Source organism: Streptomyces sp. NPDC107471, from assembly GCF_055582845.1.
The window spans coordinates 804,608-860,554 of sequence record NZ_JBVJPC010000002.1 but is presented as its reverse complement, the minus strand read 5'-3'; the positions used below and the strand labels follow the sequence as shown (position 1 = coordinate 860,554).

The following is a 55,947-nucleotide window of genomic DNA, read 5'->3' as shown; positions in this document are numbered from 1 at the left end:
CCATCTGCGGGCCCGCGGCATCCCCGTGCGCGTCTTCGGCGACCCCATGGTGAGCTGGCGCGACCACATGCCCGCGGGCATGCTCCTCAAGTCGACCCCGGCCGCCTCCGACCTCGACGCGCCCCAGCCCGGGCACACCCTCGTCGACTACTGCGACGCGGCGGGCATCCGCCGGCTGGTGACGGACGAGGACATCGTGCCCGTCGAGACCTTCATCGCCTACGGCCAGTGGTTCCAGCAGCGGCTGGTGCCCGAACTGGAACAGGTGCGGGTGGTGTCCGTGGACCGCAGCGAGCGGGGCGGCTTCCAGCTCAAGCTGGACTCGGGGGAGTCGTTCACCGCGCGGGCGGTGGTCGTGGCCACCGGTCTGTCGGGGCTCGCCCACCTGCCCCCGGAGCTGGCCGCCGCGCTGCCCGACGGGCCCGCGCCCACCGGTCCCGTCTCGCACAGCTCCCAGCACCACGACCTGACCCGCTACTCCGGCAAGGAGGTCATCGTCGTCGGGGCGGGCCAGTCCGCGCTGGAGACGGCGGCCCTCGCGGCGGAGGCGGGCGCGCGGGTCCGGGTGGTCGCCCGGGGGCGCGGCCGCGTGGCCTTCGGCGCACCACCGTGGCAGCAGCCGCGGCTGCGCCCCGAGTCGCCGTTCGGCCGGGCCTGGTCCCTGTGGGCGCTGACCTACTACCCGCACCCCTACCGCAGGCTCCCGGCGGGCACCCGCCACTACCTGGTGCGACGGGTCCTCGGCCCGCTCGGCGCGTGGTGGTTGCGGGACCGCTTCGAGGGCAAGGTCCAGGTCACCGAGGTGGAACGGATCCTCGCGGCGGACACGGCCGACGGCCACCCGACCCTGGAGGTCCGCACCCACACCGGCACGCGGGACCGCCTCGACGCCGACCACGTCATCGCGGCCACCGGCTACCGCGTCGACCTCGCCGCGATGGGCTTCCTCGGGCACGAGTTGCGCACCGCGCTGGCGGTCAGCCGCGGCACGCCCAGGCTCGGCGCCGGGTACGTCTCCTCGGTACCGGGCCTGTACTTCACCGGCCTGCCGGCGGCGGCGTCCTACGGCCCGGTCATGCGCTTCGTCTGCGGCACGGAGTTCGCCTCCCCGAGGCTCGCCCGACACCTGGCGGCGGCTCACGGCTGAGGCGCGGGGTCTGTGCCAGGGCTGTGCGGTGTCCGGGGGTGCGGCCGGGCACACCTCGCGGCCCGGCAGGGGGCGCCACGGGGCACTGCCGTGCGGGGCCGCCGGACGGGGGTGCCACGGGCCACTGCCGTGCGGGGCCGCCGGACGGGGGTGCCACGGGGTGTCGTGAGGGGGCTGCGGGTCGGTGGGGGCTGATCGCGCAGTTCCCCGCGCCCCTGAGGAGTCCAGTCGGCCGCGTACGGCGGTGAGGGGACGGGAGTCCCGCGACGGACAGCCGGGCCGGCCCCGCGGTCGTCGTGCGCGGCCCGCCCCGGCGTCCCGCGAGACGCACCCTGCCCGCGGCGACCCTCACGGACGAGCCGACAGGTCCCGGCGCCCCGCGAGATGCCCCCGCCCGCGGCGACCCTCACCCACCAGGCGACAGCCCCCCGGCGCTCCCCCCCCCACAAAACCCGGCAGCCCCCTACCCCCGGTATCCCCCCAACACCCGCAATGCCGGCAGCTCCCTGTCCTCGAAGTCGAAGAGGGCGAGGTTCTCCCATGCGTTGCCCGAGGTCGGGTTCGTGGGGTCCCAGCCGCTGCCCTGGCGGTAGGTCCACAGGCCCTCCCAGTAGCAGTAGCCGAGGCCCTGCCCGGCCGGGACGCCGGCGGCGAGGTCGGCCACCGTGCGCAGCCAGGCGGCCTGGCCGGAGGGCGTGGCGGGGTAGCCGTCGGTGAGCTGCGAGGGGCTGTTCATGATGTCGTTGACGTCGTCCTCGCTCTCCAGCGTGAACGGGTACGCCGTCTCGGCGATCACGCACGGCTTGCCGTAACGCGCGGTGACGTCGGCCATGTTGGCGGCCGCGTCCGCGATCGGCCCGTGCCAGAACGGGTAGTAGGAGAGCCCGATGACGTCGAAGTCGACGCCGTACGACAGCACGTTGTCGAACCACCAGCGGTACAGCCCGTTGTCGCCGCCGTTCGCCAGGTGCAGGATCGTGCGGACGCGCGGCGTGGTGTCGCGGGCCGCGCGCAGACCGGCCTTGAGGAAGGCCGTCATGTTGTCGAAGTGCTCCCAGTTGCCCTCGGGCCAGATCAGGCCGCCGTTCAACTCGTTGCCGACCTGCACCAGTTGGGCCGGGGTGCCCTGCCGCCTCAGTGCGCCGAGGACGTCGGCCGTGTGGTCGTACACCGCCCTGGTGAGCCCCGCCACGTCCAGGCCCGCCCACGCGGCCGGCTTGGTCTGGTGCGCCGGGTCCGCCCAACTGTCGGAGTAGTGGAAGTCGATCCAGATGCCGACCCCGGCCCGCTTGAGGCGGCGGGCGAGCCGCAGGACGTGCGCCTTGTCGTTGTAGCCGTCGGCCGGGTCCACCCACACCTTGAGGCGGGCGTGGGTGACGCCGGCCCGGGCCAGCAGGTGGACCGGGTCCACGCGGTGGCCGTCGGCGGTCCGGTACACCGCGCCGTGGTCCTCGTTCTTCGGCAGTGAGGAGATGTCCACGCCCCGGATCTCCAGACGGCCCCGCCGGGCGGCGGCCGGTGCCACCCCGGACGCCGGTACGGCGACCGCGGGCACCGCCGACGCGGGCACCGCCAGCGCGGCGGCTCCGGCGGCGGTGAGAACACTGCGTCTGCGCATGTCAAAAGGTCCTTTCGCGGACGGTCACGGGGGATACCGGTGCTGCGTGGCCGCAACGGGCGTGCGGGCGGGGGAGGGCCGGACAAGCGGGGCTGAGCGTTGAGGTGAGGAGCAGGGCGAAGAGCAGGGCGAGGCGCGGGGTGAGGGAAGCCCGCGAAACGCCGGACGAACCCAGAAAACCCTCATTTTCTGTGATCGTGCACAGCTTCCCTCACCCCTGTCATCGGGGAGCAACAAGTAGGTAACCCCACGCCCCCGCCATTGACAAGGGATCGAAACAATTCTCTACTGTGCACGATCACAGAGCCGCGCGGTCCTCGCGCACAGCCTCTCGGTCACGTCCGCAGAACCTCCCCCCACGGCGGTTGCCGCGAACGCGGGACGTCTCGAGACCGGCTGGTTCCAAGTCAGGGGAGATGAAGATGTCGATCCACCGCCGCCAGATCAGCAGGCGCAGCATCCTTGCCGGGGCCACAGCCCTCGGCCTCACCAGCACCCTCGCCGCCTGCGGCGGTTCCGACGACAAGGACTCCGGCGAGAGCAGCGGGCCCGTCAAGCTGACGTACTGGTCGTGGGCGCCGAACATGGAGAAGGTCGCCGCGATCTGGAACAAGAAGAACCCGGACATCACGGTCACCGTGTCCAAGCAGGCCAGCGGCCAGGAGATCCTCTCCAAGCTGATCACCGCGAAGAAGGCCGGCAACGCCCCCGACCTGATGCAGGTCGAGTACCAGTCGCTGCCCACCCTGGTCTCCAACGACGTGCTGGCCGACATCTCCCGGTACGCCGGTGACACCAAGTCCCAGTTCGCCGAGGGCCTGTGGGGCATGGTCACGCTCGGCACGGACGCGCTGTACGCGATCCCGCAGGACTCCGGGCCGCTGATGTTCTACTACCGCGAGGACCTCTTCAAGAAGCACGGCCTGAGCGTCCCGAAGACCTGGACGGAGTTCGCCGAGACCGCCCGCGCCGCCAGGAAGGCCGTCCCGGACGCCTACCTGACCACGTTCTCCGCCAACGACCCCGGTCTGTTCGCGGGTCTCGCCCAGCAGGCCGGCGGCAAGTGGTGGACCGTCGACTCGGCCGGCAAGTGGTCCGTCGGCATCGACGACGCCGCCACCAGGCAGGTCGCCGAGTTCTGGGGCGGCCTGGTGCAGGAGGGCGTCATCGACAACCAGCCGATGTACACCCCGGCCTGGAACAACGCCCTCAACAAGGGCACCCACCTGGCCTGGGTCTCCGCCGTGTGGGCGCCCGGTGTGCTGGTCTCCTCCGCGCCCGACACCAAGGGCAAGTGGCGCATGGCCCCGCTGCCGCAGTGGAAGTCCGGCGAGAACGTCACCGGAAGCTGGGGCGGCTCCTCCACCGGCGTCTCCACCGACTCCAAGCACGCCGAGGCCGCCGCCAAGTTCGCCACCTGGCTGAACACCGACCCGGAGGCGCTGGCCGCCCTGGTCAAGGAGGTCGCGATCTACCCGGCCGCCACGAAGGGCCAGTCCGGCGACGTCCTGACCACGCCGGAGTTCTTCTCGAACCAGGCGGACTTCTACACCACGGCCGGCGAGATCGCCGCCACCACGGCCGCCGCGGCCTGGGGCCCCAACGTCAACACGGCCTACACCACCTTCCAGGACGCCTTCGGCAAGGCCGCCAAGGCGAAGAAGGAGGACAGGTTCGACTCCGCCCTCGCCACCATGCAGTCGAAGACCTTCGCCGACATGAAGAAGCAGGGCTTCGAGGTGACCGAGGCATGACCAGCGCTCCGCTCAAGGGCGCCGACCTCACCGAGGTCGGGCCCTTGGCGGACGGCACCGGCACCGCCCCGTCCGTCCGCCCCAGCCGTCCCCGCCGACGTGGCCGCAGCGCACCGTACTGGTTCCTGGTGCCCACCCTGACCCTCTTCGCCGCCTTCACCGTCGTGCCCATCGGGTACGCGATCTGGCTGAGCCTGCACAAGGTCCGGGTCAAGGGCATCGGACTCGGCAAGGGCGCACGGGAACAGGTGTGGAACGGCCTCGGCAACTACACCGACGTCCTGAAGGACTCCGAGTTCGGCCACAGCGTGCTGCGGGCCTTCGGATACGGCCTCATCGTCATCCCGACCATGCTGGGCCTCGCGCTGCTGTTCGCGCTGATGCTGGACACCCCGAAGGCGCGCAGCGCGCCCTTCGCCCGGCTGATGATCTTCCTGCCGTACGCGGTGCCGGGCATCATCGCCGCCCTCATGTGGGGCTTCCTCTACCTGCCGGACGTCAGCCCCTTCTACTACCTGCTCGACAGGTTCGGCCTCCCGCAGCCCGACCTGTTCGACGGCGGCAACCTCTACCTCTCCTTCGCGAACATCGCGGTCTGGGGCGGCACCGGCTTCAACATGATCGTCATCTACACCGCCCTGCGGGCCATCCCGCCGGACATCTACGAGGCCGCCCGGCTCGACGGCGCGTCCGACCTGGGCATCGCCCTGCGGATCAAGATCCCGATCGTGATGCCCTCCCTGGTGCTCACCTTCTTCTTCTCGGTGATCGCCACCCTCCAGGTCTTCACCGAGCCGATGGCCCTCAAGCCCCTCACCAACGGCCTGCCCAGCTCGTGGAGTCCCCTCATGGCCATCTACGACAAGGCCTTCCTCCAGTCCGACATCTACGGCGCCTCCGCCACCGCGGTCGTCCTGGCCCTGGCCACGTTCGTCCTCTCCTTCACCCTGCTGCGCATCTCCGACCGCTACACCCGGGAGGACCGGGCATGACCCCCCTCACCCTCACCGCCAGGCCCGACGGCGGCCGCCGCACCGCCTGGGTGCCCACGATCGTGCTGATCCTCGGCGCGCTCTACTGCCTGATCCCCATCGCCTGGGTGGTCGTCGCGGCGACCAAGGACCGGTCGGAGCTCTTCTCCACCTTCACCCTCGCCCCCGGCACCGGCCTCTTCCAGAACCTGAGCGACCTGACCGCCTACCGGGACGGCATCTTCTGGCGGTGGATGGCCAACTCCGCCTTCTACGCCGGTCTCGGCGCCCTGCTCTCCGCCGCGGTCTCCGCCGCCGGCGGCTACGCGCTCGGCCGCTACAGCTTCCGGGGCCGCGAGGCCGTCTTCAAGATGATCCTGGCCGGCGTCCTGGTCCCGTCGATCGTGCTCGCCGTACCGCAGTACCTGCTGCTGTCGAAGCTCGGCATGGCCGACTCGTACTGGTCGATGCTGCTGCCGTCGATCCTGTCGCCCTACGGCGTCTACCTGGTCCGCATCTACGCGGCCGCGTCGGTGCCCGCCGAGCTCATGGAGGCGGCCCGCATGGACGGCGCGAGCGAGTGGCGGATCTTCTCGCGGATCGCCGTACCGATGATGATGCCCGGCCTGATCACGGTGTTCCTCTTCCAGTTCGTCGGCATCTGGAACAACTTCCTGCTGCCCTTCGTCATGCTCGCCGACGACGAGAAGTTCCCGATCACCCTCGGCCTGTACACCCTGCTCGCCCAGGGCGCCTCGCAGCCCGCGCTCTACACCCTGGTCATCACCGGGTGCCTGCTCGCGATCCTTCCCCTGATCGGGCTCTTCCTGGTGATCCAGCGGTTCTGGTCGCTGGACCTGATGAGCGGCTCGGTCAAGGCCTGAGGCCCCGGGCTCCCCCGCACGAACGTCTCCGAACGAGGAACATGACCACCAGCGCGAACGGACGCCGCAAGCCACCGACCATCCACGACGTGGCCCGGGAGGCGGGCGTCTCGCGGGGCACCGTCTCCCGCTTCCTGAACGGCGGCCACTACGTCTCGCCGGCCGCCCGGCGGTCGGTCGAGGCCGCCATCAGGAAGACCGGTTACGTGGTCAACCGGCACGCCCGCAGCCTCAGTACGGGCCGTTCGGACTCGGTGGCGTTCCTGCTGACCGAACCGCAGGAGAAGTTCTTCGAGGACCCCAACTTCAACGTCCTGCTGCGGGGTTGCACCGAGCGGCTCGCCCAGCACGACATCCCGCTGCTGCTGATGCTCGCCGAGAGCGACGACGACCGGCGCCGGCTGACCCGGTACATCACCTCGGGGCACGTCGACGGCGTGCTGCTGCTGTCCAACCACAGCGGCGACCCGGTCGCGGCCGAACTGCACGACGCCGGGATCCCGTTGGTGGTCTGCGGCAAGCCGATCGGGCGCGGCACCAAGGTGAGCTACGTGGCGGCCGCCGACCGGGAGGGCGCCCAGGACATGGTCCGCCATCTCCTCGCGGCCGGCCGCCGGCGCGTCGCCATGGTCACCGGGCCGCTGGACATGCCGGGCGGCCCCGACCGGCTGGCCGGCTACCGGGACATGCTCGCCGAGGCGGGCCTGCCCTACGACCCGGCACTCGTCGTCGAGGGCGACTTCCGGCGCAGCGGCGGCGAACGGGCGGCCCGCCGGCTGCTGGCCCAGGCCCCGGACATGGACGCGGTGTTCGTCGCCTCGGACCTCATGGCCCTGGGGGTCGTGGGCGTCCTTCAGCAGGCCGGGCGTTCGGTCCCGGACGACATCGCCGTCGGAGGCTTCGACGACTCCCCGGCGGCCACCGCGATCGCCCCCGCCCTCACCACCATGCGTCAGCCCTTCGACCGCATCAGCGCCGAGATGGTCCGCATGCTGCTCGCCCAGATCGCGGGCGAGGACACCGCCGGCGTGATCCTCCCGACCGAACTGGTGCTGCGGGACTCGGCCTGAGCGCTCCGCGGGCGAAGCCGCCCGGAACCGGAACTGCGGTCAACGGATGTGAAAGCAGCAGCCGTCCGGTTCGCGTCGAGTCGGAGGGGCCAACCATCCGTATTCTCTGATCATGGCCGCCTCCCCCGCATATTCACTCATCGCCACCGACCTGGACGGCACGCTGCTGCGCGCCGACGACACGCTCTCCGACCGGTCGTTGGCCGCGCTCGCGCGGGTGGCCGCGGGTGGGGCCCGGCATCTCGTCGTGACCGGACGGCCGGCGCCCAGAGTGCGCCCGCTGCTCGACGACCTCGGCAGCACGGGACTCGCGGTGTGCGGACAGGGCGCGCAGGTGTACGACGCCGGCGCGGACCGTCTGCTCTGGTCGGTGACCCTGGACCGGGAACTGGCCGAGACCGCACTCGGCAAGATCGAGGCGGAGGTGGGGCAGGTGTACGCGGCCGTGGACCAGGACGGTGTCGACGGGCTCACGCTCATCGAGCCGGGCTATCTGATGCCCCATCCGACGCTGCCCGCGGTGCGGGTCGGCCGGCGCGACGACCTGTGGTGCGAGCCGATCAGCAAGGTGCTGCTGCGCCACCCCTACCTGTCCGACGACGAGTTGGCGGGCACGGCGCGTTCGGTGGTGGGTTCGCTGGCGACGGTCACCATGTCGGGGCCCGGGACCGTCGAACTCCAGCCATGTGGTGTCACGAAGGCGACGGGTCTCGCGCTCGCGGCCGAACACCTGGGACTGGGGCCCGAGGTGACGATCGCCTTCGGGGACATGCCCAACGACATCCCCATGTTCGACTGGGCGGCCCACGGGGTGGCGATGGCCAACGCCCACCCCGAACTCAAGGCCGTGGCCGACGAGGTGACCTTGTCGAACGAGGACGACGGCATCGCCGTCGTCCTCGAAGGACTCTTCCCGCGGGCGTAGTTCCTAGTAGGCGCCGTACACGTTGTCGATGGAGCCGTACCGCTGGGCCGCGTAGTTGCAGGCCGCGGTGATGTTCGCGACCGGGTCGTACGGGTCCCACGAGGTGTTGGCCACGTGGTAGGCGGTGAAGGTCGGGTCGATCACCTGGAGCAGGCCCTTGGAGGGCGTGCCGGCGGCTGCGTTGGAGTCCCAGTTGTTGATGGCGTAGGGGTTGCCGGAGGACTCCCGGATGACGTTGCGGTAGATGCCGTCGTAGGAGCCGGGGATGCCGTGCTCCGCCATGACGGCGAGGGAGGCCCGGATCCAGCCGTCGAGGGTGTTGGGGTAGCCGAGCGTGGTCGCGGTCTGCAGGGTCGGGGTGGCCGCGGACGCGCTGGTCGCGCCGATGAGGGGCAGGGCCAGGACGGCGACTCCGGTCCCGGCGACGGCGAGCTTGCGGGCGAGACGGCTGGTGCGGGGACGGCGGTGCTGAGCGGCAGCGGGCATGGCGAAGTTCCTCTCCGTCGCCTGCGAGGTGAGCTGTCGGGTTCGGGCGGGAGCTGCCCGGCCATGCCTGCGAAAGGCATGACTTCACCCCAAGCCGTACCGGTATGTCCGAAGACAGCCGTTACGACGACTTACCTGGTTCCCCCGCTCCTGCCGTGGTTCTCGGTGGGTGTACGGGCGGTGGCAGGATTCGGCGTCCGCCCGACAGGCCGGGAACGTATGCGAGAGCACATGTCCGGAACAAGTGGCGAATTCACATGAGGTGCCTATTGACCTTGGTCGGAGGCATTTGCGGCGCTTGATCCTTTGCATTGGCCAAGCTTCAACTCGCGCACGGGAAAAGGCGGATCGAAAGATTCCGGATGTCCGCCGATCCGGCCGCCCAAGTGGGCCAAGTCACAGCCGAGCGCAAGAGGGGTAAAACGGTCAAGAAGTCTCAACTCGTGTTCAACCGGCCGTCCGTGGGATGTGCTTCTCCCACGTCCGGTGGAAGACCACCTCGCCGCCCTCGGTGCACACGACCTCGTCGGAGGTGACGAAGTTTGTCCCGTCACAGGTGATCTCGGAACGGGTCCGCACGGTCGTGTCCCAGCCGAGCTCGGGGCGGTGCAGCCGGATCGACCAGTCCGAGCGGGTGCGGGCGGACAGGGGGTCCTGCTCGTGGATCGTGTACGTCTCCAGCGTTTCCTCGGTGCACTCCAGGCCGTCGGGGTACACGCGCGTGCCGCCGTTCCGGGGGTCGGCCTCCAGCCGCCACTCGCCCCTGGCCACGTCACGGACGACCAGCAGGCCGGGGCGGGGTTCGTCCAGGGTGGCGGGGCTCCATCCGTCGGCGGCCGCGCCGTGGGCGGCCCCGGGCGGCCCGGACTGCTCCGGCTCCTCGAAGGCGATGTCCGCGTCCGTGTCACGCGCGCGTACCGGCAGTTCGAGGAAGCTCCCCGCCGGCTCCAGCGTGAACCCCGCCTGCGAGCCGGGCTGCGGCCAGATCCACGGCCAGTACGCGGAGGAGACCGCGAGCCGGATGCGATGGCCGGGCCGGAAGGCGTGCCCGGCGCCGCTCAGCTCGAAGGCCACCTCCTGGGTGGCCCCCGGCTCCCAGGGCACCGCCCGGTCCCGTCCCTGACGGGCCGACAGGTTCAGCGCGCCCCGCGTGACGAGCGTCGACGACCCGTCCGGGGCGACATCGCAGAGCCGGGCGACGACCTGCCCGCGCGACACCTCCGAGGTCACCCTGAGCCGCACCCCCGGCCGCCCGAGCACCCAGGTCTCCTCGCCCACCGCGAACTCGAAGCAGGCCGAACGGGCGTCCTCCTCCCGCTGGTCCGGCGGCAGGTCGGCGTCGTTGCCGCGCGGGAGGAAACGGCCGGCGTCCACGCCCGTGTGCTGCGGGGAGCGGACCAGGACGGGGGCGCCCTGGAGGCCGTACGCCACCGTCGTCACGGTGGGGGAGGGCCAGGCCGGCTCGCCGACCCAGCGGCCGGGCAGGGTGTCGTACACGGTGGCCGGGGGGTGGGAGTCGCTGACGTAGGCCCGCAGGAGGGGTTCGCGCAGGACGCCGGTGTCGATGCCCTTCAGGTGCTGGTCCCACCAGCGCAGGGTCTCCTGGAGGAAGCCGATCGCCGGGCCGGGCGGCCGGCCGCGGTCCGGGTACTGGTGGGACCACGGGCCGACGATCCCGCGGACGCGGTCGGGCGGGAGGTGCTCGACGAGCCGCAGGACGGTGTCGCGGTACGGGTCGTGCCAGCCGCCCACCGCGAGGACGGCCGCGTCGATCGCGCCGAGGTCCTCGCGGCCACCGTCGTCCCGCCCGTGGTCGTCGCGGGTCTGGTGGCCGAGCCAGGTGTGGACGAACGGGGCGAGCCCGTCGAGGCGGGCGAGCCACATCTCCCGCCAGGCGTCGCCCACATGGAGCGGATCCGGGGGACGGGAGGCGAAGGCGAGCAGCGTGGCCGCCCAGGCGTGCATGTCCACCGCCAGGACGGAACCACCCAGGTAGTGCGCGTCGTTGTCACAGCGGTCGGCGCTGGAGCAGACGGTGACGACCGCCTTGAGCGGTTCGGGTGCGAGAGCCGCGATCCGGAGACCGTCGTGGCCGCCCCAGGAGATGCCGATCATGCCGACCCGGCCGTCGCACCAGGGCTGCGCGGCCAGCCAGTGGACCACCTCGACCCCGTCGGCGATCTCGGTCGCCGAGTGCGGGTCGCCCGGCACGCCCCCGCTGTTGCCGTGCCCGCGGATGTCCACGCGCACGGAGGCGTAGCCGTGGCCCGCGTACCAGGGATGGCGCTGCCGGTCGCGGGGCGCGGTCCGGTCGGTGAGGCGGTACGGCAGGTATTCGAGGATCGCGGGTACCGGTTCCGGAGTGAGCGGCCGCCACACGCGCGCGTACAGCAGCGTCCCGTCCGGCATCGGGATGCGGACGTCGTCGTGGGTCGTCTCGTACGGGAAGGAGGTACGGATGCGCATCGGCGGGTCCCGTCCGTCTCAGGGCACCGGGTGCGGGGCGCGGCGCGGCCGGGGCGCGACGACCACGGGCGGGGCGGCGACCTCGGCTTCGGTTCGGGACACAGGGGGTACTTCCCTACAAGTCGATAGATATCCATCCTTTTCAGGTGATCAAAAACATACCGGCCGTGATCCGATACCGCCTGGCATGGACGGGGCGGGCGCTATCGGTGATCCAAAGGTGACCGGATACGCTGACTTGAGTGAGGGCAGCGACCTATCGACATTTCGCGTAACCGCCAGTAGACACCAGCAGACAGGAGACCCCTCGTGACCGTCGTCGGGCCGTTCGGGCTGAGCGTGCGGGACCAGGCTCTGGAAGCCGATGTCCAGGCCGGATTGGCGGCTGTCGAGGAGGGACTGCTCGAGGCCACCAAGAGCGAGGTCCCCTTCATCACGGAGGCCGCCCAGCACCTGGTGCGCGCGGGCGGAAAGCGCTTCCGGCCGCTGCTCGTGATGCTCGCCGCCCAGTTCGGCGACCGCTATGCGCCGGGCGTGGTGCCGTCGGCCGTGGTGGTGGAGCTGACCCACCTCGCGACGCTGTACCACGACGACGTCATGGACGAGGCCGAGGTCCGGCGGGGCGTCGACAGCGCCAACACCCGCTGGGGCAACTCGGTGGCCGTGCTGACCGGCGACTTCCTGTTCGCCCGCGCCTCGCACATCCTGGCCGACCTCGGGCCCGAGGCGGTCCGGGTGCAGTCGGAGGCGTTCGAGCGCCTGGTCACCGGCCAGATCCTGGAGACCGCCGGACCGCAGGACGGCCGGGACCCGGTCGAGCACTACCTGGACGTGCTCGGCGGCAAGACGGGCTCGCTCGTCGCCGTCTCGTGCCGCTTCGGGGCGATGATGTCGGGCGCCGACGAGACGGTCGTGGACGTGCTGACCCAGTACGGCGAGCGCCTCGGCGTCGCCTTCCAGCTCGCCGACGACGTCCTGGACATCGCCTCCGACTCCCACGAGTCCGGCAAGACCCCGGGCACGGACCTGCGCGAGGGCATTCCGACCATGCCCGTCCTGCGGCTGCGGGAGCGCGCCGCCCGGCTCGGCCTGGCCGACGACATCGCCCTGTGCGAGCTGCTCGACTCCGACCTCACGGACGACGCCCGGCACGCGCGGGCGCTGGCTGCCCTGCGCGCCCACCCCGCGCTGGAGCAGGCCCGCCGGGACACCGTGCGCTACGCGGAGGACGCGCGCGCGGCCCTGGCCCCGCTGCGGGAGTGCGACGCGAAGGCGGCGCTGATGGAGCTGTGCGACGCGGTGGTCCACCGCGCCGGGTAGTGATGTACGTCACCGTCTTGGCCGGGCGGCTGTGCTGGGCCGGGGCCTTCTGTAGGGGCCCTGTAGGTGATCTGGCGGGTGCGGGCGCGTTGTGGCTGGTCGCGCAGTTCCCCGCGCCCCTGGAGGGCGCAGTCGCCTGCGCCATGAGGACCGTCCCCCCCCACACCGGACCCGCACGGGCAGGCATTCAGGGGCGCGGGGAACTGCGCGAAACGCCCGCCCCCATCCACCCCGCACCGCCCCACGGCCGAGCCCGCGGACGGACGCCCCCTACGGGTCTCAAGGGCCGTCCGCATGTCGTGTCATACCCCAGGTGTACACGGAGTTGGCTCCGTGGGCTGACGCGTGGTCATGGCCGATTTGGTCAGATGGACACCACGGAAAACACCACTCCTCACCGATTCGGGTGAGAATGGCGGCTACGGGGTGGACACACGGGAGTTGACAGCCGCCGCCGACGACGGAGGTAAGGCACACATGGCACCGTACGAATCCGACGAGAGCGCGACCGCCGCGGACGCCGAGGAGCTGCGCTCCGCCCGCCGGCGCAAGGCCGCCCGGTACGTCGTGCCGGCCACGGTGGTGGGGGTCGCGGCGGCGACCATCGGGCTCGTCCCGGCGCTCGCCGACTCCGGCGACCCCGACCTGCCGAAGATCAGCGCGCAGGAACTCATCGAGAAGATCGCCGCGTCGGACGTCCAGCAACTGTCCGGCACCGTGAAGATCACCACGGACCTCGGCCTGCCGGACCTCGGCGGCCTGGAGAGCTCGCTCGGCTCCGCCGCCGGGTCCTCCGGATCGGGCGACCGCTCGTCCGCCGACCCGTCCGCCAAGCTCACCGAACTCGCCTCCGGCACGCACACCCTGCGCGTCGCGGCGGACGGCGAGAACCGCCAGAAGATCTCCCTGCTGGAGGACGCGGCCGAGTACAGCCTGATCCACAACGGCAAGGACGTCTGGGGCTACGACAGCAAGTCCAACTCGGTCTTCCACACCACGGCCTCCGAGAGCGACGGGAAGCAGCAGGAAGAGCTCCCGGCCACGCCCAAGGACCTCGCCGAGGAGGCCCTCAAGGCCGCCGACAAGACCACGTCGGTCACGGTCGAGGGCACCGCCCAGGTCGCGGGCCGGGACGCCTACCGCCTGGTCGTCAAGCCCAAGGACGACGGCTCGACGGTCGGTCAGATCACCGTGGCCGTGGACTCCGAAACCGGGCTGCCGCTGAAGTTCACCCTCACCCCGGCGAGCGGCGGCGCGGCCGTCGTGGACGCGGGCTTCACCCAGGTCAGCTTCGCCAAGCCGGCCGCCTCCACCTTCGACTTCACCCCGCCGAAGGGGGCGAAGGTCGAGGAGGAGGACGCCTCGAAGGCGCCCGAGCACTCCAGGGACTTCGGCAAGGACCGGTCCGAGGAGCTCGGCAAGGGCGCGGCCGGCGAGTTCGGCGAGCACGGCCCCGCAGGGATGCACGTCATCGGGGACGGCTGGGACTCCATCGCCACCTTCGACACCGGCGGCCAGGGCGTCCCGTCCGGCTCCGAGGTCGGCGGTGACGTCGGCGGCTTCCTGGACTCGCTCGGCGACAAGGTCACCGGCAAGTTCGGCCAGGGCACCGTCTTCAAGACCCGCCTGATCAACGCCCTGATCACCGACGACGGCAAGGTCTACGTCGGCGCGGTCACCAAGGACACGCTGGTGAAGGCGGCCGACGCGGCGAAGTAGGTCCCCCGCGGGGCACGACGAATCGAGGGAGCCGATGGAGCAGCCGTCCGCCACGGAACCGGACCCGGAGGGGTCGGGTGACAGCGCGGGCGACGGCGTGGGCGGGGCCGAGGCCGTCATCCGCACCCACGCCCTCACCAAGCGCTACCGCGGCGGACAGCTCGCCGTGGACGGTCTCGACCTGACCGTCCCGGCGGGCAGCGTCTTCGGCTTCCTCGGCCCGAACGGCTCCGGCAAGACCACCACCATCCGCATGCTGATGGGCCTGATCGAACCGACCTCCGGCTCGGCCCGGGTCCTGGGCCGCCCCATGCCGCGCGCCGCCCGGACCGTCCTCCCGCACGTCGGCGCGCTCATCGAGGGCCCGGCCCTCTACGGCTTCCTCTCCGGCCGCGACAACCTCGTCCGCTACGACGCCGCGGACCCCACCGCCGACCCGCGCACCCGGAACACCCGCGTGGCGGCCGCCCTGGACCGGGTGGGCCTCGCGGCCGCCGCCGGCAAGAAGGCCAAGGCGTACTCACTGGGCATGAAGCAGCGCCTCGGCCTGGCCGCGGCCCTCCTCCAGCCCCGCAGACTCCTGGTCCTGGACGAGCCGACCAACGGCCTCGACCCGCAGGGCATGCGAGAGATCCGCGCCCTGATCAGGGAGCTGGCCTCGGACGGCACCACCGTCTTCCTCTCCTCCCACCTCCTCGACGAGATCGAGCAGGTCTGCACCCACGCGGCGGTGATGGCCCAGGGCCGTCTGATCACCCAGGGTTCGGTGACCGACCTGGCGGCGGGGGCGAGGGGACGCCTGGTGGTGACGACCCCGGACCCGGCGGACGCGGCGAGGGTGCTGAAGGAACGAGGTATCCCGGACGTGGTGACGACGGACGACCAGGTGACCTGCGACCCCCCGGACCAGGAACTGTCCGACATCAACGCGGCGTTGGTGAAGGCGGGCGTGCGGGTGCGAGGCTTCGCCGTGGAACGGGCCTCCCTGGAGGACGCCTTCGTGGCCCTGACGGGGGAGGGCTTCGATGTCGCGGGCTGAACTGAAGGGGCGCGGGGAACTGCGCGACCAGCGCCCACGGACCGAGGGCCGCCGTACGACCTTCTACGGCACTCTCTTCCGCAATGAACTCCACACCACCTTCCGCCGCTGGCGCACCCTCGCCCTGCTCGCCGTCCTCGCGGCGGTCCCGATCCTCGTGGGCATCGCGGTGAAGATCGAGACCGGCGACGACCCCTCGACGGGCGGCGGTGGCGGCGGCCCCGCCTTCATCTCCCAGATCACCAACAACGGCCTCTTCCTGGTCTTCACCGCCCTCGCCGCGACCCTCCCCTTCTTCCTCCCGATGTCCGTCGGAGTCATCGCGGGCGACGCGATCGCGGGCGAGGCCAACGCCGGCACCCTGCGCTATCTGCTGGTCGCCCCGGCGGGCCGCACCCGGCTGCTCCTCACCAAGTACGCGACGGTGATGACGTTCTGCCTGGTCGCCACCCTCGTGGTCGCCGTCTCGGCACTGGCGGTCGGCGCCATCCTGTTCCCGCTCGGCGATCTGACCACGATCTCCGGCACCCGGATCACCTTCACGGAGGGCCTGGGCAGAGCCCTGCTGATCGCTTTGGTGGTGGCCGCGTCACTGACCGGTGTGGCCGCCCTCGGCCTGTTCGTCTCCACCCTCACGAACAGCGGCATCGCGGCGATGGCCACGACGGTCGGCCTGCTGATCACGGTCCAGATCCTCGACCAGATCCCCCAACTGCACGCTCTGCAGCCGTACTTCTTCTCCCACTACTGGCTGTCCTTCGCCGATCTCATGCGGGAGCCGGTCTACTGGGACGACCTGGTGAAGAACCTCGGCCTGCAGTCGCTGTACGCGGCGGTGTTCGGCTCGGCGGCCTGGGCGCGGTTCCTGGCGAAGGACATCACGGCGTGACCCGCTCGTAGGGGAACCGCGCGAGCGGGGCCTCCTGGTCGAAGAAGGTCTTCGCCCGGGCGAGCGCGTCGGTGTCCCGCAGCACGTCACCCGGCTTGCTGCCGTTGCCGAGGAGCACCCCGCCGAAGCGCATCCCCATGTAGGCGGCCGAGTTGTTGAGGGTGCCGACCAGCGGCTCCGCGACCTCGAACTCCTCGTGCGCCAGCGCGGTGACACCCCACAGCGTGCGCCCCGCCATGGTCGCCTTGAACTCGACGCCCGGCGTGCGCAGCCAGCCCGACCAGTAGTCCAGGTAGCGCTTGACGTGGGCGGAGACCGAGTACCAGTACAGCGGCGAGGCGATCACGATGTCCGTCGCCGCGAGCGTCGCGTCGAAGAGCAGGGCCGTGTTGCCGATCGAGGGACGCGTGTGGTCCGTGTCGTGCCGGAGGTCCTCGAAGTCGGGCAGCGGATGCTCCGCGAGGTCGATCCACTGCTGCTCGACGTCCGGGGGCAGTTGCTCGGCGGCCCGGCGGGCCAGCAGTTCGGTGTTGCCGTCGCTGCGGCTGCTGCCGAGCACGAACAGGAAACGGCGCGTCATGAGGCTCTCCCGGCTGGTCGGCGTACGGTAAATAGTCGCACGTGCATTATATGCGTACGCAAGTACCTGTCCAGGGGGTTGTCGTTGTCCGGGGGTTGTCGTTGTCCAGGAGGTCTCATCGGGCCTGCGTCCGTGCCACCTCCAGCAGGAGCTCCTCGCCGCCGTGCCGGGCCACGAGCTGGAGCCCGACCGGGCAGCCGTCCGGGCCGAGACCGGCGGGGAGGCTGAGCGCCGGGTGCCCGGAGAGGTTGAACGCCCAGGTGAGAGCGGTGGAGTAACGGTCGCCCGGCCCCTCGTGGCCGTGCGGCGGACAGGGCGTCGTGGGCGTCATCAGCAGGTCGGTACCGGCGAAGAGCTCCGCCAGGAGACGGTCGTTGGCCGCCCGGACCCGGTCGGCGTCCCGCAGCTCGGAACCCGGGGTGCGCAGGGCGAGCCAGGCGGGGGCGGGGTCGTGCAGACTGAGCGGGGCGCGGGGGCGGGCGGGCCGTACGACACCGGCGCCGAGCAGTCGCTCCGCCGCCGCGTGGGCGATCCGGACGATCTCGGAGTCGGGGTCGGCGAAGCCCAGGTCGGGGGACCAGAGGGCGGTGGCGGCGAGCGCTGGGGACGCCTCCGGGCCGCATCCGTCACGGCGGCCGCCTCCGTCCTTGACGCCGTCACTGTCCCTGCCGCCGTCCCCGTCCCCGCTGTGGCTGTCGCCGTCGTCCGAGACCGCGTGCCAGTAGGCGACCGCGTCGCAGGCATGGCGGACGAGGACACCGGGGGCGGTGAGGCCGGGGCGAGGGGAGGCGGGTGGGCCGGGACTGATCCGGCCGGCACGGGCGCCCGCGCCGCCGGTAGCGGTGTGCGCGCGGTCGGTGCCGGTCGGGACGCGATCGGCGTCCCCGTGGCCGTCCCCGTGGCCGGAGTTGGTGACCTTGAGGCCGATCACCCCGCACCAGGCCGCCGGGATCCGTACCGACCCTGCCCCGTCGCTCCCCGTCGCCATCGGGACGAGTCCCGCGGCCACCGCGGCCGCCGAGCCCGCCGAGGAACCGCCCGGGGTGCGGTCGGCGCGCCAGGGATTGACGGTACGGCCGTGGGCGCCGAGTCCCCAGGTCTGCCAGGGGGTTCCGGGACCGGGCACCGACGTGGCGCCGACGGGTACGCACCCGGCCGCGAGGAGCGGTGCCGCACCGCGCAGCCCGTGCCGCCCCTTCACCCCGATCGGCACCCCGGCCAGTGGCAGCGGCTCACCGGCGTCGACGCGGACGTCGATCGCGTGCGCCCGCCGCAGCGCCTCCTCCTCCCACACCTCGGCGAACGCGCACAGCGCCCGGTCCACGCGCCGGATCCGCTCCAGGGCACGGGCGACGACGTCGACGGCCCGCAACGAGCGCGAACGCACCGCCGCTGCCAGGTCCGTGGCGGACAGGTCGGCGCCGACCGTCACGGGGTGCCGGCCCGGGTGAGCCGGGCCAGTGCCTCCGCGGCGCGCGGGGGAGTCCCGTCCAGGTCGCCGAGGCGCCACGCGGTGACCCAGGGCACGCGGTACACGTCGACCGCGGCCTCGATCTCCCTGACCTGCTGGGCGAGCGGGCGCGGGAGCCGGCCGGGAGCGTCCGCGACGAGGACGACGGCGTCGAGGTCGAGCCCCGGCGGGTGCTCCCCGCGCCGGAACAGTTCCAGAGCCCGGCGGGCGGCGAGCAGACCCGCGGCGTGCGTACGGGCGACGAGCAGGACGGAGGCGGGGGCACCGGGGCCGGGCCAGTCGCGTCCGCAGTCCTGGCCGCCGTAGACGGCGGCCAGAGTGGAGACGCCGGCGCCGCCGTGCGTGCCGACCCACGCGAACCGCCGCCCGGACGGGGCCACCGGCCCGCGGATCCAGATCTCCGGCCCCTGCTGCACGCTCTCCGCCTCTCGCCGCACGTCGGTGCGCCTGCCCACGCCCCGCTCCCGCCATCCCACCCGCCCCCCGCCTCCTGGAACAGGCCTGTGACATCACGGTGACGTGAGAACCGGGGGCGAACGGAGAGACTCGACAGTACGTGCACGACCGTGAGGGATGGGGATGTCTCGACTCAGCCGCGACAAGAAGCGGGACCAGCAGCGGGGGGCCACCCCGATCGACGTCCGTGTCCCCCTGACGGGTGAGTGCGCGACGGTGGCCGGAACACCGGTCACCGCGCCGCCCGGCGAGGAACTCCAGCAGACCGTCCTGACCCACCTCCACCACCTCGCCCTCAGCAGCGGCCACCCCGTCCACGCGACGATCCACGACGCCCGCATCGGCTACGTCGTCCCCCTGGAAGTCGCGACGAACGGCGCCAGCCGCTTCACCGCCGAGCCGGTACGGATGGCCGCACCGGAGCCGGCGGACCGGAACCGGCCCGCCGAACAGGGAGCACCCGCACCCGAGGAGGCCGGAGCCCGGCCGAGCCCGCCCGGCGCGGACGCGGAATCGGCCGAGCACCCCTGGCCACCGGCGGCCTCCGTCCCGCACGAACGGCCCACGCACCTCCTGCGACCGCTCGACGACTCCCCGCGGGACGCCGAAGCGCCCCCGACCCGGATCCTGCGCCGACTGCCGGACCCGCAGACCACCGGCCCGGCTACGGCTCCGGTTCCGGCCCCCGGGACGGTCGTACCCCCGACGGGCGAGTTCGGGCCGCCGCCCGTGATGGACGCGAACCCGGCCACCGCCCTGCCCCCGCAGTCACCGACCGACGCCCCGCCTCCACCCGGACCGTGGCCGACGGCCGGTCCGGCGAGCGGCCCCGTGCGGTCACCGTCCGACGCCGTACGCCCGCCCGCGGACGTCCCCGGCCCGTCCGCTTCACCGCACCCCGGCCCCACACCCGCGCCCACCCCCACGCCGACGGCCGGTTTCGCCGCCGTCGCGCCGCGACCGCTCCCGTCGGCCCCGCTCGCCCCGCGACCGGCCGCCCCCGTCGTCGAACCCGTGCCCCTCCTGGACGATCCCGGTCCCAAGGTGACGACCGTGCGAGGGTTCGACGCCGTGGCCGAGGCGGTCCTGGGGGAGGGCCTGGTGGTCGACGAGAGCGCGGTGCTCGCGGAGCCGGTCGGGCGGCTCAGCGAGGCCGTGCGGGAGGGCCGGACCGAGGCCGCCGCCGAGCTCGCCGAGCAGGTGGTCGGCGAGGCGTCCCGGACCCTGGGCGCCGAACACCCCGATGTGCTGCGGGTGCGTGAACTCGCCGCCTACATCGCCTACTTGGGCGGCGAGCCCGACCGGGCCGCGGAGATCTCCCTCGACCTGGCCGGGATCCACCACCGCGCCGGGGACGCCGAGGCGGCCTACGGCAACGTGCACGGCGCGGCCACCGCGTGGAAGGCCGTACGGGATCCGCTGCGCGGCCTGGCCCTCGGGCGGGACCTGCTCACCCTGTGGACGGACCTGGCCGCCGGGGAGGGCCCGGCGGCCGAGGACCCCGACGCACTGGAGTCGGCCCGCGCCCGGATGCTGCGCCTCGCGGAGCGCGCCCGGAACGCGGACCAGTAGCCCGGGGAGGTCTGATACGGCGACCGCCACGGGCTGTTGCCGCGCTGCTTACCGCGAGAGCTCCCACACCGCGTACGCCACCGCGTCACTGTTGCGGTCCAGGGCCGTGTCGTTGATGTTGGCCGTGGTGTCGCAGGACGAGTGGTAGCAGCGGTCGAAGGCCAGCCCCGAGGTACCGCCCCACTTGGCCGCCTGCGCCGCCGTCTTGGTGTAGTCGGCGCCACTGAACAGCCCGCCCACCGGCACGCCCGCGTTCTTGAACGGCGCGTGGTCGGAGCGGCCGTCGCCCTCGGTCTCGATCTCGGTCGGGACGCCGAGACCGGCGTAGTACGTCTTGAAGGTCTTCTCGATGGCCGGGTCGTCGTCGTAGACGAAGTAGCCGGGGTTCGGCGAGCCGATCATGTCGAAGTTGAGATAGCCGCTGATCCGAGAACGGTCCGTGGTGGACAGGCGGTTGACGTAGTACCGGGAGCCGACCATGCCCAGTTCCTCCGCGCCCCACCACGCGAACCGCAGGTGCTTGGTGGGGTGGTAGCCGGCCCGGGAGACGGCGAGCGCGGTCTCCAGGACGGCCGCCGAGCCGGAGCCGTTGTCGTTGATGCCCGCGCCCGCGGTCACGCTGTCGAGGTGCGAGCCGGACATGACCACCTGGCCGGTGTCGCCGCCCGGCCAGTCGGCGATCAGGTTGTAGCCGGTGCGTCCGGAGGAGGTGAACTGCTGGACCGTCGTGGTGAATCCGGCGGCGTCGAGCTTGGCCTTCACGTAGTCGAGCGAGGCCTTGTAGCCGGTGCGGCCGTGCGCGCGGTTGCCGCCGTTGGCGGTGGCGATGGACTGGAGCTGGGTGAGATGCGCCTTCACGTTGGCCACCGGGATGTCGGGGGCCGCGGCCACCGCGGGCTGTCCCGCGGGGGCCGCGCCGGCTATGGATCCGCCGGCCAGGAGGGAGACGGTGGCGACGACGGCGGTGGCCGTGACGCGTCCGGGAACCGAGAGCTTCATGTGGGGGGCTCCGAATTCCGTGGGAACCCCTGATGCCACAGGGATTCCACAGTGAATGGGTGCCTGGATCGTGAAGCTGAGGTTGACTCACCGTCAAGGGCGGAATCCGGTCAGGGGAGTTCGCATACCGGACCGCACGGGTTCAGTGGACGCAGAATTCGTTGCCCTCGGGGTCCGCCATCACCACCCACGCCCCCGACGGCTCGCTCACCTCGCGCAGCACCCGCGCCCCGAGCCCCGTCAGCCGCTCCACCTCCGCCGACCGCAGGCCCTCCCCGGGGTGCAGGTCGAGATGGAGCCGGTTCTTGACGGTCTTCGGCTCCGGCACGCGCTGGAACAGCAGCCGCCGCCCGAGCCCCGTCCCGCTGTCCTTGTCGTACGGGTCGTCCGGATGCCGTACGGCGACGAGGTCCCGGAAGGCCAGCCGGGCGTGGTACTCGACCGTGGCCTCGCGCGGCAGCGCCCCGAGTTCCAGCAGCCGCTGGATCAGGGCGTCGTTGTCCTCGGTCTCGTAGTGCAGCGCGGCGGCCCAGAAGTCGGCCTGAGCGTGCGGGTCGCCGGCGTCGACGACCAGTTTCCAGTGCAGGGGTGCGGGTGCGGTCCGGGTCATGGAGCCACTTATAGCCGCGAATGAGGTCGCGTGCTGTCCTAAAGGGCCCGTCCAGCTCTTCGGCGACCGGATCGGGAGGTCGGCGCGGTGACCGCGCTCCACGGCCGTGCGGCGGGGGTCTACGGCCTGGCGGCGGGCGAGTCCAGCGGCTCCGCGCCGCCCGGGGCCAGGCTCTCCGCCTTCGGTACGGCGACGCCGGCGGTGCCCGTGCTCATGGCGGTGCCGGCCCTGCTGATCCCCCTCCGGAACGTCCGCGCGGTGCGCAGGGCGTCAAAGGTGAGCAGCGCCAGGGCCAGCCAGACCAGCGCGAACCCGGCCCACCGCTCGGGCGGCATGGCCTCGTGGAAGTAGAAGATGCCGAGCATGAACTGGAAGACCGGGGCCAGGTACTGCAGCAGCCCCAGCGTGGACAGCGGCACCCGGATCGCCGCGGCGCCGAAGCACACCAGCGGGAGCGCGGTGACGATGCCGGTCGAGGCGAGCAGCGCCGCGTGCCCGGGACCCTCGGAGGCGAAGCTGAGGTCGCCCTGGCTGCTCAGCCACAGCAGGTAACCGAGCGCGGGCAGGAACTGGATCGCGGTCTCGGCGGCCAGCGACTCGACCCCGCCCAGGTTGACCTTCTTCTTGACCAGACCGTAGGTGGCGAAGGAGAAGGCGAGGGTGAGGGAGATCCACGGCGGCCTGCCGTACCCCACGGTGAGGACGACCACGGCGGCGGCGCCGGTCCCGACCGCCACCCACTGCACGCGCCGCAGCCGTTCCTTCAGCAGGAGCACGCCCATGGCGATGGTGACCAGCGGGTTGATGAAGTACCCGAGCGAGGCCTCGACCACATGGCCGCTGTTGACGGCCCAGATGTAGACGCCCCAGTTCACGGTGATGACGGCGGCGGCCACGGTGACGAGGGCCAGCCTGCGCGGCTGCCGCAGCAGCTCCCCGGCCCAGGCCCAACGCCGTACGACGACGAGCGCGACGGCCACGAAGGCGAGCGACCACACCATCCGGTGGGCGAGGATCTCGGCGGCCCCGGCGGGCTTGAGCAGCGGCCAGAAGAGGGGCACGAGCCCCCACATCCCGTACGCGGCGAAGCCGTTCAGCAGACCTATGTGCCGCTCGCCTCTCGACTTCACGGGCTTTCCTCCTCGCACTGTGCTCGCCTGCAAGAAGGTAACGCCGAGCACCCCCCACTGTCATGCCCGTATCGCCATACGGTCATGACAGGTGGGGGGTAGGGCGTTCAGGGGCCCGCGGGGGGAGTGTCCGCGGAGTGTCAGCCCTTGAGCGCGGCCTCGATCGACGCGGCGATCGGGGTGGCGGGGCGGCCGGTCAGCCGGGCCAGGTCGCCGGAGGAGACGATCAGCTCGCCCTTCTCGATGGAGGCGTCGACACCGGCGAGGATCTCGGCGAAGGGGGCGGGCAGCCCGGCGCCGGTCAGGATGTCGGTGAAGGCGTCGACGGGGACGGCGTGGTAGCCGATCTCCCGCCCGGTCTGCCGGCTCAGCTCGGCGGCGTACTCGGCGAAGCCCCAGGGCTCGTCGCCACCGAGCTCGTACGTCGAGTTCTCGTGCCCCTCGCCGGTCAGTACGGCGACCGCGGCGGCCGCGTAGTCGGCGCGCGAGGCGGAGGAGAGACGGCCGTCACCGGCGGCCTGGACCACGGCGCCGTGCTCCAGGACGGGGGCGAGGTTCTCGGTGTAGTTCTCGTTGTACCAGCCGTTGCGCAGCAGCGAGTAGGGCAGACCGGAGGCGAGCAGCGCCTTCTCGGTGGCCCGGTGGTCGTCGGCGAGCGCGGCGGTCAGGGTGCCGGGGGCGCTGGTGTACGCGAGGAGCGCCACGCCCGCGGCCTGGGCGGCGTCGATGACGACCTGGTGCTGGGCGGGGCGGCCCTTGTCGAACTCGTTGCCGGAGATCAGCAGCACCTTGTCGCCGGCCGCGAAGACGCTGTCGAAGGTCTCGGGGCTGTTGTAGTCGGCGACGGCTATCCGTACGCCCTTCTCGGCGAGGTCGGCGGCCTTCTCCGGGGTGCGGACGACGGCGGTGACCTGCTCGGCCGGGACCTTTTCGAGCAACTGCTCGACGACGTGACGGCCGAGGTGTCCGGTGGCTCCGGTGACGACGATGCTCATGGTGTGCGATCTCCTTTTGGGGTGCGTTGGCACTAACCATAGGAGAGGCGCTAACTCAGCGAAAGTACCCACTTTGAAGTAAGGTACTGACATGACAGTAAGTGCTGAGCGCATTCTGCTGGAGGCGGCCGCGACGGGCGAGGAGATGTGCCCCCACCGCCTGCTCCTGGAACACGTGACGAGCCGCTGGGGCGTCCTGGTCCTGCTCCACCTGCTGGACCGCCCGCACCGCTTCAGCGAACTCCGCCGGGCGATCGGCCGGGTGAGCGAGAAGATGCTGACCCAGACCCTCCAGACCCTGGAACGCGACGGCCTGGTCCACCGCGACGCCAAGCCGGTGATCCCGCCCCGCGTCGACTACTCCCTCACCGACCTCGGCCACGAGGCAGCGGAACAGGTCCGCGGACTGGCCCGGTGGACCGCGCGCCGGATGGGGGCGGTGCAGGAGGCGCGGGAGGTGTACGACGCGCGGAAGAGGGGCTCTGAGCAGGACTGATGCGTCCCGACGGGCTCGCCTGAAGGCATGTACACGGCGCCAGGGGGCACACATATGTCAGGGCGTTGGTCGACATGCGAGACGCGTCCACCCATGCGCCCCCTCTCCGCCTCCCGCGCCGCCTTGAGTCGACGGGCACGCTGGATGCGGAGTGCCACGCCCACCGTGTACCGCCCCGCCATGCCACCTCACGGCGCACGGTCACCGGATCCAGGGGGATGCCTTGACATGGCCACACAGACTCCGCACGCCCTCCGCAGCAGGATCGGTTCTGCTGTCATGCGGGGGCGTGGCCTGATGCGAGCCTTCTTCACACGGAGGGATCGCCACCGACGCCAGGGGGACGTCCTGCTGGAACTGCTGGGTCAACTGACGCTGATGACAGAGGAGATTCACCGGGCGAACCTGATCCAGCAATACAGGCTGACACTGGAGCAGATGGACCGGATGGTCGATGACCCCTCCATGGCCGAGGTCGCAAGCACCTTGTCGGGACTCTCGGAGGCCAGACGTCGTCAGATGATCTTCGCCAACAGGCAGTACGGCAACCTGCTGCTGTCCCATCGCGTCGGTGCCTGCGACTGGGACGAACTGCTGGGCCACCTGCGTGTGCTGTGTCGTAACCCTCTCTTCGCCGAGTATTGGGACCGCACGGTCGAGCACCGCAGGAGTCTTCCGTCGGATTCGCTGGAGGCGCAGGTCGGCGCCGCCGTGGACGTCATGTTGGAGGAACTCGCCGACGACCCGGAGCAGTGGTGGATCGTGGGTCCGGCGCCACCCACCGAGCGCACGTCGTGAAATCCGGTGTCGGGGAATTCAGGCGTCAGGAATATCTCGCTTGGCTCGGATCAGGGTTTCCCGGTCGACCACCACGATCCGCTCATGGGTGGCCCGTTTCACGCCGTGGGGGAGTCTGGCGTCCAGGGAGGCAGTGGCTTCCGTGCCGATGACTGCGAAGCTGCCGTCGCTCAATTCGAAGACGTCAGGGCAGGTTTCAGCGGTCTGACTGTTCCGGGCCTTGGGTGGGTCTCCGATACGGCGGACGATGCTGACACTGGGAAGTTCGCGGGACACTTGGGGCCTTCTTTAGTGACAAGATCATGGATTTCGCAGCCTGCATTAACGACTGTCGCCCTAACTGCGACATGCCCTAATTTTGATCGAATGTAGCCCCAATGTACGAAAATGACCCGCAGAGGGGTCCGGCGTGTGAGCACGTCGGACCCCTCCTTGATCAGCCCACAACCGTCCAGGTATCCCCCCCGGCCAACAGCGCCCCCAAATCCCCCTTGCCGTTCTGTTCGATCGCTGTGTCCAACTGGTCCGACATCTGGGTGTCGTACACCGGTCGTTCCACTGAGCGGAACACGCCGATCGGGGTGTGGTGGAGGGTGTCCGGGTCGGCCAGGCGGGAGAGGGCGAAGGCGGTGGTCGGGGACGCGGAGTGCGCCTCGTGGACCAGGATCTGCGACTCGTTCGACGGCGTCACCGGAACCACCTTCAGGTCACCCGTCCCGGGGTCCCGGACCACGCCCTTCGACAGCTCCGCGCCGAAACGGATCGGCTGCCCGTGCTCCAGCCGGATCACCGCCTCCTCCGCCTGCTGCTTGTCCTTCAGCGCCTCGAAGGCCCCGTCGTTGAAGATGTTGCAGTTCTGGTAGATCTCGATGAGGGCCGTACCCGGGTGGGCGGCAGCCTCCCGCAGCACCGACGTGAGGTGCTTGCGGTCCGAGTCCACCGTCCGCGCCACGAAGGACGCCTCCGCACCGAGGGCGAGGGACACCGGGTTGAAGGGCGCGTCCAACGACCCCATCGGCGTCGACTTCGTGATCTTGCCGACCTCGGAGGTCGGGGAGTACTGCCCCTTCGTGAGGCCGTAGATCCGGTTGTTGAAGAGAAGGATCTTGAGGTTGACGTTGCGGCGCAGGGCGTGGATGAGGTGGTTCCCGCCGATCGAGAGCGCGTCGCCGTCACCCGTGACCACCCACACCGACAGGTCCCGGCGCGACGCCGCCAGCCCCGTCGCGATCGCCGGCGCCCGCCCGTGGATGGAGTGCATGCCGTACGTGTTCATGTAGTACGGGAACCGCGACGAGCAGCCGATGCCCGAGACGAAGACGATGTTCTCCTTGGCCAGCCCCAGCTCCGGCATGAAGCCCTGGACCGCCGCGAGGATCGCGTAGTCACCGCAGCCGGGGCACCAGCGGACTTCCTGGTCGCTCTTGAAGTCCTTCATGCTCTGGCGCGCCTCGGCCTTGGGGACGAGCGAGAGTGCCTCGATCGTGCCCGTGCCTTCCGTGGACGTCTCAGCCATCGATGGCCTCCTTCAGAGCCGTGGCGAGCTGTTCGGCCTTGAACGGCATGCCGTTGACCTGGTTGTAGCTGTGCGCGTCGACCAGGTACTTCGCCCGGACCAGGGTCGCGAGCTGCCCGAGGTTCATCTCCGGGATGACGACCTTGTCGTACGCCCTCAGCACCGCGCCCAGGTTGCGCGGGAACGGGTTGAGGTGGCGCAGGTGGGCCTGTGCGATCGACTCGCCGGCCGTCCGGAGGCGACGAACCGCGGCCGTGATGGGCCCGTACGTCGATCCCCAGCCCAGCACCAGCGTGCGGGCCTCGTGCGGGTCGTCGACCTCGAGATCCGGTACGTCGATCCCGTCGATCTTGGCCTGGCGGGTGCGGACCATGAAGTCGTGGTTGGCCGGGGCGTAGGAGATGTTGCCCGTCCCGTCCTCCTTCTCGATGCCGCCGATGCGGTGTTCGAGACCGGGTGTGCCGGGCACGGCCCAGGGGCGGGCGAGGGTCTGCGGGTCGCGTTTGTAGGGCCAGAAGACCTCGGTGCCGTCGTCCAGGGTGTGGTTCGGGCCCTGCGCGAACTGCACGGTCAGGTCCGGGAGCTCGTCCAGCTCCGGGATCCGCCAGGGCTCGGAGCCGTTGGCCAGGTAGCCGTCGGACAGCAGCATCACCGGGGTGCGGTAGGTCAGCGCGATCCGGGCCGCCTCCAGCGCCGCGTCGAAGCAGTCGGCCGGGGTGCAGGGGGCCACGATCGGCACCGGCGCCTCGCCGTTGCGCCCGAACATCGCCTGGAGCAGATCGGCCTGCTCGGTCTTGGTCGGCAGCCCGGTCGAGGGGCCGCCTCTCTGGATGTCGATGACGAGGAGCGGCAGCTCCAGGGAGACCGCGAGCCCGATGGTCTCCGACTTCAGCGCCACACCGGGGCCACTCGTGGTGGTGACGGCCAGGGACCCGCCGAAGGCCGCGCCCAGCGCCGCCCCGATGCCCGCGATCTCGTCCTCGGCCTGGAAGGTCCGTACGCCGAAGTTCTTGTGCTTGCTCAGCTCGTGCAGGATGTCCGAGGCCGGGGTGATCGGGTACGAGCCCAGGAACAACGGCAGGTCCGCCTGGCGAGACGCCGCGACCAGCCCGTAGGACAGCGCGAGGTTCCCGGAGATGTTGCGGTAGGTGCCGACCGGGAAGGCCTTCGTCGCCGGCGCGATCTCGTAGGAGACCGCGAAGTCCTCGGTCGTCTCGCCGAAGTTCCAGCCCGCCCGGAAGGCCGCCAGGTTCGCCTCGGCGATCTGAGGCTTCTTCGCGAACTTCGTCCGCAGGAACTTCTCCGTGCCCTCGGTGGGCCGGTGGTACATCCACGACAAGAGGCCGAGCGCGAACATGTTCTTGCTGCGCTCGGCCTCCTTGCGACTGAGGTCGAAATCCTTGAGGGCCTCGACGGTCAGCGTGGTCAGGGGGACCGGATGAAGGCTGTATCCGTCGAGCGAGCCATCTTCCAGCGGCGAGGCCGCGTACCCCACTTTCTGCATCGCCCGTTTGGTGAACTCGTCCGTGTTGACGATGATCTCCGCGCCGCGCGGCAGATCGGCGATGTTGGCCTTCAGGGCCGCCGGGTTCATGGCCACGAGCACGTTCGGCGCGTCGCCCGGCGTGAGGATGTCGTGGTCGGCGAAGTGGAGCTGGAAGGAGGAGACGCCCGGCAGGGTTCCGGCAGGGGCCCGGATCTCGGCGGGGAAGTTGGGAAGGGTGGACAGGTCGTTGCCGAAGGACGCCGTCTCCGAGGTGAAACGGTCACCGGTGAGCTGCATCCCGTCGCCGGAGTCGCCCGCGAAACGAATGATCACCCGGTCGAGGCGGCGGACGTCCTTCACGCCGGCCTCTTTGCGCTGCTCTCCCACGACGGCTTCGTCGGCCTGCTCCGCTGGGCTGCTGACCTGACTGGTCACTGAACTGGACCTCCCTCTGGGCGGCTGTTCGGGAGCGGCCTTCCCGCAGGCCTTCCCAGGATCAACCCTACGACCGCAGGGGTCGCCTTCCCTCGGCCATTCGCATGATGGACGTGGATTTGAGACGGTACAAAGCCATGACTTGACACGATTTACTCGCCCCCCGGCGCTTTCCTTGAAGACGCTCCCTCATCGTTCTCCGGTTCTCGGTCCCGGCGGCCCGCCGCCCTGTCGGCCGGCCGCCCTCGCCCTGACATCTGACACGCTGTCAGACGGTCAGGAGTTCAGGTAGGTCAGCACCGCCAGCACCCGCCGGTGGTCCCCGTCGCTCGGCGACAGCCCGAGCTTCAGGAAGATGTTGCTGACGTGCTTCTCCACGGCCCCGTCGCTCACGACGAGCTGGCGCGCGATCGCCGAGTTGGTGCGCCCCTCGGCCATCAGTCCCAGGACCTCCCGCTCCCGGGGCGTGAGATGGGCGAGCACGTCCTGCTTACGGCTGCGGCCCAGGAGCTGGGCGACCACCTCGGGGTCGAGAGCGGTGCCGCCCTCGGCCACCCGCACCACCGCGTCCACGAACTCACGCACCTCCGCGACCCGGTCCTTGAGCAGGTACCCCACCCCGCGGCTGGACCCGGCCAGCAGCTCGGTGGCGTACCGCTCCTCCACGTACTGCGACAGTACGAGTACCCCGAGACCGGGATGTGCCTTGCGCAGTTGTACGGCGGCTCGCACGCCCTCGTCCGTGTGCGTCGGAGGCATCCGCACATCGGCGACCACGACGTCGGGCAGCTCGCCCTGCGCATCCAGTTCACCGATGGTCTTGATCAGTGCTTCCCCGTCGCCCACTCCGGCCACGACGTCGTGCCCGCGGTCGGTCAGCAACCGGGTCAGGCCCTCCCTCAGCAGCACTGAATCCTCGGCGATGACCACCCGCACCCTGTCCTCCACGACTCTCGGCCCCCCAGCCCACTGCCAGCCACCCGCTGGACAAGTCCAGCATTCCAGCATTCGGATGCGGAGGGGTGCGAGCAACGGGATTAGGGGGCCGGAGATACGAACAAAGGGCCGAGAACGGGGGGCCGCAGCCGGAATCCGGCCATGCGGGGCGCGGGGGCGTCCCAGCCCGTCCGGCGTATGGGAGGGGACGGGAGAGAGGGGACGGGTGAGCGGGCGGCGAGGGCTGAAACCCCCGCCGCCCGCTCACCCAGGACCCGTCACACCCGCTCGCCCCGCCACGGCAGCTCCGCCGTCACCCGCGTCGGCCCACCGACCGGCGAGTCGACCACCAGAATCCCGTCGACCGCGTCCAGCCGTTCCGCCAGCCCCGCCAGCCCCGACCCGGTGGACGCGTCGGCGCCGCCCACCCCGTTGTCCACGACCTGGAGCATGAGCCGGTTCTCCACCCGCCACACGTCCACCGCGGCGAACGTCGCCCGGGAGTGCTTGCTGATGTTCTGCAGCAGCTCGGAGACCGTGAAGTACGCGATCCCCTCGATCGCCGGTGCCGGCCGAGCGGGCAGGTCGACCTCCACCTGCACCGGGACCGTGCACCGGGAGGCCACCGACGACAGGGCGGCGTCCAGCCCGCGGTCGGTCAGCACCGCGGGATGGATGCCCCGCGCCAGGTCCCGCAGCTCCTGGAGCGCCGTCTTCACCTCGCCGTGCGCCTCGTCCACCATCCGGGCCGCCGCCGCGGGATCCTCCGTGAGCTTCTCCTTCGCCAGCCCGAGGTCCATGGCCAGCGCCACCAGCCGGGCCTGCGCCCCGTCGTGCAGGTCCCGCTCGATCCGCCGCAGGTCCGCGGCCGCCGTGTCCACCACGACCCCCCGGTCCGACTCCAGCTCCACCACCCGCGCCGACAGCCGCGTCGGCCCCAGCAGCCCGTGCACCATGACCCGGTCCACCGTGGTCAGCGCCCGTACGATCCACGGCGTGGCCAGCGTGAACAACAGTCCCACCAGCGCGGTCACGCCGATCTCGAACGGGTTGTCCAGGTAGATGTGGTGGGTCTCGTCACCGTAGAGCTGAAGCCCGTCCTGGCCGACGTACGCCGGGAAGACCCAGAACCACAGCGGGTACGTCAGCAGCGCCCAGCCGTACACCCAGAAGTTCACCGCGACGACGAACGAGAACAGCGCCCACGGCAGGTGCACCACGGAGTACAGCAGCGTCCGCCAGGACGTCCCGCTCTTCAGGACCGCCCCGATCCACCCCATGAACCCGGACTTCCGCAGCCTGAGCGGCTCCGGGTCACCGACCTCCAGACCCAGCAGCCCCCGCGCCCGTGCCCGCTCCAGCGCCCCCAGGCCCCGGCAGCCGGCGAGCCCGGCCGCGAAGACCGGGATCCCGAGGAAGGTCACGAGGAGTCCGGCGCCCAGCGAGATCATCGTGATGGCGTAGGCGAACATCAGGACGCTGATCGGCAGGCTCAGCAGCACATATCCGAACTCCCGCCAGGTCCGCCCCTCGAACGGCGCCCGCAGCCCGGCCGGCACCCGCTGCCGCCGTGCCGTCTCGGGGAACCCGAGCCCACTGTCGTACCCGTAGTCCGTGGCCATCGACGTCGTCCTTCTTCTCTCGTCCCGCGCCTGTGGTGTCGTACCTCCACCCTGCTGGGCCGCAGCTCAACGGACCATGGAGGCCGTCGGCGTCTTGGGAGGGGGGTTTTCCCCACCCCTCCCCCGTGCCTACGACCGTTCCGGGACCCGGTCCCGCCACGGCAGCTCCGCCGTGACGACCGTCGGGCCGCCGGGCGGGGAGTCGATGACGAACAGCCCGTCGACCGCGTCGAGGCGCTCCGCGAGCCCGCGCATACCGGTGCCGCCGTCGAGCCGGGCACCGCCGCGGCCGTCGTCCCACACCTGGATCAGCAGCCGGTCCTCCGCCCGCCACACGTCCACCGACGCCGACCGCGCCCCGCTGTGCTTGCTGACGTTCTGCAGCAGCTCGGAGACCGTGAAGTACGCGATCCCCTCGATCGCCGCGACCGGCCGCGCGCCGAGATCGGCGGTCACCTTCACCGGCACCGTGCAGCGCGAGGCCACCGACGACAGGGCCGCGTCGAGCCCGCGGTCGGTCAGCACGGCCGGATGGATGCCCCGCGCCAGGTCCCGCAGCTCCTGGAGCGCCAGCTTCACCTCGCCGTGCGCCTCCGCGACCATCGCCTGCGCGTACTCCGGGTCCTCCAGGAGCTTCTCCTTCGCGAGGCCGAGTCCCATGGCCAGGTTGACGAGCCGGGCCTGTGCCCCGTCGTGCAGATCGCGCTCGATGCGCCGCAGGTCGGCGGCGGCCGTGTCGACCACGACCCCCCGGTCCGACTCCAGTTCGGCGATACGGCGTTCCAGCTCGTCGGAGGGCGACAACAGTCCGCGCACCATCGCCCGGTCGACGTTGGCGAGGCCCCGCGCGATGAACGGCAGCACCGGCCACAGCACGAACAACGAGGTCAACGTGATCGTGAAGGTGAGCACCCCCCAGGGCAGCCGGATGAAGTCGTACAACACCGTCCGCCAGCCCACGGGGTCCTTCACGCCCAGCCAGAGCTGGGCGAAGAAGCCGTTGCCGCCGTTCTTGGTGCGCCAGGGCAGCCGGCTCGGTTCGTCCACCCGCACCCCGAGCAGTGCCCGGGCGCGCGCCCGCTCCAGCTTGCCGAGCTGCCGGGCGCCCAGCAGGCCCGCCGCGAGCAGCGGGAGTCCGATCACCGTGACGGTCAGCCAGAAGCCGGTGAACAGCACCGTCACGACGTAGGTGAAGCCGAGGATCGACACCGGGAGGTTCGCGAGGAGATGCGCGATCTCCTTCCAGGTGTGCACGTCGTAGGCGAAGCGGGCCGGCGGCGGCCGCCCGTCGTCGGTTCCGCCGTCTCTGCCGGTGGTCACGGCACGGCTCGGAGTCGAGTGGCGTTCGGTCATATGGGCTAGCGTGCCGCGCGGGACCGCCGCGCGCCATGAGGCGGACCGCCGCGGCGTGCGGGGGAAAACCCCACCTCGGCCTTTCGAATGGCTTTCCTCGGGTGACGGGCTGCTTACCGTCCCTTTATCAGGGCCTAGACTCCCGTGCGTACAGATCGTCGAACAGTGTCTTCGGGTGATCGATGTGATCACCGTGACCAGCGTGTTCACAGGGAGCGAGGGGCGGACGTGCCGGAACCGACCGTCGTCGATGCAACCGTCGTCGATCCGACCGTCGTGGCGGCGGACTACTTCCAGTCGTACTCGGTCGTCGGACTGCTCGCCGTCGTCGGCGTGCTGTTCGTCGCGGTCGCCTTCGGCGCCGGACGGCTGCTGCGACCCGTGGTCCCCACCCCCGAGAAGCTCCTGACGTACGAGTGCGGGGTCGACCCCGTCGGCGAGGGCTGGGCCCACACCCAGGTCCGCTACTACGTCTACGCCTTCCTCTACGTCATCTTCGCCGTCGACTCGATCTTCCTGTTCCCGTGGGCCACGGTCTTCGCGGCACCCGGCTACGGCGCGACCACCCTCGTCGAGATGTTCATCTTCCTCGGCTTCCTCGCCGTGGGACTGCTGTACGCGTACAAGAAGGGTGTCCTGGCATGGACGTGACCCCCTCGGAACCCGTTCTGCTCCCGGAGCCGAAACGGCTGGGCGCGCTCGCCCGACTCGCCCCCGAGCCGATGAAGGTGATCCTCAACTGGGGCCGCCGGTACTCCCTCTGGGTCTTCAACTTCGGTCTCGCCTGCTGCGCCATCGAGTTCATCGCCGCGTCCATGGCACGCCACGACTTCATCCGCCTCGGCGTCATCCCGTTCGCCCCGGGCCCGCGCCAGGCCGACCTGATGGTCGTCTCCGGCACGGTCACCGACAAGATGGCACCCGCGGTCAAGCGCCTGTACGAGCAGATGCCGGAGCCGAAGTACGTCATCTCCTTCGGCGCGTGCAGCAACTGCGGCGGCCCGTACTGGGACTCCTACTCCGTCACCAAGGGCGTCGACCAGATCATCCCCGTCGACGTCTACGTCCCCGGCTGCCCGCCCCGCCCCGAGGCACTGCTCCAGGGAATCCTGAAGCTCCAGGAGAAGATCGCGCGGGAGTCGCTGGGGGAGCGGTACGGGACACCCTCGGGCGGCCCTTCGACGGCCGCGCTCCAGAGCGGACTGGTCCTGCCGCCGACGCCGGGTTCGGGTCCCGCTTCGGGTTCGGCTTCCGCTTCGGGTTCGGGTTCGGGTTCGACTTCGGGTGAGGAGGAGGCGAAGTGACCGCCGTCGGCTGGCTCCCCGCCCCCGCCGAGGAACTCTTCGGCCCCGAGGCCACCGCCGAGGAGTCCTACGAGGTCCTCACGGTCGACGTTCCGCCCGCTACCTGGCTCACCGCCCTGCGCGTCGCCCGCGACGAACTGGGCTGCACCTACTTCGACTGGCTCAGCGCCGTCGACGAACCCGGCACCGGCTTCCGCGTGGCCGCCCACGTGGCCGCCCTCTCACCGGTACGACGTCTGCTCCTGCGCACGACGATCCCCCACGAGACCCCGGTGCTGCCCACCGCCGTCGACATCTACGCGGGCGCCGCCTGGCACGAGCGCGAGACCCACGAGATGTTCGGCGTCACCTTCGAGGGCCACCCCTCCCTGGACCACCTCCTGCTGCCGGAGACCTTCGAGGGCCACCCCCTCCGCAAGGACTTCGTCCTGGCCGCCCGCGTCGCCAAGGCCTGGCCCGGCGCCAAGGAACCGGGCGAGTCCGAGCACGGCGGCCCAAAACGCCGCCAGATGCTCCCCCCGGGAGTCCCCGACCCCAACGAATGGGGCCCCCTGAAGGGCCAACTCCCCCCACCCCCCGCCCGCCCCACCCGCACTTCCTCAGCAGACCGCCCCACCCGCGCAACATCAACAGACCGCCCCCCTCGCCGAACCCGCTCGTCCGCGGAGGGGTCGGCGAGCCAGGGGGAGGGGACTGGGGTACCGGGAGCGGGTGCATCGGCCGCGGGTACTTCGGCTGCTGCGGGGGCTTCGGGCGCGGCGGCGGCTGGTCCGCGTCGGGCGCGTTCGGCTGCGGAGGGGTCGGTGAGTCAGGGGGAGGGGGCTGCGGCTCCGGGTGCTGCGGGGGCTTCGGGTGCTGCGGGTGCGGCGACGGCTGGTCCGCGTCGGGCTCGTTCGGCTGCGGAGGGGTCGGTGAGTCAGGCAGCGGCGTCGGGTGCTGCGGGTGCGGCGGCTGGTCCGCGTCGGGCACGTGCGGCCGCGGAAGGCTCGGCCAGCCAGACAGAGGTGTCCGCGGGTGCGGGCCCGGAGGGCTCGGGGAGTCCGACGGCGGCGCCCGGGAAGGCGGGCGCGCCCGGCGCTGGTCCGCGTTCCGCGGGTACGGCGGACGAGGGCTCGGCGAACCAGGCCGACCCCGGCACGACGGGGAGCACGACCCCTACCTCGCCGACAGGTGGACCCCGGCGGGCACGTACTGCCGCGCAGGGGTCGGTGAGCCAGACGGCACCCGGAGCCGACGACACCGGCGCTGACACCGGCACCGGTTCGGCGGCCCCGGCCGACGGAACGCCCGAATCGGAGTCTCCGGCAACGGACCTTCCTGTGCCCGCGTCGGATGCCTCGACCGAGGGATCACCGGCACGCGCGTCGGACACCCCGGCTCCCGATGCGCCCGCACCGCAGTCCCCGGAAGCGTCGACAGGCGGCGCACCCCGCGGTCCCCGTCGAGCACGCTCCGCCTCGGGCGGTTCCGCGAGTCAGAGGCCCACCGCGACCGGCTCCGATCCGTCGACCGACGACACCAGCACGCACCCCGCGGCACCGAAGCCCTCCACGGCTCCCCGCAGCCCGGACGCACCGTGGCACCACGCCCGCCCGGCCTTCGACGACCCGGAACCGAAGCGGACCGCCACTCCCGAGGACACCGGAGCCTCCGAACTCCCCTCCACATCCCGGGCCAGCGAAACCCCGTCCCGGCGTCCCGACGATCCCGGCGCCCACAAGGCCCCCGGGGAGCCAACGGCGTCAGCGACCCCGGCGCCGACGACTCCTCCTGCTGCCGAAGAACCCACGGCCGCCGAAGACCCCCAGGTCCGGGAGGAGCCGACGACTTCCGAGGAACCCCTCGCGACGGACCCCCCGACCCCCGAGGACTCCGAGGCCCCAGACGGCCCCGCCCCCGAGGACCCCACCCCGGACAAGCGCTCCACCCCCGATAAGCCCCGCACCCCCGACCACCCTGACAACCCCGCCGGAGGCCCGCAGTGAACGACGCTCTCGACGTCGCCCTGCGACTCCTGATCGTCTTCGTCGTCTTCCTCACCTTCCCCCTGATCATCGGTCAGACCGAGCACAAGGTGATGGCCCACATGCAGGGCCGCCTGGGCCCCATGTACGCCGGCGGCTTCCACGGCTGGGCCCAACTCGTCGCGGACGGCGTGAAGTTCGCCCAGAAGGAAGACGTCGTACCGGCGGGCGCGGACCGCCGTGTCTTCCAACTCGCCCCCGCCGTCGCCCTCCTGCCCTACCTGATCGTCCTCCTCGCGATCCCGATCGGCCCCGGCGAGGGCGCCGTCGGCGAGGTAGTCGACGCCGGCGTGTTCTTCGTGCTCGCCGTGATGGGCGTGGGTGTCCTCGGCTCCCTCATGGCCGGCTGGGCCTCCGCCAACAAGTTCTCCCTCCTCGGCGGCCTGCGCACCGCCGCACAGCTCCTCGCCTACGAACTCCCCATGCTCCTCACCGCCGCCTCGGTGGCGATGGCGGCCGGAACCGTCTCCCTCCCCGGCATCCTCGACGCCTTCGAGTGGTGGTGGCTGCCCTGGCAGATCGTCGGCGCGATCGTCTTCTTCGTGGCCGGACTCGCCGAACTCCAGCGCCCTCCCTTCGACATGCCCGTCGCCGACTCGGAGATCATCTTCGGCGCCTACACCGAGTACACCGGCCTGCGTTTCGCCCTGTTCCTCCTCGCCGAGTACGCCGGGATCGTCGTCCTGTGCGGCCTGACCACCGTCCTCTTCCTGGGCGGCTGGCACGGCCCCTGGGGCGCCGACGGTCTCGGCTGGGTCTGGACCCTCCTCAAGACGGCCCTGCTCGCCTTCGTCGTCATCTGGCTCCGCGTGACCTACCCCCGCCTGCGCGAGGACCAGCTCCAGAAACTCTCCTGGACCCTCCTCGTCCCCCTCTCCCTCGCCCAGATCGCCCTCACCGGCATCGTCAAGGTGGTGATCCAGTAACCATGGCCCCCATTCCTGGCTCGGGTCTGGCCAAGGGCCTGGCCGTCACCCTGCGCACGATGACGAAGAAGACCGTCACCGAGCAGTACCCCGACGCCCAGCCCGACCTCCCGCCCCGCACCCGCGGCGTGATCGGCCTGTTCGAGGAGAACTGCACGGTCTGCATGCTCTGCGCCCGAGAGTGCCCCGACTGGTGCATCTACATCGACTCCCACAAGGAGACGGTCCCCGCGGCGACCCCCGGTGGCCGTGAGCGCAGCCGCAACGTCCTCGACCGCTTCGCCATCGACTTCTCCCTCTGCATGTACTGCGGTATCTGCATCGAGGTGTGTCCTTTCGACGCCCTGTTCTGGTCCCCGGAGTTCGAGTACGCCGAGACCGACATCCGCGAGCTCACCCACGAACGGGACAAGCTCCGGGAGTGGATGTGGACCGTCCCGGCCCCGCCGGCCCTCGACCCCGGTGCCGAGGAACCGAAGGAGATCGTCACGGCCCGCAAGACCGCCGAGAAGCTGGCGGCCGCCCAGGCCGAACCGACCACGCCGGCCGATCCCCAGGGGGACGAGTCGTGACCCTCGCTCAGGAGACGCACGGCTTCCTCTCCCCGACCGGCGTCGAGATCGCCTTCCTCCTCGTCGGCCTGGTCACCTTCGGCGCCGCGATCGTCACCGTCACTACCAGGCAGCTCGTGCACGCCGCCCTGTGGCTGGTGGTGGCCCTCGGTGGCCTCGCCGTCGAATACCTCCTGCTCACCGCCGAGTTCATCGCCTGGGTGCAGGTCCTCATCTATGTCGGTTCCGTCGTCGTCCTCCTTCTGTTCGGTCTGATGCTCACCAGGGCACCCATCGGCCGCTCCCCGGACGCGGACTCGGGCAATCGGTGGGCCGCCCTCGCTGTGGCCCTCGCGGCGGCGGCCGCTCTGGTCTGGGTGGTCGCCGACGCCTTCCGCACCACCTGGATCGACCTCGACGGCCCCGCCGCCGGCTCCACCGAGGTCACCGGCGCGAGCCTCTTCCAGAACTGGGTCCTCCCCTTCGAGGCCCTCTCCGTCCTGCTCCTCGCGGCACTGGTCGGCGCGATCGTCCTGTCCCGCAAGGCGAAGGCGGAGTCGAGCTCTCCCCCTGTGAACTCCCGGGCCGGGACCGGTGGTTCCCCATACGTCCCGGATTCCCGTAATCACCCGATCGGGCGAAATAAGCCGGTCGCGGGAACCTCGACGTCCAGGGGGAACCAGACGTCCACGGGAACGGAGGCGTCCACGGGAACGGAGAGGTCCGAGGAATCGGAGGCGTCCAAGGGAACTGAGACGCCCGGGGAATCGGAGGCGTCCAAGGGGACTGAGGCGACCGAGGGCACGGCCGCCCGCAAGGAAACGGTCCCGGCCAAGGAAACCGCCCCGCCCAAAGGCGCCGCGCCCGCCGAAGGAACCGAGTCGGCCGAGCAGGAAGGCGCCCGCTGATGCACCTCGCCTACCCCGCCGTACTCTCCGCCCTCCTCTTCTGCACCGGTCTCTACGGCGTCCTCGCCCGCCGCAACGCGATCCTCGTCCTGATGTCGGTCGAGCTGATGCTCAACGCCGTCAACCTGAACCTGGTCGCCTTCGACGTCTGGCTCAGCAGGACCGCCGAGGAGACCCTGCACTCCGGACAGGCCCTCACCCTGTTCACCATCGCCATCGCCGCCGCGGAGATCGGCATCGGCCTGGCGATCGTCCTCGCGGTCCACCGCAACCGCGGCACCGCCGACATCGACAGACTCCGCGACACGGCCGAGGGCCACGGCCCCGACGACCGTGACGACTCCGACAGCGAAGCCCACCCGGCCGAGCAGGCCGAACGATCCGGGCGGACCGGGAAGGCTGAGGCCACCGCGTGACCACGACCACCCTCGCCGTCCTCGTCCCCCTCCTTCCCTTCCTGGGCGCCGCGGCCGGCCTGCTCCTGGGCCGCACGGCCCCCGGCTTCGTCCGCCCGCTCGCCGTCCTGCCTCCCCTGGCCGCCCTCGCGCTCGCCGCGGTGGTCGCCGTACGCCAGGGCGGCGACCAGACGGTGAACGCCGCCACCGAACTCACCCCGACCGGCTCGGTCCCGATCGAACTCGCCCTGCACATCGACGGCTTCGCCGCCCTCGTCGCCGTCCTGGTCGGCCTCGTCGCCACCTGCGTGCAGGTCTACTCGACGGGCTATCTGCGCGACGACCCGCGCTACCCCTCGTACGCCGCTCTCGTCTCCCTCTTCACCTCCGCGATGCTGCTCGTCGTCTACTCCGGCGACGTGATCGTGCTGCTGGTCGGCTGGGAGATCATGGGCATCTGCTCGTACTTCCTGGTCGGCCACTACTGGGAGACCCCGGAGGCCCGCGCCGCCTCCCTCAAGGCCTTCCTGGTGACCAAGCTCGGTGACGTCCCCTTCCTGATCGGTCTGTTCGCGCTGGCCACCGACGCCGGGTCGTTCCGGATCACGAAGGTCCTCGCCGCCGTCGCGCACGGCGGACTCGACCATCCGACCCTGATCGGCCTGCTCCTGCTCGCGGGCGTGGCCGGCAAGTCGGCGCAGTTCCCCCTGCACACCTGGCTTCCGGACGCGATGGCGGGCCCCACGCCCGTCTCCGCGCTGATCCACGCCGCGACGATGGTCGCCGCCGGTGTCTACTTCATCGCCCGTCTCCTCCCGGTTTTCGAGGCCTCCCAGGCCGCGATGGTGGTCCTCGCCGTCATGGCCGCCGTCACGATGCTGGGCTCCGGACTCGCCGCGCTCGCGCAGGACGACATCAAGCGCGTCCTCGCCTACTCGACGATCGGTCAGCTCGGCTACATGACCGGCGCCCTCGCCGTCGGCGACCGCGGTGCCGCCGTCTTCCACCTCCTGTCCCACGGCGCCTTCAAGGCGCTGCTGTTCCTCGCGGCAGGCGTGATCATCCACGCCGCCGGCACCAACTCACTGGCCGCCATGTCCCGTATGAAGGACCTGCGTGCCCGTGTCCCCGACGCCTTCTGGACGATGACCGTGGCGCTCCTCGCGCTCGCCGCGATCCCGCCCTTCAGCGGCTTCTTCTCCAAGGAGTCCGTCCTGGGCGCGGCTGAGCACGTCGCCACCGGCCACACCGAGCACGCTCCCGGCGCCGCCGGCTGGATCACCCTGGTCGCGGGTCTCGTCACGGCCCTGCTCACCGCCGCGTACGCGACCCGCCTGTGGCTGCTCGCCTTCCAAGGACGCGGCACCGAGGCCCCCGACCACGGCCGTCAGCCGCTGACGATGAACGCGGTCCTGTGGGTCCTCGCGGCCCCCTCCCTCGCCCTCGGCGCGTTCGCCTACCGCGTGCTGCCCGACTGGTTCGACGGCCGCGACCTCACCCCGACCCTCACCACGTCCGTCGTCGGCACCGGCGTGGCCCTGATCGGCGGCATCGTCACCTACGCGGCCTGGCGGCACACCAGCACGGCTGCGGCCCGGGTCCCGCTCGGTGCGGTCGCCGCCCACCCCGAGGGCGACGCCGGACTGGTCGAGGCCGAGGCCATCGCCACCCACGAGCCCGCCTACGGAGACGTGGCCTACGCGGCCGACCCCGCCGACCCCGGACGGCTCCTGCTCGGCCCGCTGCACCGCCCCGCCGCCGCAGGCTTCCACCTGGACGCCCTGTACACGGCCCTCTTCGTCCGCCCGGTCCGAGCCGCAGCCGACCTCGTCCGCTTCCTGGACCGCGAGGTCGTCGAGACCTACGTACGCGGCGCGGGAGCACTGCCCCGCTGGCTCGGCGTCGCCGTACGACGCGCCCAGACCGGCAATCTCCAGACCTATATGAGCGCGCTGCTCGCCGGCACCGTCGTCCTCGCGGTCGCCGTCGTCCTCGTCGCCACGGGAGCGTGAGCAGGCGTGATCGATATCAACGAGTCCGTGATGCAGTTCCTTCTGGCGTTCGTCGTGGTCGGCCCGCTCCTCGGTGCCGTCACGGCTCTGCTGCCCGCCCCGCCCGGGCTGAAGGGGAAGTCACCCGAGCAGGCCGTACTGCGGCACGGCGTGACCGTCACCGGCGTGGTCCTCATCGCCGCGATCGTCCTCGCGCTCGGCTTCGACCACGACCATCCCTCGAAGATGCAGGCCACGACCGACATCAGTTGGATCCCCGCACTCGACGTGCGCGTCCACCTCGGCATCGACGGCATCTCCCTCCCCCTTCTGGTCCTGACCGCGCTGCTGACCTTCCTCTGCGCGCTCTACTCGTACTTCAAGATGCCGTCGGGTCCCTCCCCGAAGGCCTTCGTCGCGCTGCTGCTCGTCCTGGAGTCCGGCACCCTCGCGACCTTCGCCGTCCTCGATCTGCTGCTGTTCTTCCTCGCCTTCGAGACGGTGCTCATCCCGATGTACTTCCTCATCGCCCGCTGGGGCGGCGCGGACCGCCAGGCCGCCGCCTGGCGCTTCATCCTCTACACACTGCTCGGCTCGGTCGTCATGCTGCTCGGCCTGCTCCTGATCGGGATCAAGGCGGGCACATTCGACATGGTGGCACTCGCCACTGACAACGGCCGGTCGCTGACCGCGTCCGTGCAGGTCATCGCCGTTCTGGCGATCGGGATCGGGCTCGCGGTCAAGACCCCGATGTGGCCCCTGCACAGTTGGCTGCCCGACGCCCACACCGCCGCCCCGACCGTCGGCTCGGTCCTGCTGGCCGGCGTCCTGCTGAAAATGGGCACGTACGGGTTCGTCCGCATCCTGCTGCCGATCGCACCCGACGGCTTCCACGACTTCGCGCCCTACCTCGCCGTTTTCGCCGTGGTCGGGATCATCTACGGATCACTTGCCTGCCTCGCCCTCGCCAAGCGGGGCGCGAAGGGCGACCTCAAGCGCCTCATCGCCTACTCCTCCGTCGGCCACATGGGCTTCGTCCTCCTCGGCATCGCCACCATGACCCCGACCGGCGTGAACGGCGCCCTGTTCGCCAACATCGCCCACGGCCTCATCACCGGTCTCCTGTTCTTCCTGGTCGGCGCCCTGAAGGACCGCACCGGCACCACCGACCTCGACACCCTGGCCGAGGAGACCGGCGCCGCCCTGTACGGCAAGGCCCCCCGCCTCGGCGGACTGCTGGCCTTCGGTGCGGTCGCCTCGCTCGGCCTGCCCGGCCTCGCCGGATTCTGGGGCGAGATGCTGGCGCTCTTCGGGGCCTTCGACCCCGCGGACGGCCTCAGCCGCCCCGCCTTCCTCACCTTCATGGCGATCGGCGCGTTCGGCACCCTTCTCACGGCCGCGTACATGCTCCTCGTGGTCCGCCGCGTCTGCATGGGCGCCGCGCCCCAGGACGCGCCTCAGCTCGCCGACGTGCACACATACGAATTCGCGGCATGGACGCCGCTCGTCGCTCTCACCGTCGTGGCGGGCCTGTGGCCGAAGGCCCTCCTCGGCCTCACCAACCCGGCCGTCCAGCAGCTCCTCGCAGGAGGCAACCGATGAGCACCCTGGCCGCCACGGCCCCGCCATTGGCTTCGTCGGCCGAGCCGCTGACCACGGCAGCCGGGAACCTCGTCCAGTCCGTCGACTGGCTCGCGATCGCCCCGCCGACCCTCGCGGCGATCGTCGGACTCGTCGTCCTGGTCGCCGACCTGTTCGTCGGCGAGCAGAAGAAGGCCCTGCTCGGGTGGGTCTCGGTCGTCGGCCTGGCCGCCTCGGCGCTCCTGCTGCTGCCCCTCCTGGACGGCGACCGCAGCACCTTCTGCCTGACCGGCGACGACAGTGTCTGCAGCTACACGGCCGACCGCTTCACGCTCGTCATCCAGTTCCTCGTCCTCGGCGGAGCCCTCCTGGCCGCCCTCCTGTCGGTCACCACCCTCAAGGACGCCGACAAGAGGATGCCCGAGGGGGAGTACTGGTTCCTGCTGCTCTCCTCGGCCGCCGGCGCCGCCCTCCTGCCGGCCTCCCGCGACCTGGCCACCCTGATCGTCGCCCTCGAAGTCGCCTCCCTGCCGGCCTTCGCCCTCGTCGGCATCCGGCACGGCGACAGGAAGTCCTCCGAAGCGGCCCTGAAGTTCTTCCTGTCCTCGGTCACCGCGACCGCGGTCAGCCTCATGGGCATCAGCTTCGTGTACGCCTCCACGGGCACCCTCTACCTCACCCAGGTCGCCGAGCGCATCCAGCACGTCGACGGGCAGCTCCACACCCTTGCCCAGACCGGCGTCGTCCTCACCCTGGTCGGCTTCGCCTTCAAGACCGCCGCCGTGCCCTTCCACTTCTGGGTGCCCGACACCTACGTCGGCGCGCCCCTCCCGATCGCCGCCTACCTGTCGGTCGTCGGCAAGACGGTCGGCTTCTCCGGCCTGATCCTCGTCACCGTCGTCGCCCTGCCGTCGTACGCCGACGTCTGGGGCCCGGCCCTGGCCGCGCTGGCCGCCCTCACCATGACCGTCGGCAACGTCGGCGCCCTCCGGCAGCAGGCCACGCGCGCGTACAGCGCCGTACGGCTGCTCGCCTGGTCCTCGGTCGGCCAGGCCGGCTACCTCCTCGTCCCGATCGCCGCCGCCGCGTACTCCGACGACGCCGAGCGGTCCGTCGGCTCCACCGTCGCCTACGCCCTCATGTACGCCGCCGTGAACCTCGGCGCCTTCGCGGTGGCCGCGCTGGTGGGCCGTACGAAGGCCGCGAACCGCATCACCGACTACCGCGGCCTCTACGCCACCAACCCGCTCGCCGCGCTCCTCCTGGCCTTCTTCCTGCTCTGCCTGGCAGGGCTGCCGCCCGGCATCATCGGCCTGTTCGCCAAGGTCACCGTCTTCTCGGCGGCCGTCGACGCGGGGCTCGGCTGGCTCGCCGTGGTCATGGCCGTCAACGTCGTGATCGCGCTCTTCTACTACCTCCAGTGGACAACCCTGCTGTTCCGGGCCCCCGAAGGCGAACCCGCCGCGCACCGCGTCCCCGCCCCCCTCACGATCGCCCTCGCGACGACCGGCGTCCTCGGTGTCGCCCTCTCGGGCGCGCCCCAACTCGTGCTGCGCTTCGCCGACACCGGACTCTTCTGAACCGGCCCTTCCCGAACCTGAACCGGTCTCCCCGACGCCGTCACCCGGACGGCCCACCTGGGCCTCCGTGCGCACAAGGGAACTAGTGGCCCTCGCCTGGCGTTGAGCAAGACGGGAAGGTCCACTGGACGTGACACCACGGACCGGTGGCACCGGAAGACATCGGAGACCAGCAAGCAAAGGGTTCCCCTGCTGCACCACTTGGAGGGCGTACCGTGCACCGCCGGCACAACGGGCTCAGGACCGCAGTCCTCCTCGGGGGACTGTCCGCACTCATCATCGTCATCGGCAGCTTCTTCGGCCGCATGGGGCTGATCGTGGCCGTCCTGATCGCGCTGGGCACCAACGCGTACGCGTACTGGAACAGCGACAAGCTGGCTCTACGCGCGATGCGTGCCCGCCCGGTGAGCGAGTTCGAGGCGCCGGCCCTCTACCGAATGGTCCGCGAACTCTCCACGCAGGCCCGTCAGCCCATGCCGCGCCTGTACATCTCGCCGACCGAGGCACCCAACGCCTTCGCGACCGGCCGCAATCCGCGCAACGCCGCGGTGTGCTGTACCGACGGCATCCTGCGCATGCTGGACGAGCGCGAACTGCGCGGTGTCATCGGCCACGAGCTCAGCCACGTCTACAACCGCGACATCCTGATCTCGTCCGTCGCCGGCGCCCTCGCCTCCGTGATCATGTTCCTGGTCAACTTCGCCTGGCTCATCCCGATCGGCCGCTCCGACGACGATGACGGCCCGGGCCTGCTCGGCATGCTGATGATCATGATCCTCGGACCGCTGGCGGCCAGCCTCATCCAGTTGGCCATCAGCCGCTCCAGGGAATACGAGGCGGACGCGTCCGGCGCCCAGCTCACCGGCGATCCCCTCGCGCTCGCCAGTGCCCTGCGCAAGCTCGAGACGGGCACCAAGCAGCTACCGCTGCCCCCCGAGCCGCGCATCGAGACCGCGAGTCACATGATGATCGCCAACCCTTTCCGCCCTGGCCAGGGACTGTCCAAGATGTTCTCGACGCACCCGCCAATGGCGGAGCGCATCGCCCGGCTCGAGAAGATGGCAGGTCGCCCCCAGTGAAAACCATCCTGAACGTCATTTGGCTCGTCCTGAGCGGCTTCTGGCTGTTCCTCGCCTACCTGGCCGCGGGCGCGCTGCTCTGCATCACGATCATCGGCATCCCGTTCGGCATCGCGGCCTTCCGCATCGGCGTCTACGCCCTGTGGCCCTTCGGGTACACCACGGTCGAGCGCCGCGACGCGGGCGCGCCCTCCTGCCTCGGCAACGTCCTGTGGCTGGTCCTCGCCGGCTGGTGGCTGGCCCTGGGTCACATCGCCACGGGCCTCGTCCTGTGCATCACGATCATCGGCATCCCGTTCGGCATCGCCAACTTCAAGCTGATTCCCGTATCCCTGTTCCCGCTGGGCCGCGAGATCGTCCCGACGGACGAGCCGTTCGCGGCCCGCTGAGGACGGGCCGGGGGAGTGGAGCTCCGAAACACCCGCCTCGTCTGAGCTATGGCCGGCACGGGGTTTTCCACAATCCGGAGGTTGTCCACAGGCTTGCCCCGCTGTCAGTGCCGCCCTGCATCATGAATGCATGACCGAGAGCGAGCAGTTGCTGGCACGGGTGGCGGACAAGGCCCGCAACACCCGTCCGTGGGGCTGGCCTTCCCTGCCTGAGCCGGTGGACCCGGCCACCCTGACCCGCGCCGAGGCCGCGCTGGGCTTCCGCCTGCCCCCACTGCTCGCCGACCTCTACCTGCACATAGGCGACGGCGGATTCGGCCCGGAGTACGGTCTGTTGCCCCTGCTGGACAGCCCTCCGGCCGGTGAGCCCGCAGCCGTCGTGCAGTACCTGGCCAACCGCAAGAGCGGCCGCAAGGACCCCGACTGGCCCTGGCCCGAAGGCGTCCTGCCGATCTCCCACTGGGGCTGTGCGATGTACGCGTGCGTGGACTGCCACAGCCCGGACGCCACCGTCCTCCTCTTCGAGCCGAACGCCGGAGACGGCGACCACGCCTGGTTCGTGGACGCCCCCACCCTCACGGACTGGCTGCGAACCTGGGTCGACGGCACGGGCTGGTACGAGGAGATGAACGAGGAGCTGGAGATGGCCCCTTGGGCGGAGTTCGGAATACGCACGGCACCGCCGACCCACGCGACCTGACGCCCCCTCCCGGGACGCCCACCGGTCGGCCAACCGGCTTCCCTTTCTCCGCGACAACCGGCTGATCCGCCTCCACGTCAACCGGCCGACCTACCGCCCAGCCACCGCTTCCGCACGCCGTACGCCACCACCCCGACCGCCAGCACTCCCGCACCCACGACCACGGAAACCACCGGCAGCGCGAACGCCAGCACCACGCACCCGAGCAACCCCACCGCCGGCACCACCCGGGCCGCCGGAGCCGAACCGAGCGTCCAGGCCGACGCGTTGGCCACCGCGTAGTACGCGAGCACACCGAAGGAGGAGAAACCGATCGCGCCCCGCACGTCCACCGTGGCGGCGAGGACCGCGACCACCGCACCCACGGCCAGCTCGGCCCGGTGCGGCACCTGGAAACGGGGATGCACGGCGGACAGCCCGCCCGGCAGATGCCGGTCCCGGGCCATCGCCAGCGTCGTCCGGGAGACGCCCAGGATCAGGGCGAGCAGCGAGCCGAGCGCGGCCACGGCGGCACCCGCCCGCACCACCGGCACGAGCCCCGGCACCCCGGCCGCCCGCACCGCCTCGGCCAGCGGTGCGTCCGCAAGCCCCAGAGCACCGGCGCCCAGCACGGAAAGGACAGACACCGCCACCGCCGCGTACACCACCAGCGTGATGCCCAGGGCCAGCGGGATCGCGCGGGGAATGGTGCGCGCGGGATCCCGCACCTCCTCACCGAGGGTCGCGATCCGCGCGTACCCCGCGAAGGCGAAGAACAGCAGACCGGCCGCCTGCAGCACCCCGCCCACACCGCCGGAGACGCCGTCGTCCAACCGCCCGGCCTCCGCGGCCCCGGATCCCAGGCACACGACCACCACGGAAGCGAGGACAGCGAGGACCACCGCCACGATCGCCCGGGTCAGCCAGGCGGACTTCTGGATACCGCCGTAGTTCACCGCGGTCAGCGCCATCACGGCCGCGACGGCCACGGCATGGGCCTGCCCCGGCCAGACGTACGCCCCGACCGTCAACGCCATCGCCGCACAGGAGGCCGTCTTCCCGACCACGAACGACCAGCCCGCGAGATAGCCCCAGAACGGTCCCAGCCGCTCTCGCCCGTACACATAGGTGCCGCCGGAGGCCGGGTAGAGGGCGGCCAGCCGCGCAGAGGAGGTGGCGTTGCAGTAGGCGACCACGGCGGCGACCGCGAGTCCGAGCAGCAGCCCCGATCCGGCCGCCCGCGCAGCCGGCCCGAGGGCGGCGAAGATCCCCGCGCCGATCATCGAGCCGAGCCCGATGACGACCGCGTCCCCCACCCCCAGCGTGCGCCGCAGTTCGGCACCGGAATGCGTCATGGGCCGCACCCTACTGATCCCGTGCAACCACGGGACGCGGCCCTGACGTCCTCTCCGGCAACGAGACGCGAACACCCGCTCGACGAACATCGCACACGCGCCGCACGTGAACGACGTGCGACCCAAGCGCACGAGCGCTCGTCCGGTCTGCCGGGACACGAATCACAAGTCCCGGACAGCGCCGGCACAGCGCGGAAGGGCAGGTTCAGGGCATGAGCATCATCGGCTGGATCATTCTGGGGCTGTTGGCCGGAGCCATCGCCAAGTTCCTGCTGCCGGGCCGAGACCCGGGCGGCTTGATCGGGACGACCCTCATCGGCGTCGCCGGCGCCTTCATCGGCGGCTGGATATCCGCCCGCTGGCTGGACCACCCGGTCAGCAAGAGTTTCTACGACGGGCCCACCTGGGCCGCTGCGATCGGCGGCTCCCTGGTGCTCCTGATCGCTTACCGTCTCCTGTTCGGCAACTCGCGCGACTGACCCCGAACCGCAGCCAGCAGGCGAGAAGGGTGGGCACCGTCCAGGGGCCCACCCTTCCTCGTGAATCGATGCCGACCGGTGCCGACGGGTGTCGACCGGTGCCGACCGGCGAATCAGCGGCTCACCGGTAGTTCACGAACTGGATCGCGAAGTCGAAGTCCTTGCCCTTCAGCAGGGCGATCACGGACTGCAGGTCGTCACGGCTCTTCGAGCTGACCCGCAGCTCATCGCCCTGGACCTGCGCCTTCACGCCCTTCGGACCCTCGTCACGGATGATCTTCGCGACCTTCTTGGCGTTCTCCTGGGAGATGCCCTCCTCGATCGACGCGAAGATCTTGTATTCCTTGCCGGAGAGCTGCGGCTCGCCCGCGTCGAGCGCCTTCAGCGAGATCCCGCGCTTGATCAGCTTGGACTGGAAGACGTCGAGGACGGCGTTGACGCGGTCCTCGGAGTTCGCCTCCATCAGGATCTTCTCGCCGGACCACGAGATCGAGGCACCCACGCCCTTGAAGTCGTAGCGCTGGGAGATCTCCTTGGCGGCCTGGTTGAGGGCGTTGTCGACCTCCTGCCGCTCGACCTTCGAGACGATGTCGAAACTGGAGTCGGCCATGTCCTGTGGCTCCTTGTATCGGGGTGCGTATCGGCGTGCGTACGGATGCGTATCGGCGTACGTGGGGGCGGGCGCCGAGCCCGGCGTGAACCCGGGCCGCATCCGCCCAAGCCTAGTCACCCCATGCCCTCCGGGCGCAGATCAATCGGGTGGCGAAGCACCCCTCGGCATCGGGTATTGTTTACGTCGTTGCCACGGAGCACCGCCGAAAGACGGTTCGAGGGGCAGCAACCCCGGCGGTGTGCCCGAGCGGCCAAAGGGAGCAGACTGTAAATCTGCCGGCTCAGCCTTCCCAGGTTCGAATCCTGGCGCCGCCACGCTGAGAAAGAGACCCCCTCCGAACTGCGGAAACGCAGAGCGGAGGGGGTCTCTTCGTTGCCGGGCGCTCCCGTGTTCGGGCGGCACGGCCGGAGCACGGCGGGACGGGGCAGAGTGATCTGTCCGGTGCGGAGGGGCAGGCGGAGCACAACCTCCGGACCCGTCCGGCAGAGCCGTGCACATGAAGCAGGAGCGGACCAGAACCCGGCGCCGCATCCGTCCCCGCCGCCAGCCAAGCCGGCGCCCCGCCGCCGCCCCCAGCCACGCCCCGCCGCCACCCGAACCGCCGCCCCGAGCCGGCGCCCGTGGCCAGTACGAGGCCCCCGCGCCCGGCGCCTCCACCACCCCGCCCCACCCAACCCCATTCGCCCCAACCACCCCCTCCAGACGCACAAACCCCCCGCGTCCGGGGCACACTGACTGCATGTCCAGTCGTCGCAGGCTCTGCCCCGAGTGCCGTCGCGAGATCGCCGTCGTCGCCGGCCGCTTCGCCCGGCACGACCCGCCCGGCGCGCGTGAGAGAGGCCAGCTCGTCTCGTGCCCCGGATCTCGCCGACAGGCGGAACTCGGAGCCGCCCAACCGTCGTTGGACGGGTACGCGGTCCCCGTCCTCCCCGGTCAGTTGCCCCTGTTCTGACGCGCGCCTACCGCCCGTGCAACCGTGCGCGATGGTCTCCCCGAGCCGTACGCTCACCGTCACCCCCCGAACGGACTCCCACGAGGGATCACTAGCCGCGAACTGCCGCGCCCCGTAAACGAATAGGCCCGTACCACCGCGTCCGTGCTATCGGCCGCCTCCCCCCACGACCCACGACCCACGCCCCACGGCCCGTCCGCACCCAACGCGAGACCGTGCCGGAGGAAGGCGTCCCGGCAACTTCAGTTGCCCGCCACCGACTTCACCGCCACCGACACCGGCACGGAACCGCTCACCAGCTCCAGCGTCAGCCCGGCCGTCGCGGGCGTGTCCAGCAACTCCGCGAGTACGGCGGCCACGTCGTCGCGCGGGATCGGGCCGCGGCCGGTGTGCGCCTCCAGGCGGACGAGGCCGTTGCCGGCGTCGTCCGTGAGCGCGCCGGGACGCAGAACCGTCCAGTCCAGCGTGTCCAGACCGCTCACATAGGCGTCGGCCTCGCCCTTGGCGCGCAGGTACACGTCGAAGATCTCGTCGCCCTCGTGCCGCGGGTCCGCGCCCATGGAGGACACGATCACGAAGCGTCGTACGCCCGCCCGGACCGCCGCGTCCGCGAACAGCACCGCCGCGGCCTTGTCCACGGTGTCCTTGCGGGCCGCGCCGCTGCCGGGGCCCGCGCCCGCCGCGAAGACCGCCGCGTCCCCGCCCCGCAGGGCCGCGGCGACCTCCTCGACCGAGGCCGACTCCAGGTCCAGCAGGACCGGTTCGGCACCGGCGTCCCGCAGATCGTCGCCCTGTTCCGGGCGGCGGATGATCCCCGCGACCTCGTCCCCGCGCGCGGCGAGCAGCCGTTCCAGCCGCAGCGCGATCTGACCATGACCACCAGCGATGACAATGCGCATGCCTTCGACCGTACGCCGGAACACCCGCGAACGCCGCGTCAGGAGAGTGCCGGGTGAGGCTGGGGGGCGCACAGGGACCGACACTCAGGGAGCAAGGCGACCGGGGCGCCCAAGAGGGCATAGGAGACGCAGCGACCACCTCCGCCGCACCTGTCCGTGAGCCCCGACCCCCTTCAAGCCCCTCGCCCCTGCCGAGGCAGTCCCAACTCGTCCGCCGCCGCCGAGTTGCAGTACTCGCGTACCGCGCTCGTCCGTGCCACCACGCGCCCCCGGTGCACCACGATCCGGCTGTACGCCAGGGAGAGCGCGCCGGCCAGGCGGTCGCCGCGTACCGCGAGCAACTCGGCGGGGAAACCCGCCTCCACGCGGACCTCGGGCAGTCCGAGAACGGCCCGCGCCGACGTGCTCACGGCGTCGTAGGCGTCCTCCGGCCGCAGTCCGTACCGGGAGGCCAGCAGGTAGGCGGCCTCCAGCGGGTCCCCGCGGCCCACGGGATTGCAGGCGTCCCGCAGTGCGCCGCTGCCGGCGGCCACCCGGACCCCGGCCGCGCGCAGCAGCCGTACCGGAGCGGTGCCCCGGCCGTCCACGCCGGCGCAGCCGCCCTGCGGCAGGCACACCACGGTGACCCCGGCCGCGGCGAGCTGGTCGGCGGTGCGGGAGACGACCTCCGGGGGGAGTCGGTCGAGGCCCGCGCAGGGACCGAGGGTCACCCCGGGGCGCAGCCCCCCGGCCAGGGCGGCGAGGCGGGCGAGCCGGGCCGGGTCGGTGGCGTCGGTGTGCAGGTCGACCGGGCAGCCGTGCTCGGAGGCGACCTCCAGGACCGCCTCCGCGTAGCCGATCGGATCGGGGTCCAGATCGGGACAGCCGCCCACCACCGAGGCGCCCATCTTCAGCGCGTCCCGCAGCATGGCGAGCCCTTCGGCCCCGGCCACCCCGGTCAGCACCCTCGGCATGGCCACCGTCGTCAACTCGGTGAGCCCGCGCAGCGACCGCCGTGCCTGGAGTACGGCGGCCAGCGCGCCCAACCCCTGGACGTCGCCCACGCGCACGTGTGCCCTGAGCGCGGTCGCCCCGTGCCCGAGCTGCAGCAGCGCCGCTTCGGTGGCCCGGCGCTGGACGTCCCGGGGATCGGGGGAGACCGGGCCCTCGGCGTCGGCCGACAGGGCGGTGTCGCCGTGGGCGTGCGGTTCGGCCGGGGCCGGCAGGAGCAGGTAGCCGTGCAGATCCACCCGGGCACCGCACGCGCGCGTGCCGCCTCCGGCCAGGCTCCCGGCCGTACCGACCGCCTCGATGCGCCCGCCGCCCAGCCGTACGTCCACCGTCCTGCCGTCGGTGAGGCGTGCCCCGCACAGCAGGAGACCGGCCCCCTCGGTCCGGCCCGACGACGCGGCACCCGACGAGGACGAGGAGTGGGGCTGCTGCGGCTGGCTGTCGGGCATCGCGCTCCAGGGGCTCGGGGCTGCGGGGCCCGGAGCCGCCGGAACCGCGCAAGGGACGCAAGATCACGCAGAGTGAGTCGAGCCTAGGACGGCGGCACGACCTTGACGGGGAGGAGCGCAATAGTCGTACCGGTGTGGTCCGCCGTACGGGAGGGGCTGTCGTGGCGTCCGGGAACCCCGCCGATCAAGGCACCCGGGGCGGCTCGAAACGGATTTGGGCGAACGGCGGCGGACCGTGTAATGTCTTCATCGCTCGCCCCAATAGCTCAGTCGGCAGAGCGTCTCCATGGTAAGGAGAAGGTCTACGGTTCGATTCCGTATTGGGGCTCTGGTGTGTGAGGTTCCCGTCGCGAGGCGGGAACGGATCGCATCACAGCGGTGTAGCTCAGTCGGTAGAGCAAGCGGCTCATAATCGCTGTGTCACCGGTTCAAGTCCGGTCACCGCTACAGACAGTAGCCGATTGTGGGGTCGGTCCTTCGATCGGCTACTCTTCTATGCGTTAAACCTGTCCCATCCGTTCGTCAAGGAGCACTCCTGTGGCTGCCACCGACGTCCGCCCGAAGATCACGCTGGCCTGCGTGGAGTGCAAGGAGCGGAACTACATCACCAAGAAGAACCGGCGTAACAACCCGGATCGCATGGAGATGAAGAAGCACTGCCCGCGTTGCAACGCGCACACCGCGCACCGCGAGACGCGATAAATCAGGCTCGTACGCGAGGCCGTCCCCGAGAGATCGGGGGCGGCCTCGCGTCGTTGAGGGACCCGATACCGGCCAGTAGAGCAACCAGGAGGTGCCGAGCCCATGGCGCTCGACCAGTCCTTCGTGGGGCGGAGCTACCCGCCCACCGACCCCTATGAGGTGGGCCGGGAGAAGATCCGCGAGTTCGCCGAGGCGGTGGGGGACACCAACCCCGCGTACACGGACCCGGAAGCCGCCAAGGCGCTCGGCCACCCCGATGTGATCGCCCCGCCGACCTTCGTCTTCTCCATCACCTTCAGGGCGGCCGGCCAGGTCGTCCAGGACCCGCAGCTCGGCCTGGACTACAGCCGCGTGGTGCACGGCGACCAGAAGTTCGCCTACGTCCGCCCCGTGCGGGCCGGTGACCGGCTGACCGTCACCTCCACCATCGAGGCGATCAAGTCCCTGGCGGGCAACGACATCCTGGACATCCGCGGCGAGGTCCACGACGAGGCCGGCGAGCACGTCGTGACCGCCTGGACCAAGCTCGTCGCGCGCGCGGCCGAGGGGGCGTGACGAAGATGACGGCGAAGATCGCATACGACGACGTCGAGATCGGCACCGAGCTGCCGGCCGGGACGTTTCCCGTGACACGCGCCACTCTCGTCCAGTACGCGGGCGCGTCCGGGGACTTCAACCCCATCCACTGGAACGAGAAGTTCGCCCAGGAGGTCGGGCTGCCGGACGTCATCGCGCACGGCATGTTCACCATGGCCGCGGCGATCCGCGTGGTCACCGACTGGGTCGGCGACCCGGGCGCGGTCGTCGAGTACGGAGTCCGCTTCACCAAGCCGGTCGTCGTCCCGAACGACGACCAGGGCGCCACGGTCGAGGTCAGCGCCAAGGTCGCCGCCAAGCTCGACGACAACACGGTCCGGGTCGACCTCACCGCGACCAGCGCCGGCCAGAAGGTGCTCGGGATGTCACGAGCGGTCGTACGACTGGCCTGAAGGCCGTTACCGACTACCGAGGTAAGGGGCGCCCTCCATTGCGGGGCGCCCCTTACCTCGTCTCCATAGGAGCCCTCTTGCAAAGTTAGTGATTGAGTACTAACTTACTTGCATGGCCAGGATGAGTGCAGAGGAGAGGCGCGAGAGCGTCATCCGCGCGGCGACGATCGAGTTCGCCCGCGGCGGCTACCACGGCACGTCGACCGAGGCGATCGCCAAGCGGGTCGGGGTCTCGCAGCCGTATCTCTTCCGGCTCTTCCCGGGGAAGAAGGCGATCTTCCTGGCGGCGGTGGAGCGCTGCGTCGAGGACACCATCCGCACCTTCGAGGAGGCCTCGGAGGGGCTGCGGGGCGAAGAGGCCCTGCACGCCATGGCGGACGCGTACGTCAAGGTCATCGCGGAGCGGCCCGAGCGGCTGATGATGCAGATGCAGATGTACGTCGCGGTGGCGGCTGCCGAGCAGGAGGGCGACTCCGAGTTCGGCGAGGCGGTGCGGGCCGGCTGGATGCGGCTGTGGGACACCGTCCATGTGCCGCTCGGCGCCGACATCAACGAGACGACGACCTTCCTGGCGTACGGGATGCTCGTCAACTGCCTGGTGGCGATGGGTTTTCCGCCCGCGCACCGGGTCTGGGAAGGCATGTACCCGTCGGCGCGGCTCAAGGGCCGACTGGAGCACTGAGGATGCGCGCACCGAGGCGTCGTCGGCGCCTTTTCATGATCGAGAAACTTAGTAATCAATAACTAACCAACGATCGCCCGCTGGGGGAGCGATGTCACAGCAAGCAGGACACACCACACCGACCGCACGTCGCGGGGGAGCGGTCTGGGCCCTCGTCATCACCAGCGTCGCCGGATTCATGGCGGCCCTCGACAACCTCGTCGTCACCACCGCCCTGCCCTCCATCCGTGAGGATCTCGGGGGCGCGCTGCACGACCTCGAGTGGACCGTCAGCGCCTACACGCTCACCTTCGCCGTCCTGCTGATGACCGGCGCGGCACTCGGCGACCGCTTCGGCCGCCGCCGACTCTTCCTGGCCGGCCTCACGGTCTTCACCGGCGCGTCGGCGGCCGCGGCCCTGGCCCCGGGCATCGACTCCCTCATCGCGGCCCGCGCGGTCCAGGGCGTGGGAGCGGCCATCATGATGCCTCTCACACTGACCCTCCTCACGGCGGCCGTGCCCGTCGCCAAGCGCGGGATGGCGTACGGCATCTGGGGCGCCGTCAACGGACTCGCGGTCGCCTCCGGACCCCTCATCGGCGGCACCCTCACCGAACACATCTCCTGGCAGTGGATCTTCTGGCTGAACGTCCCCCTCGGCCTCGCCCTGCTGCCCCTAGCCCGCCTGCGCCTCGCCGAATCCCACGGCACCGGCGCACGGCTCGACATCCCCGGCACGCTGCTCGCCAGCGGCGGTCTCTTCGGGATCGTGTACGGCCTGGTCCGCGGCCCGTCCGACGGCTGGACCGACTCCGTGGTGCTCCTGGCCCTGTTCGCGGGGACCGCGCTGCTCGCGGTGTTCGTCCTCTACAGCACGCGGGCCAAGAACCCCATGCTTCCGATGCGGCTGTTCCGCTCGCGCGCCTTCTCCGGCATCAACGCGGCGAGCCTCCTCATGTTCCTCGGCATGTTCGGCTCGATCTTCCTGCTCAGCCAGTACATGCAGGGCGTCCTCGGCTACTCGCCCACCGAGGCGGGCCTGCGGATGCTGCCCTGGACCGGCATGCCGATGCTCGTCGCGCCGATCGCCGGGATCCTCTCCGACCGGGTCGGGGGCCGGCCGGTCGTCGCCACGGGGCTCTTCTTCCAGGCGGCGGGACTCGCGTACATGGCGTCCGTCGTCACGGTCGACGCGTCGTACGCCGCGCAGCTTCCCGGACTCGTCCTCAGCGGTATCGGCATGGCCCTGTTCTTCGCCCCCGCGTCCAACCTGGTCATGTCGAGCGTGCTGCCGCAGGAACAGGGCATCGCGTCCGGGGCGAACAACGCGCTGCGTGAGGTGGGCGGGGCGCTGGGTATCGCCGTCATGGCGTCGATCTTCTCCTCCCAGGGCGGCTACGAGAGCGGCCAGTCCTTCGTGGACGGCCTCCAGCCGGCGCTGGTCACCGGGGCGGCGGTCGTGGCACTCGCCGGGGTCGCGGCCCTGCTGATCCCTTCGCGCAAGCGGGTTGTGGGGGCGGGGGAGGAGGAGCGGGTGCTGGAGCTGGCGGCGGGCTGAGCGGTTGGGGAGTGCGGGGTTCGGTTGTGTGGCGGGTGCGGGTGCGTTGTGGCTGGTCGCGCAGTTCCCCGCGCCCCTGGGGGGTTGGAGTCGCCCGTGTCATGAGTGAGCGTGCGCCACGACCGGCCGTCTGGCGGGTGCGGGTACGTT

At 71.1% G+C, this 55,947-nt stretch carries 52 protein-coding genes, 3 tRNA genes, 1 pseudogene and 1 riboswitch (1 of these 57 running past the window's edge); of the genes and pseudogenes, 36 read left to right on the top strand and 20 right to left on the bottom strand.

What is annotated here, in order from left to right:
• Positions 1–1,147 carry the 3' portion of an FAD-dependent oxidoreductase gene (locus tag ACZ66S_RS08845; protein ID WP_469900670.1) on the top strand. The gene continues 56 nt to the left of window position 1, outside the view, so only the last 1,147 of its 1,203 coding nucleotides appear in the window; its start codon lies off the left edge, out of view; the stop codon is at positions 1,145–1,147.
• Positions 1,148–1,610: 463 nt separating this feature from the next.
• Here the strand turns inward: ACZ66S_RS08845 and ACZ66S_RS08840 are convergent, their stop codons facing one another.
• The gene (locus tag ACZ66S_RS08840) at positions 1,611–2,765 is read right to left on the bottom strand and encodes a glycoside hydrolase family 53 protein (RefSeq protein ID WP_469900669.1); all 1,155 of its coding nucleotides are present in this window, start codon (positions 2,763–2,765) and stop codon (positions 1,611–1,613) included.
• Positions 2,766–3,181: 416 nt separating this feature from the next.
• Here ACZ66S_RS08840 and ACZ66S_RS08835 point away from each other — a divergent pair, with 416 nt between their 5' ends.
• The 5 genes from ACZ66S_RS08835 to ACZ66S_RS08815 all read left to right on the top strand — a co-directional run bounded on the left by ACZ66S_RS08835 (position 3,182) and on the right by ACZ66S_RS08815 (position 8,369).
• On the top strand, positions 3,182–4,519 hold the full coding sequence (locus ACZ66S_RS08835; protein WP_469900668.1) for an ABC transporter substrate-binding protein: 1,338 nt from the start codon (positions 3,182–3,184) through the stop codon (positions 4,517–4,519).
• The gene (locus ACZ66S_RS08830; RefSeq protein WP_469900667.1) at positions 4,516–5,511 is read left to right on the top strand and encodes a carbohydrate ABC transporter permease; all 996 of its coding nucleotides are present in this window, start codon (positions 4,516–4,518) and stop codon (positions 5,509–5,511) included. Before ACZ66S_RS08835 ends, ACZ66S_RS08830 begins: the two co-directional genes overlap by 4 nt.
• Positions 5,508–6,374, top strand: coding sequence for a carbohydrate ABC transporter permease (locus ACZ66S_RS08825; protein WP_469900665.1), 867 nt, complete (start codon positions 5,508–5,510; stop codon positions 6,372–6,374). Before ACZ66S_RS08830 ends, ACZ66S_RS08825 begins: the two co-directional genes overlap by 4 nt.
• A 41-nt stretch (positions 6,375–6,415) precedes the next feature.
• The gene (locus tag ACZ66S_RS08820; protein ID WP_469900664.1) at positions 6,416–7,444 is read left to right on the top strand and encodes a LacI family DNA-binding transcriptional regulator; all 1,029 of its coding nucleotides are present in this window, start codon (positions 6,416–6,418) and stop codon (positions 7,442–7,444) included.
• A 112-nt stretch (positions 7,445–7,556) separates the two neighbouring features.
• Positions 7,557–8,369 (top strand): HAD family hydrolase, encoded by an 813-nt coding sequence (locus ACZ66S_RS08815; RefSeq protein WP_469900663.1) that lies wholly within the window; start codon positions 7,557–7,559, stop codon positions 8,367–8,369.
• Positions 8,370–8,372: 3 nt separating this feature from the next.
• Here the strand turns inward: ACZ66S_RS08815 and ACZ66S_RS08810 are convergent, their stop codons facing one another.
• Positions 8,373–8,855 (bottom strand): transglycosylase SLT domain-containing protein, encoded by a 483-nt coding sequence (locus tag ACZ66S_RS08810; RefSeq protein ID WP_469900662.1) that lies wholly within the window; start codon positions 8,853–8,855, stop codon positions 8,373–8,375.
• 3 nt (positions 8,856–8,858) lie between these two features.
• Positions 8,859–9,033, bottom strand: a riboswitch (cyclic di-AMP (ydaO/yuaA leader).
• 269 nt (positions 9,034–9,302) lie between these two features.
• A complete protein-coding gene (locus ACZ66S_RS08805; RefSeq protein WP_469900661.1) occupies positions 9,303–11,321 on the bottom strand; it encodes a CocE/NonD family hydrolase in 2,019 nt (672 codons plus the stop codon).
• Between the two features lie 309 nt (positions 11,322–11,630).
• On the opposite strand from ACZ66S_RS08805, the gene ACZ66S_RS08800 reads away from it, so the two are divergent.
• From ACZ66S_RS08800 to ACZ66S_RS08785, 4 genes are all read left to right on the top strand, one after another.
• Positions 11,631–12,641 carry a polyprenyl synthetase family protein gene (locus ACZ66S_RS08800; protein WP_469900659.1) on the top strand — a complete coding sequence of 337 codons (1,011 nt, stop codon included), beginning with the start codon at positions 11,631–11,633 and terminating at the stop codon, positions 12,639–12,641.
• Positions 12,642–13,118: 477 nt separating this feature from the next.
• Positions 13,119–14,360, top strand: a complete 1,242-nt coding sequence (locus ACZ66S_RS08795) for a LolA family protein (protein ID WP_469900658.1) — start codon at positions 13,119–13,121, stop codon at positions 14,358–14,360.
• Between the two features lie 34 nt (positions 14,361–14,394).
• A complete protein-coding gene (locus tag ACZ66S_RS08790) occupies positions 14,395–15,399 on the top strand; it encodes an ABC transporter ATP-binding protein (protein WP_469900657.1) in 1,005 nt (334 codons plus the stop codon).
• Positions 15,386–16,288 carry an ABC transporter permease gene (locus ACZ66S_RS08785; protein ID WP_469900656.1) on the top strand — a complete coding sequence of 301 codons (903 nt, stop codon included), beginning with the start codon at positions 15,386–15,388 and terminating at the stop codon, positions 16,286–16,288. Before ACZ66S_RS08790 ends, ACZ66S_RS08785 begins: the two co-directional genes overlap by 14 nt.
• Here the strand turns inward: ACZ66S_RS08785 and ACZ66S_RS08780 are convergent.
• The 3 genes from ACZ66S_RS08780 to ACZ66S_RS08770 all read right to left on the bottom strand — a co-directional run bounded on the left by ACZ66S_RS08780 (position 16,278) and on the right by ACZ66S_RS08770 (position 18,794).
• Positions 16,278–16,868: a flavodoxin family protein gene (locus tag ACZ66S_RS08780; protein WP_469900655.1), complete on the bottom strand. Its 591-nt coding sequence runs from the start codon at positions 16,866–16,868 to the stop codon at positions 16,278–16,280. The genes ACZ66S_RS08785 and ACZ66S_RS08780 overlap by 11 nt on opposite strands.
• Positions 16,869–16,983: 115 nt before the next feature.
• Positions 16,984–18,300: an amidase gene (locus ACZ66S_RS08775; RefSeq protein ID WP_469900654.1), complete on the bottom strand. Its 1,317-nt coding sequence runs from the start codon at positions 18,298–18,300 to the stop codon at positions 16,984–16,986.
• Complete coding sequence (locus ACZ66S_RS08770) at positions 18,297–18,794, bottom strand: DUF6668 family protein (RefSeq protein WP_469900652.1); 498 nt, start codon at positions 18,792–18,794, stop codon at positions 18,297–18,299. The genes ACZ66S_RS08775 and ACZ66S_RS08770 overlap by 4 nt, the downstream gene beginning before the upstream one ends.
• 124 nt (positions 18,795–18,918) lie before the next feature.
• Between ACZ66S_RS08770 and ACZ66S_RS08765 the strand changes: the two genes are divergently transcribed.
• Complete coding sequence (locus tag ACZ66S_RS08765) at positions 18,919–20,367, top strand: tetratricopeptide repeat protein (RefSeq protein ID WP_469900651.1); 1,449 nt, start codon at positions 18,919–18,921, stop codon at positions 20,365–20,367.
• Between the two features lie 48 nt (positions 20,368–20,415).
• On the opposite strand, the gene ACZ66S_RS08760 is transcribed toward ACZ66S_RS08765, so the two are convergent.
• The 4 genes from ACZ66S_RS08760 to ACZ66S_RS08745 form a co-directional block, all read right to left on the bottom strand.
• Entirely contained in the window at positions 20,416–21,366 is a 951-nt protein-coding gene (locus ACZ66S_RS08760) for a M28 family metallopeptidase (RefSeq protein ID WP_469900649.1), read from the bottom strand.
• A gap of 142 nt (positions 21,367–21,508) precedes the next feature.
• The gene (locus ACZ66S_RS08755; RefSeq protein ID WP_469900648.1) at positions 21,509–21,976 is read right to left on the bottom strand and encodes a VOC family protein; all 468 of its coding nucleotides are present in this window, start codon (positions 21,974–21,976) and stop codon (positions 21,509–21,511) included.
• Positions 21,977–22,095: 119 nt separating this feature from the next.
• Complete coding sequence (gene rarD / locus ACZ66S_RS08750; RefSeq protein WP_469900646.1) at positions 22,096–23,106, bottom strand: EamA family transporter RarD; 1,011 nt, start codon at positions 23,104–23,106, stop codon at positions 22,096–22,098.
• 140 nt (positions 23,107–23,246) lie between these two features.
• Complete coding sequence (locus ACZ66S_RS08745; protein ID WP_469900645.1) at positions 23,247–24,101, bottom strand: SDR family oxidoreductase; 855 nt, start codon at positions 24,099–24,101, stop codon at positions 23,247–23,249.
• Between the two features lie 91 nt (positions 24,102–24,192).
• Here ACZ66S_RS08745 and ACZ66S_RS08740 point away from each other — a divergent pair, with 91 nt between their 5' ends.
• Both ACZ66S_RS08740 and ACZ66S_RS08735 read left to right on the top strand, forming a co-directional pair.
• Positions 24,193–24,597, top strand: a complete 405-nt coding sequence (locus ACZ66S_RS08740; protein WP_469900644.1) for a winged helix-turn-helix transcriptional regulator — start codon at positions 24,193–24,195, stop codon at positions 24,595–24,597.
• A gap of 228 nt (positions 24,598–24,825) precedes the next feature.
• Positions 24,826–25,395, top strand: a complete 570-nt coding sequence (locus ACZ66S_RS08735; RefSeq protein ID WP_469900643.1) for a DUF6082 family protein — start codon at positions 24,826–24,828, stop codon at positions 25,393–25,395.
• 18 nt (positions 25,396–25,413) lie between these two features.
• Here ACZ66S_RS08735 and ACZ66S_RS08730 read toward each other — a convergent pair whose 3' ends face one another.
• From ACZ66S_RS08730 to ACZ66S_RS08705, 6 genes are all read right to left on the bottom strand, one after another.
• On the bottom strand, positions 25,414–25,671 hold the full coding sequence (locus ACZ66S_RS08730; RefSeq protein WP_469900642.1) for a hypothetical protein: 258 nt from the start codon (positions 25,669–25,671) through the stop codon (positions 25,414–25,416).
• Positions 25,672–25,831: 160 nt separating this feature from the next.
• A complete protein-coding gene (locus tag ACZ66S_RS08725; protein WP_469900640.1) occupies positions 25,832–26,911 on the bottom strand; it encodes a 2-oxoacid:ferredoxin oxidoreductase subunit beta in 1,080 nt (359 codons plus the stop codon).
• On the bottom strand, positions 26,904–28,832 hold the full coding sequence (locus ACZ66S_RS08720) for a 2-oxoacid:acceptor oxidoreductase subunit alpha (RefSeq protein ID WP_469900638.1): 1,929 nt from the start codon (positions 28,830–28,832) through the stop codon (positions 26,904–26,906). Before ACZ66S_RS08720 ends, ACZ66S_RS08725 begins: the two co-directional genes overlap by 8 nt.
• Before the next feature lie 276 nt (positions 28,833–29,108).
• Positions 29,109–29,768 (bottom strand): response regulator transcription factor, encoded by a 660-nt coding sequence (locus ACZ66S_RS08715; RefSeq protein ID WP_028808164.1) that lies wholly within the window; start codon positions 29,766–29,768, stop codon positions 29,109–29,111.
• A gap of 278 nt (positions 29,769–30,046) precedes the next feature.
• Complete coding sequence (locus tag ACZ66S_RS08710; protein WP_469900637.1) at positions 30,047–31,390, bottom strand: sensor histidine kinase; 1,344 nt, start codon at positions 31,388–31,390, stop codon at positions 30,047–30,049.
• A 129-nt stretch (positions 31,391–31,519) separates the two neighbouring features.
• Complete coding sequence (locus ACZ66S_RS08705; protein ID WP_469900635.1) at positions 31,520–32,743, bottom strand: sensor histidine kinase; 1,224 nt, start codon at positions 32,741–32,743, stop codon at positions 31,520–31,522.
• Positions 32,744–32,971: 228 nt separating this feature from the next.
• Here ACZ66S_RS08705 and ACZ66S_RS08700 point away from each other — a divergent pair, with 228 nt between their 5' ends.
• The 13 genes and pseudogenes from ACZ66S_RS08700 to ACZ66S_RS08640 all read left to right on the top strand — a co-directional run bounded on the left by ACZ66S_RS08700 (position 32,972) and on the right by ACZ66S_RS08640 (position 46,171).
• A complete protein-coding gene (locus tag ACZ66S_RS08700; protein ID WP_053848603.1) occupies positions 32,972–33,394 on the top strand; it encodes an NADH-quinone oxidoreductase subunit A in 423 nt (140 codons plus the stop codon).
• Positions 33,385–34,047, top strand: coding sequence for an NADH-quinone oxidoreductase subunit B (locus ACZ66S_RS08695; protein ID WP_469900633.1), 663 nt, complete (start codon positions 33,385–33,387; stop codon positions 34,045–34,047). Before ACZ66S_RS08700 ends, ACZ66S_RS08695 begins: the two co-directional genes overlap by 10 nt.
• Positions 34,044–36,032: an NADH-quinone oxidoreductase subunit C gene (locus ACZ66S_RS08690; RefSeq protein ID WP_469900632.1), complete on the top strand. Its 1,989-nt coding sequence runs from the start codon at positions 34,044–34,046 to the stop codon at positions 36,030–36,032. Before ACZ66S_RS08695 ends, ACZ66S_RS08690 begins: the two co-directional genes overlap by 4 nt.
• Positions 36,029–36,997: a complex I subunit 1/NuoH family protein gene (locus tag ACZ66S_RS08685; protein ID WP_469900631.1), complete on the top strand. Its 969-nt coding sequence runs from the start codon at positions 36,029–36,031 to the stop codon at positions 36,995–36,997. Before ACZ66S_RS08690 ends, ACZ66S_RS08685 begins: the two co-directional genes overlap by 4 nt.
• A gap of 2 nt (positions 36,998–36,999) precedes the next feature.
• Complete coding sequence (locus tag ACZ66S_RS08680) at positions 37,000–37,569, top strand: NuoI/complex I 23 kDa subunit family protein (RefSeq protein WP_469900630.1); 570 nt, start codon at positions 37,000–37,002, stop codon at positions 37,567–37,569.
• Positions 37,566–38,219, top strand: a pseudogene (locus ACZ66S_RS08675) (NADH-quinone oxidoreductase subunit J family protein); the annotation flags it as partial. The gene ACZ66S_RS08680 and the pseudogene ACZ66S_RS08675, both read left to right, overlap by 4 nt.
• Before the next feature lie 236 nt (positions 38,220–38,455).
• Entirely contained in the window at positions 38,456–38,872 is a 417-nt protein-coding gene (gene nuoK, locus ACZ66S_RS08670) for an NADH-quinone oxidoreductase subunit NuoK (RefSeq protein WP_469900629.1), read from the top strand.
• On the top strand, positions 38,869–40,863 hold the full coding sequence (locus ACZ66S_RS08665) for an NADH-quinone oxidoreductase subunit 5 family protein (RefSeq protein ID WP_469900628.1): 1,995 nt from the start codon (positions 38,869–38,871) through the stop codon (positions 40,861–40,863). Before nuoK ends, ACZ66S_RS08665 begins: the two co-directional genes overlap by 4 nt.
• A gap of 6 nt (positions 40,864–40,869) precedes the next feature.
• Positions 40,870–42,444, top strand: a complete 1,575-nt coding sequence (locus tag ACZ66S_RS08660) for a complex I subunit 4 family protein (RefSeq protein ID WP_469900627.1) — start codon at positions 40,870–40,872, stop codon at positions 42,442–42,444.
• Positions 42,441–44,003, top strand: a complete 1,563-nt coding sequence (locus tag ACZ66S_RS08655) for an NADH-quinone oxidoreductase subunit N (RefSeq protein ID WP_469900625.1) — start codon at positions 42,441–42,443, stop codon at positions 44,001–44,003. The genes ACZ66S_RS08660 and ACZ66S_RS08655 overlap by 4 nt, the downstream gene beginning before the upstream one ends.
• A 215-nt stretch (positions 44,004–44,218) precedes the next feature.
• Positions 44,219–45,082, top strand: a complete 864-nt coding sequence (gene htpX, locus ACZ66S_RS08650; RefSeq protein WP_469900624.1) for a zinc metalloprotease HtpX — start codon at positions 44,219–44,221, stop codon at positions 45,080–45,082.
• Complete coding sequence (locus tag ACZ66S_RS08645) at positions 45,079–45,471, top strand: YccF domain-containing protein (protein ID WP_469900623.1); 393 nt, start codon at positions 45,079–45,081, stop codon at positions 45,469–45,471. The genes htpX and ACZ66S_RS08645 overlap by 4 nt, the downstream gene beginning before the upstream one ends.
• A 130-nt stretch (positions 45,472–45,601) precedes the next feature.
• Positions 45,602–46,171 (top strand): SMI1/KNR4 family protein, encoded by a 570-nt coding sequence (locus ACZ66S_RS08640; protein WP_469900621.1) that lies wholly within the window; start codon positions 45,602–45,604, stop codon positions 46,169–46,171.
• A 77-nt stretch (positions 46,172–46,248) separates the two neighbouring features.
• Here ACZ66S_RS08640 and ACZ66S_RS08635 read toward each other — a convergent pair whose 3' ends face one another.
• Positions 46,249–47,505: an APC family permease gene (locus ACZ66S_RS08635; protein ID WP_469900620.1), complete on the bottom strand. Its 1,257-nt coding sequence runs from the start codon at positions 47,503–47,505 to the stop codon at positions 46,249–46,251.
• A 212-nt stretch (positions 47,506–47,717) separates the two neighbouring features.
• On the opposite strand from ACZ66S_RS08635, the gene ACZ66S_RS08630 reads away from it, so the two are divergent.
• The gene (locus ACZ66S_RS08630) at positions 47,718–47,984 is read left to right on the top strand and encodes a GlsB/YeaQ/YmgE family stress response membrane protein (protein ID WP_007384028.1); all 267 of its coding nucleotides are present in this window, start codon (positions 47,718–47,720) and stop codon (positions 47,982–47,984) included.
• Between the two features lie 121 nt (positions 47,985–48,105).
• Here ACZ66S_RS08630 and ACZ66S_RS08625 read toward each other — a convergent pair whose 3' ends face one another.
• Positions 48,106–48,594: a YajQ family cyclic di-GMP-binding protein gene (locus ACZ66S_RS08625; RefSeq protein ID WP_469900619.1), complete on the bottom strand. Its 489-nt coding sequence runs from the start codon at positions 48,592–48,594 to the stop codon at positions 48,106–48,108.
• A 235-nt stretch (positions 48,595–48,829) separates the two neighbouring features.
• On the opposite strand from ACZ66S_RS08625, the gene ACZ66S_RS08620 reads away from it, so the two are divergent.
• Both ACZ66S_RS08620 and ACZ66S_RS08615 read left to right on the top strand, forming a co-directional pair.
• A tRNA-Tyr gene (locus ACZ66S_RS08620) sits at positions 48,830–48,911 on the top strand.
• A 425-nt stretch (positions 48,912–49,336) separates the two neighbouring features.
• The gene (locus tag ACZ66S_RS08615) at positions 49,337–49,549 is read left to right on the top strand and encodes a hypothetical protein (protein ID WP_469900618.1); all 213 of its coding nucleotides are present in this window, start codon (positions 49,337–49,339) and stop codon (positions 49,547–49,549) included.
• A 242-nt stretch (positions 49,550–49,791) separates the two neighbouring features.
• Here ACZ66S_RS08615 and ACZ66S_RS08610 read toward each other — a convergent pair whose 3' ends face one another.
• Both ACZ66S_RS08610 and ACZ66S_RS08605 read right to left on the bottom strand, forming a co-directional pair.
• Positions 49,792–50,448: an SDR family oxidoreductase gene (locus tag ACZ66S_RS08610; RefSeq protein WP_469900616.1), complete on the bottom strand. Its 657-nt coding sequence runs from the start codon at positions 50,446–50,448 to the stop codon at positions 49,792–49,794.
• 173 nt (positions 50,449–50,621) lie between these two features.
• Positions 50,622–51,887: an amidohydrolase family protein gene (locus ACZ66S_RS08605; protein ID WP_469900614.1), complete on the bottom strand. Its 1,266-nt coding sequence runs from the start codon at positions 51,885–51,887 to the stop codon at positions 50,622–50,624.
• Between the two features lie 255 nt (positions 51,888–52,142).
• Here ACZ66S_RS08605 and ACZ66S_RS08600 point away from each other — a divergent pair.
• The 7 genes from ACZ66S_RS08600 (at position 52,143) to ACZ66S_RS08570 (ending at position 55,797) form a co-directional block, all read left to right on the top strand.
• A tRNA-Thr gene (locus ACZ66S_RS08600) sits at positions 52,143–52,215 on the top strand.
• A 46-nt stretch (positions 52,216–52,261) separates the two neighbouring features.
• Positions 52,262–52,334 (top strand) — tRNA-Met (locus ACZ66S_RS08595).
• A gap of 90 nt (positions 52,335–52,424) precedes the next feature.
• Positions 52,425–52,589 carry a 50S ribosomal protein L33 gene (gene rpmG / locus ACZ66S_RS08590; RefSeq protein WP_018834916.1) on the top strand — a complete coding sequence of 55 codons (165 nt, stop codon included), beginning with the start codon at positions 52,425–52,427 and terminating at the stop codon, positions 52,587–52,589.
• A 102-nt stretch (positions 52,590–52,691) separates the two neighbouring features.
• Positions 52,692–53,144, top strand: a complete 453-nt coding sequence (locus ACZ66S_RS08585) for a MaoC family dehydratase N-terminal domain-containing protein (RefSeq protein WP_330265026.1) — start codon at positions 52,692–52,694, stop codon at positions 53,142–53,144.
• A 5-nt stretch (positions 53,145–53,149) separates the two neighbouring features.
• Positions 53,150–53,578, top strand: a complete 429-nt coding sequence (locus ACZ66S_RS08580; protein ID WP_469900906.1) for a MaoC family dehydratase — start codon at positions 53,150–53,152, stop codon at positions 53,576–53,578.
• Between the two features lie 112 nt (positions 53,579–53,690).
• Positions 53,691–54,260: a TetR/AcrR family transcriptional regulator gene (locus tag ACZ66S_RS08575; protein ID WP_469900612.1), complete on the top strand. Its 570-nt coding sequence runs from the start codon at positions 53,691–53,693 to the stop codon at positions 54,258–54,260.
• Between the two features lie 91 nt (positions 54,261–54,351).
• Entirely contained in the window at positions 54,352–55,797 is a 1,446-nt protein-coding gene (locus ACZ66S_RS08570) for an MFS transporter (protein WP_469900610.1), read from the top strand.
• The last annotated feature ends 150 nt before the right edge of the window (positions 55,798–55,947 follow it).

Excerpts from the sequence above, each read along its gene's own strand:
- ACZ66S_RS08810 (WP_469900662.1), bottom strand. The coding sequence starts at position 8,855 with ATGCCCGCTGCCGCTCAGCACCGCCGTCCCCGCACCAGCCGTCTCGCC.
- ACZ66S_RS08735 (WP_469900643.1), top strand. The coding sequence starts at position 24,826 with ATGGCCACACAGACTCCGCACGCCCTCCGCAGCAGGATCGGTTCTGCT.
- ACZ66S_RS08745 (WP_469900645.1), bottom strand. The coding sequence starts at position 24,101 with ATGAGCATCGTCGTCACCGGAGCCACCGGACACCTCGGCCGTCACGTC.
- ACZ66S_RS08710 (WP_469900637.1), bottom strand. The coding sequence starts at position 31,390 with ATGGCCACGGACTACGGGTACGACAGTGGGCTCGGGTTCCCCGAGACG.
- ACZ66S_RS08795 (WP_469900658.1), top strand. The coding sequence starts at position 13,119 with ATGGCACCGTACGAATCCGACGAGAGCGCGACCGCCGCGGACGCCGAG.
- ACZ66S_RS08765 (WP_469900651.1), top strand. The coding sequence starts at position 18,919 with ATGTCTCGACTCAGCCGCGACAAGAAGCGGGACCAGCAGCGGGGGGCC.
- ACZ66S_RS08815 (WP_469900663.1), top strand. The coding sequence starts at position 7,557 with ATGGCCGCCTCCCCCGCATATTCACTCATCGCCACCGACCTGGACGGC.
- ACZ66S_RS08790 (WP_469900657.1), top strand. The coding sequence starts at position 14,395 with ATGGAGCAGCCGTCCGCCACGGAACCGGACCCGGAGGGGTCGGGTGAC.
- ACZ66S_RS08615 (WP_469900618.1), top strand. The coding sequence starts at position 49,337 with ATGTCCAGTCGTCGCAGGCTCTGCCCCGAGTGCCGTCGCGAGATCGCC.
- ACZ66S_RS08805 (WP_469900661.1), bottom strand. The coding sequence starts at position 11,321 with ATGCGCATCCGTACCTCCTTCCCGTACGAGACGACCCACGACGACGTC.
- ACZ66S_RS08680 (WP_469900630.1), top strand. The coding sequence starts at position 37,000 with ATGGCCCCCATTCCTGGCTCGGGTCTGGCCAAGGGCCTGGCCGTCACC.
- ACZ66S_RS08655 (WP_469900625.1), top strand. The coding sequence starts at position 42,441 with ATGAGCACCCTGGCCGCCACGGCCCCGCCATTGGCTTCGTCGGCCGAG.
- ACZ66S_RS08585 (WP_330265026.1), top strand. The coding sequence starts at position 52,692 with ATGGCGCTCGACCAGTCCTTCGTGGGGCGGAGCTACCCGCCCACCGAC.
- ACZ66S_RS08640 (WP_469900621.1), top strand. The coding sequence starts at position 45,602 with ATGACCGAGAGCGAGCAGTTGCTGGCACGGGTGGCGGACAAGGCCCGC.
- ACZ66S_RS08605 (WP_469900614.1), bottom strand. The coding sequence starts at position 51,887 with ATGCCCGACAGCCAGCCGCAGCAGCCCCACTCCTCGTCCTCGTCGGGT.
- nuoK (WP_469900629.1), top strand. The coding sequence starts at position 38,456 with ATGCACCTCGCCTACCCCGCCGTACTCTCCGCCCTCCTCTTCTGCACC.
- ACZ66S_RS08625 (WP_469900619.1), bottom strand. The coding sequence starts at position 48,594 with ATGGCCGACTCCAGTTTCGACATCGTCTCGAAGGTCGAGCGGCAGGAG.
- ACZ66S_RS08635 (WP_469900620.1), bottom strand. The coding sequence starts at position 47,505 with ATGACGCATTCCGGTGCCGAACTGCGGCGCACGCTGGGGGTGGGGGAC.
- ACZ66S_RS08755 (WP_469900648.1), bottom strand. The coding sequence starts at position 21,976 with ATGACCCGGACCGCACCCGCACCCCTGCACTGGAAACTGGTCGTCGAC.
- ACZ66S_RS08830 (WP_469900667.1), top strand. The coding sequence starts at position 4,516 with ATGACCAGCGCTCCGCTCAAGGGCGCCGACCTCACCGAGGTCGGGCCC.
- ACZ66S_RS08785 (WP_469900656.1), top strand. The coding sequence starts at position 15,386 with ATGTCGCGGGCTGAACTGAAGGGGCGCGGGGAACTGCGCGACCAGCGC.
- ACZ66S_RS08780 (WP_469900655.1), bottom strand. The coding sequence starts at position 16,868 with ATGACGCGCCGTTTCCTGTTCGTGCTCGGCAGCAGCCGCAGCGACGGC.
- ACZ66S_RS08705 (WP_469900635.1), bottom strand. The coding sequence starts at position 32,743 with ATGACCGAACGCCACTCGACTCCGAGCCGTGCCGTGACCACCGGCAGA.
- ACZ66S_RS08570 (WP_469900610.1), top strand. The coding sequence starts at position 54,352 with ATGTCACAGCAAGCAGGACACACCACACCGACCGCACGTCGCGGGGGA.
- ACZ66S_RS08610 (WP_469900616.1), bottom strand. The coding sequence starts at position 50,448 with ATGCGCATTGTCATCGCTGGTGGTCATGGTCAGATCGCGCTGCGGCTG.
- ACZ66S_RS08825 (WP_469900665.1), top strand. The coding sequence starts at position 5,508 with ATGACCCCCCTCACCCTCACCGCCAGGCCCGACGGCGGCCGCCGCACC.
- ACZ66S_RS08695 (WP_469900633.1), top strand. The coding sequence starts at position 33,385 with ATGGACGTGACCCCCTCGGAACCCGTTCTGCTCCCGGAGCCGAAACGG.
- ACZ66S_RS08820 (WP_469900664.1), top strand. The coding sequence starts at position 6,416 with ATGACCACCAGCGCGAACGGACGCCGCAAGCCACCGACCATCCACGAC.
- ACZ66S_RS08580 (WP_469900906.1), top strand. The coding sequence starts at position 53,150 with ATGACGGCGAAGATCGCATACGACGACGTCGAGATCGGCACCGAGCTG.
- ACZ66S_RS08725 (WP_469900640.1), bottom strand. The coding sequence starts at position 26,911 with ATGGCTGAGACGTCCACGGAAGGCACGGGCACGATCGAGGCACTCTCG.
- ACZ66S_RS08740 (WP_469900644.1), top strand. The coding sequence starts at position 24,193 with ATGACAGTAAGTGCTGAGCGCATTCTGCTGGAGGCGGCCGCGACGGGC.
- ACZ66S_RS08835 (WP_469900668.1), top strand. The coding sequence starts at position 3,182 with ATGAAGATGTCGATCCACCGCCGCCAGATCAGCAGGCGCAGCATCCTT.
- ACZ66S_RS08575 (WP_469900612.1), top strand. The coding sequence starts at position 53,691 with ATGGCCAGGATGAGTGCAGAGGAGAGGCGCGAGAGCGTCATCCGCGCG.
- ACZ66S_RS08760 (WP_469900649.1), bottom strand. The coding sequence starts at position 21,366 with ATGAAGCTCTCGGTTCCCGGACGCGTCACGGCCACCGCCGTCGTCGCC.
- ACZ66S_RS08630 (WP_007384028.1), top strand. The coding sequence starts at position 47,718 with ATGAGCATCATCGGCTGGATCATTCTGGGGCTGTTGGCCGGAGCCATC.
- ACZ66S_RS08840 (WP_469900669.1), bottom strand. The coding sequence starts at position 2,765 with ATGCGCAGACGCAGTGTTCTCACCGCCGCCGGAGCCGCCGCGCTGGCG.